Consider the following 57,671-nt stretch of genomic DNA (forward strand, 5'->3'; position numbering starts at 1 on the left):
GAATCAGCCACTGACTCCATAAAAATGCCGTCGAAACCCACTGTAGTCCCACCCAGATATTCGAAGGCGTTTCATCACGTGTTTTACTGAAATAAACCGAGATGCCTTTAATCACAAAACGATAAACAATAATCGCGACAACAAAAGCTACCGCATAACCCATCATGGACTTGGTTAACATCGAACCGAGACTACTCGGAGAGAAAATCGTCAACACTAAGAATGTGGTACTGACCGGGATTCCGTAGCGAGTCAAAATAATCAATAAGATCGGTGGCACAATATAGAGCCACGTGACCCCTTCTGCGGGAAATGGAATCGTTTCTAAACGACCATAAGATGCATCCCCCACGCCAGAACTGTACCAACCATAAACCAATACAATGGCTAAAATACTGCTGACATAGATCCACAACAGCCACCAAGGGCGATGCGCATTGGATGAAATAAAGGTTCCCAATGTCTGTGGCACATCATTACCGACAATAGAATAGGCCGCGAGACAGAAGCCTATGACCATCAGAATTTCGATTGTCATGAAAACAAAACACCTTTGCCATAAAGAAAAAGCCCTCCAATAAATGAAGGACTTGAGCGCATTATGACAGTTTATCTGGCGTTCATACAATTTCGCGCCTTGCTTTTCTCGTCACTAAAACAAAAACCTCAAATAAAACAAATGCTTTAAACTTTAATTATTTCAATTTAATCTGATAAACCGCCGTGCTACCGCTCACTTCATTTCCAACCACTAACAAAGGTTGAGCATTGGGCGAATCTTTGGCCGCAATAAAAATCAGACCTTCGGGCCCTAAATCACCCTGCTTAGTTATATCGGTTTGCGCAATATCCCGCGTATTAAAATACTGAACAAATTTCGCCTGTTGCGGCAGTGTGATGTCATACACCATGATCCCACTGGCCCGCTCTAGCCCGATAAAGGCATAGGTTTTTTGACCAATTTTACCCAGTGTGATGCCTTCAGGTTCAGGGCCTTTATTGTCACTGCGGTCATCAAATTTAAAGGCTTCATGATTACTATTAAATTGGGCTGGGAACAATTCAGCAATTTTGCGTTCAAACTCACTGCCCGAATCCCAAACAATTTTTCGACTGATTGGATCGAGGATGCTGAACGAGCGCCCACCATAGGTATACAGTTTGTCATAAACCAACTTACCATCGTCCAATACAGGTTTTCCGGCAGCATCACGTTTAAAACCTTGCGTCCAACTGATGGTTAAACGGCCAATCTGTGCATCTTTGATCAGGTTATCCGCACAAATTTCTGTCGGCGCTGTGGTGGTACAAGCTTTAAAGACCCTCGGGTCAAGTTTTGCACCAACGACACCAGGCACCAGATGTCGTAAATGAGCCGCATAATCCCCTTTTGCATCAAAGCCAGCTTTTTTAAACAGATGCTTAACTCGAATTTCTTCGGCATAGCCTTGGCTTAAATCATCGCCTGTAAAATACTGTGTTTCGTCTTTTAGCCATTCTCGGGCATCGCCTTCATTGGCAGTGACCAAATAACTTTTTCCATCCACTTGATAATGTGCAATGGCATCTGGCATATACATTCCATACAGCCCAGGCCATGCCTGAATATTGATCATCCCAGCATCTTTGGCACAGCTCTCGACCTGACGACCCACGCTGTCTGTCGCACCAATCACACAATCACGATCACTGCCATCAAGTGCATTTTCAGGCAAGCTGTGATCTTTATAACCCATCGGGAAGATATCGATAAATTCCGCTTTCACTAGATCGAGCACGGCAATCGCATTGTTCTCTTGTAAGCTCACCCACGCCGTTTGACCATCTTGGCTCACCGCGATGTACTCTGGCTCTAAGTCTTGAGCCACACTCGTGGTTTGTACACCTTGCGTATTCACATCGGCATACTGTGCGGTGTCGGGTCCAAAAATGCGAACGCCCGCATCAATTAGCTCTTGTTTTCGTGTATTCCACGCACGGAAATCCACCAATTTCGCCGTTGGCTTTTCAATCTGGCTAAGATCAATAATACTGACTGAACCTTCAGGGTCGACTGCATAACCTTCATTCGGTTCGCCTTCATTGGCAACCAATACTTTTTTGCCATCTGGGCTAAAGGTCAGCATGTCTGGCAAAGCCCCAACCTCGACCTGACTAATAAAACTTAAATCTTGTGCTTTAAAAAAGGCCACGATGCCCGGCTGCGTTTTATCGGCCGCTTGCACCGCGAGTGCCACGATGCCATTGTGTACAGCAATGCTATTCACCTCAGAGTCGGCCAAATATTTTTTAGCATCTAAAGATTGTAAATATGTAGGCTGTGCTGGCTGTTTCAAATCTAGTACATCAACCACACCAGCTTTGGCATTGACCACAAATACGCGCTGACTTTGGGCATCATAGACAGGAATTTCTGCTGCACTTGCGCCAAAAATACCCGATTCATAACGCCCAATCTGCTCCAACGCGATAGTGTTTGGCGTGACTTCTTCGATCACCGGAGGTGGTGTTTGCACTTGAGCATCATCATTGCTGTCATTACACGCCACTAGCCCCACAGACAACATGGCACACATCAGTGCCGAAATTTGTAGTTTCATGTTTTCATTCGTCTTTTATTAAAATATGACCAATTTATAAACATTAGGTTGCATAGAGATGAAACTTTCATTGCATTTTTCTTGCAATTTTTTGGCTCAATTATGCAAAGCTTTTACTACATCCGAATGGCAATATTCATTTAAACTGTTTAAAAATCTCAGCTTTATTGACTTATGAATAGCACGCCAACGCATCAGGCTTTACAACCCGAATTTAGACTTCTTGTGCTATTGGTCTCTATTGGCTTTTTTATGCAAGGGCTGGATACGACCATCGTCAATACAGCAATCCCAGCGATGGCGAGAAGTCTAGGTGAAGACCCACTTCAAATGCATAGTGTGGTCGTGGCCTACGTCTTGTCAGTTGCGGCGTGTATTCCTTTAAGTGGTTGGTTGGCCGATCGTTTTGGTGTACGAAATACGTATTTCACAGCCATCATTATTTTTACGTTAGCATCGCTCGGCTGCGGCATGGCCAATAGCCTGAATGAGCTACTGGTTTATCGGGTAATTCAAGGCATAGGTGGCGCATTACTGCTGCCTGTTGGGCGTTTGGCAATGCTCAAAGTGATTCCTCGGACACAGTTTTTATCGGCCATGAGTCTGATGAGCCTTGCCGGTTTGATTGGCCCCTTAATTGGCCCTACCCTTGGCGGTTGGATGGTGGAAGTCGCAACATGGCATTGGATCTTTTTAATAAACATTCCAATGGGGCTGTTAGGGGTACTCATTACCTTTAAAGCCATGCCCAATGTGACCGAACCGAGCGTACAACGCTTCGATTTTATGGGTTTTTTCTTATTGGTCGTCGCCATGGTGGGTTTATCGTTAGGCATTGAAAACTTTGCCAGCCCGCATCTGCCGCTATGGTGGAGCCTGCTTTTGGTCGCTGCAGGCATCATCACCAGTTTGATCTATGCCTTTCATGCACATACGCATGCCAATGCACTGTTTCGCAGTAAATTATTTCAAAATCGGATCTATGCCATCGGTATTATCGGCAACTTCTTTGCCCGCCTTGGTGGCAATGCCATGCCATTTTTGATTCCCTTAATGCTACAAGTGGCTTTTGGCTTTGAGCCGTTTATCACAGGTTTATTGATGATACCGACGGTACTCGGCTCATTGGCATCTAAACCGATTATTCGTCAAATTATTCAACGCTTTGGCTATCGTAAAGTGTTATTGGTAAATACCTTCTTGGTCGGTGCCTGTATTTGCAGTTTTGCACTCTCTACGGCTGAAACCCCCACTTGGTTACGTGCCGTACACTTTTTTATTTTTGGTATTTTAAACTCACTGCAATTCGTTTCGATGAATACCTTAACCCTCAAAGATTTACCCCAACAAGATGCCAGCAGTGGCAACAGTTTCTTGTCGATGATTATGATGGTGTCGATGAGTATCGGTGTAGCTTTGGCAGGGACTTTAGTCAACGTGTTTACGGCCTATTATGGTGCTGCACAACTCGAAACGGCATTCCATAGCACCTTGATTTTACTCGGCTGCATTAACCTGATTACCGCAGCGATTTTTTGGCAGATTCCTAAACATGTGGATGTCTAAACCTGTGTCATCGGGCAAATCTATGACAGATCGGGCATTAAAGGGTTATGATAAAAGGGATACTTGGATACATTTTCATGCCTAAAAAAGCCAAATCACGTACCACAAAAAGTTCACTCAAAAAATACAGCCCGATTATTGCACTTAGCGCTATCAGCGGCGTCATGGTAGTGGCAGGACTAGGTTATTTAGCCGTGATGCCGCATCGCCCTGCGTCTGCAGAAGAATATCCCGTCAAAGGTTTTGATGTTTCCCACCATCAAAAAGATATTCAATGGTCAAAAATTTCACCTAAAAAATACCAATTCGTTTATCTCAAAGCCACAGAAGGTGGCGATTTTAAAGATCGAAAATTTCAAGACAACTGGTTACAAGCACGGGAAAACGGCTTTTTAGTTGGGGCCTATCATTTTTACCGTCTGTGCCGTGATGGCAAGATTCAGGCAGAAAATTTTATTGCTTCCGTGCCGAAAAAAGCCGATGCCCTTCCTCCCGTGATTGATTTGGAATATGACACCAACTGCATTAACACCTACAGCAAAGAGCAGTTACTCAAAGAAATCACTTATATGCATGATCGCTTGCACCGCCATTATGGCAAACAACCGATTTTTTATACCTCAAAGTCTTTTTATAATATTGTCTTAGCTGGCGAGTTTAAACAGACGCCGCTGTGGGTCCGTGAATATAAAGGCCCACCCGATCTAAAAAACAATCCGAAATGGCTGATTTGGCAACATACCAATCAAGGACAAATTCAAGGTATCTCGACCACTGTCGATTTAAATGTATTTTCTGGTGATGCCAATGCATGGACTGAGTTTTTAGACAAAAATGACGTTTCCCCGCTCAAACCCCGTTGATTTATTCACCGACTCAGGACAACATCGAAGCAAATAATCCATGAAAACTGAGTCGCAGGATGCGTATTTTAAAAACTTTTCTTATTATATTTTCAGTCTTTATGATCCTCGCCATCGGGATATTGGCTTATTTGATCCAACCTTCAGGGACCTTGGCAGCGTTTAAAACGTGGCATTATCAACATCCCGCACAAAGCACTACAGATACTCACTCAGCGGCGCCCTATCACGTAAAGTTCTTTGGCGTTTCGACCTTACTGTTTGACGATGGTCAAGAGCAAATCCTCATCGATGGCTTCTTTAGTCGTCCATCGCTCAGTCAGACCATATTCACTCAGATTCAAAGTAATCAGCCTTTATTAGAAAGCTATATCGACCAATACGACTTAAAACGTACACGTGCTATTTTCGTGACTCATTCACATTATGATCATGCGCTCGATATTCCAATGTTGGCCCACCAGCTCCCCAAGGCCATGATTGTCGGCTCTAAAAGCACCTTAAATATCGCACGGGCAATGCCAATCACTGAATCACAATTACACGAAGTTCAAGCTTGGCAACCGATGCAAATCGGTAAATTCACCATTACTGCCATCCCCTCGCAGCATACTCCGCCAACGGCCGTTAATGATGATTTGGGAGAAGAAATTTCGCAGCCACTGCAACTCCCTGCACATTTTAGTGCGTTTAAAGAAGGTGGATCATATGACTATCTCATCCAACATGGGCCGCATTACAGTTTAGTCAAAGCCAGTACGGGTGCTGTGCCCAAACAGTTGCAAAAACTAAAAGTCGATACTTTATTTTTAGGCATCGCTCAGCTTTCCAAGCAAACGGCAGCGTTTCAACAGCAATATTTCAAAGAAACCTTAGCGACTCTTCAACCCAGCACCGTGATTCCAATTCATTGGGATAATTTTTTCAAACCACTGAATCCAGAGCTCGAATTTTTGCCCCGCTTTGCCGATGCCACCCCTCAAAGCCTAAATCTATTGATACAGTCAGCATCAGCTCAAAACACCGAGGTCGTTTTACTCAGTCAACCTGTGTCGTTTGAGTTAAAAAATTGAGGAAAGCGTTGGATTGACTGTGCGATACTGACATTCAAATTTTAGGCACTGATCTAACTAGGCATGAGGAAAATCATACATATCGACATGGATGCATTTTTTGCATCAGTAGAGCTGCGGGAACGTCCAGAACTCAAGCAGCTTCCTGTTGTTGTGTCTTCACATCACCCTCGTGCAGTCATCTGTGCCGCGTCCTATCCTGCACGTGAATTTGGTTTACGTTCTGCAATGTCGATGGCACAGGCCCGTAAACTCTGTCCACAAGTCGTGGTGATCGAACCTAATTTTGAAAAATATCGTGCTGTTTCGGCGCAAATTCATGCCATTTTTCAACGCTATACGTCGCTGATTGAGCCGCTATCTTTAGACGAAGCTTATTTGGACGTCACAGAAAATTTACAACACATTCCGAGCGCCACCGAAGTCGCTATGCGAATTCAGGCAGAGATTTTACAAAGCACTGGTTTAACTGCCTCCGCAGGTGTCGCGCCCAATAAATTTTTGGCTAAAGTCGCTTCTGATTGGAACAAACCCAATGGCATTTGTATTATCAAACCATCACAAGTTCTGCATTTCATCCATGACTTGGCACTGAAAAAAATTCCTGGTGTGGGAAAAGTGACTCAAGAAAAATTAAAAGCCATGCAACTCAATACATTAGGTGATTTACAACAAATAGATGAAGCCGTTCTGATTCATCATTTCGGTAAATATGGACGACAACTCTATCTGTATGCACAAGGGATTGATGAGCGACCGGTCCAATCTAGCCGCGAGCGTCAACAGATCTCCAAAGAAACCACTTTTGATGACGATCTCACCCTGAGCCAATGTCAGCCCTATTGGCCCAAACTGATTGACCAAGTTTGGTCTAGTTTAGAAAAAAAGCAGTTAAGCGCACGTGGTGTATCGGCCAAATTAAAACTGAAGAATTTCCAAGTGCTACAGCACAGTAAGAGTTTTAAAACATCGCTGAATCAGCGTGAAGACCTTGCGCAGGTGTTGCAGCAATTACTGCATGAAATGCATATTTCCGAGGACGATCAATTTCGTCTGATTGGCGTAGGGGTCTATCAATTAAGTGCGCAAAACCAAGAAACACAACTTTCGCTGCTCTAAAAACTTCAAGAAGATCGTATTTGCTTAAGATTTAGGCAGAAGAACAAAATTAAAGCAATTTGCTATTCACAAAGCCTAAAATTAGAGTACTCTATCAGCGCACTACATTATCCGTGTATGCGCTGAGATGCTGAAAATCACCTTTACTTTCAGCATGCTGTCCTGTGATTGGCGTGACGATCAAATCCGAATATTACAGGGCAACTCTGTTGTCAATCATGGAATACCCCGCTGTATGCCTTCTGCAAAAACTGCTGCAAATCCTCAAAAAATTTCACAAAATCAAGAACAACGCGCTCGTAAAGCCGCATTAAGTAGCTTCATTGGTGCCGTAGTCGATTGGTACGATTTTTTACTTTATGGCATTGTTGCCGCACTCATTTTCAAAGATCAGTTTTTCCCCAGTATTGGCAACAATATGGGCACACTTGCTGCCTTGGCGACCTTTGGCGTTGGCTTCTTGTTCCGCCCCTTAGGCGGCATTGTGTTTGGACATTTTGGTGACAAGCTGGGTCGTAAGAAAATGTTGGTGCTCACCGTCATCCTGATGGGTATTTCGACGGTCGGCATTGGTTTATTACCCAATTTTGCGGCCATCGGTTGGTGGGCCCCGATCCTGCTCGTGACACTTCGAGCAATACAGGGTTTTGCGGTTGGTGGAGAATGGGGCGGCGCTGCCCTGATGGCTGTAGAAAATGCCCCGAAAGGCAAAAAAGCCTTTTACAGCAGTGGTGTACAAATTGGCTATGGCGTCGGACTTGTTCTTGCAACAGGCGCTGTGTCTTTGATTATTGCCACTTTGGGCGAAGATGCTTTTGCTGATTGGGCATGGCGAATTCCCTTTATTGCCAGTATTATCTTGCTGGCTATCGCGATGTGGATTCGACGTGATCAAGACGAATCTCAAGAATTCGTCGACCATGTGGTCAAAGCTCAACAAACGCCGCAAAAATTACCGATTCTGCAAGCAATTAGCCAACACCCCAAAGCCTTTTTCTACATTATTGCGCTGCGCCTGACCGAGTTACTCACCATGTATTTGGTGACGAACTTTGCACTGAATTATTCCACCGCTCAATTGGGCATGGACAAACAGTTCTTCCTCAATATCACCTTAATGGTTGGTGCAATTAGCTGCTTCAGCATTCCCCTCTTTGCGTGGCTAGCAGATCGATTTGATCATCGTAAAATGTGCGTGCTGGGTGGATTGATTGGTGCGCTTTCAGCTTTTCCCTTCTTCATGGCCCTTGATGCACAAAATACTTGGCTAATTATTGTCGGTGCGATTTTCCTTGCCAATATTGCTCATGATATGGTAGTGAGTGTACACCAACCGATTTTCACCTCCCTGTTTGGTACCGCCTATCGCTATAGTGGTGCAGGTGTCGGCTATCAAGTGGCCAGCATTATCGGTGGTGGCTTTACCCCAATGATTGCAGCAGCTTTGGTGATTTGGGGTGATGGTTCATGGCATTATGTGGCAATCTACCTTGCTGTGGGCTGTTTATTGACGGCTTTGGTTGCAGCTACAATGCCTAAAACTCAAGATTAAGTGACCTTTTTGCTTTCAGGATATTTCGCATGACCATCCAACGCCTGCATGTTTCAAAACGCTTCTCCGAAATCGCTATTTCAGGTCAATTGATCCATTTGGCAGGTCAATTGGCAACAGACCTTGATTTAGACATCAAAGGACAAACACAGCAAACATTTGAGATCATTGATCAATTTCTTGCAGATGCCGGTACAGATAAAAGCCACATTATGTCAGTGACCATTTATCTTAAAGATATTGAACAGGATTATGCAGCATTTAATGAAGTATGGGATACGTGGGTGTCAGACATTGAAGCATTACCCAGAACTTGTATCGAAGCAAAATTATACGACCCTCGAGTCCTGGTAGAATTAACCGTCGTAGCCGTTAAGCCTGAATAATCATTAAAAAAAAGCATGTCTGAAGACATGCTTTTTTTTAGAAAGACTTGGCTCTTTGAATCCTTAAGATCCAATAATTTTGATCTTTTTACGTTCCAAATCTGAATATAAATGATATTTTTTCAAATCATTAACCGGTACAAATGGCGCTTGTACACGCTGCTCATTTAAGAAATCTTCGCGTAATTGAACGTACTCAGGCACATCATCATAACGAATGACCCGATAGCCTGCCAAAGCGAGCAATGCATCTTGATATTGCGACTGCTGCATCCGTTTTAGCACCATCGGATCATCTAAAGCGACGATCGCCAAGATCTGATGCTGTTCATCTAAGACGACAAAGTCCGCCACCATATTTCGATACTTGTTCCGCGTACGATAATATTTCGTGGTCAACAGTGCATCAAAAGATACATGCGCAAGGATCGTATGCTTAGGCAAAATTTCTTTTAAACGCGTGTAGGTTAATTGCTCATTAATGTTGAAAATAGCACGTTGTTTCAATGCGCTATCTTGTTGCTTAGAATCACCTTCTAAACTTTTCCAAGCCATTATGAGCACACAGAAGAGTAAAATACTCCCTATTACTATGTATATAGTCATCTCATAATCCTTTATATTTCTTATATTTTTGGTTTTTGACATACTTCTTATGAAGACGAAGTATACAACCAGTATTATTTTTTTAATTTCCTATTAAAAAAAATAACTCTAACTTTCACACAATACGTATTTAAACTGACAAAAAGTTGCAAACTTAAAGCGTCAAACATCACATGCCACTTCGTTCAGAGTAATAGCATCCATTGCTATATATGGATACTTTAGATCATTCGCTAAAACGACAGCAAGTGCATTTCCTCTCACTGTCTGACAATTCCGATAAGCTGTCAAATTTTGCTCGTATTTCATTGAGATAACCGACGCACATATGGCATTGAGCTTGTAACAACATATAAAAATGCAAACTGTCTGATGCTGCCGAGCATATCAGCCATAAAAAAAGACACCGAAGTGTCTTTTTTTATTTAACCATTTTAAGCACGTGATTTAGGCTTCGATTTTCCTTTGGGTTTCGGACCACCAAAAGGTTTTTTCGCATCACCCGTTTCACGCGGCGGCAGACCAGTATGCTGCGTCAAGATTTGACCGCGCTCAGGACGTTTCTTGGTATTTGAAGGACGCGATTGAGCAGCCTTAGTCCGATTACCTTGTTCGCCTGTACGTTTTTGTGAATCACCCGCAATGCTTGAGTTCTTTTTACGTGCAGATTGGTATTGACCCTCAGCACTGCCAGCAGGCTGATACGTCGGAATCAAATGCTGTTTTGAGTTCCCGATCAGATCCTGGCGCCCCATTTCTTTGAGCGCTTCACGTAGCAACGGCCAGTTGTTTGGATCATGGTAACGCAAGAAGGCTTTATGTAAACGGCGGCGTTTTTCACCTTTCACGATATCGACATTTTCGGTATAACGCGCCACTTTAGCCAGCGGGTTTTTACCGGTGTAGTACATGGTTGTTGCGGTCGCCATTGGTGATGGATAGAAGGTTTGCACCTGATCGGCACGGAACCCATTCTTCTTCAGCCAAATTGCCAAGTTCATCATGTCATAGTCAGTCGTACCCGGATGCGCTGCAATAAAGTAAGGAATGAGATACTGCTCTTTCCCTGCTTCCTTACTGAAACGATCAAACATTTGTTTGAAACGGTCATATGTCCCGATCCCCGGCTTCATCATCTTCGATAATGGACCTTTTTCGGTATGTTCAGGTGCAATTTTCAGGTAACCGCCGACATGATGTGTCACCAATTCTTTGACATATTCTGGGTTTAACACTGCAAGGTCATAGCGTAAACCAGAACCGATCAGAATCTTTTTAATCCCCGGCAATGAACGCGCTTTACGGTATAACTGGGTTAAAGGCGCATGATCTGTGTGCAAGTTTTGACATACACCCGGGAATACACACGAAGGCTTACGGCAGTTCTTTTCAATTTCAGGATCTTTACATGCCAAACGGTACATATTGGCCGTTGGGCCGCCTAAGTCAGAAATGATCCCAGTAAAGCCCGGTGCAGTATCTCGAATTTTTTCAACTTCACGCAAAATCGATTCTTCAGAACGGTTTTGGATGATACGCCCTTCATGCTCTGTAATTGAGCAGAAGGTACAGCCGCCAAAACAGCCGCGCATAATGTTCACAGAGAACTTAATCATGTCAAAGGCAGGAAAACGCGCTTCACCATACGCTGGATGCGGCAGACGCGCATACGGCAAGTCAAACACATAATCCATTTCTTCTGTAGTCAATGGAATCGGCGGTGCATTCAGCCAAACATCACGTTCACCATGCTTTTGCACCATCGCGCGCGCATTGCCCGGATTGGTTTCCAAATGCAAAATACGGTTGGCATGTGCATACAGCACAGGATCATTCGCCACATCTTCATAGGCAGGTAAACGAATCACCGCCAATTCACGCGGCGGCAATTTATGCTTAATGGCTTTTGATGCAGGCTGCAGCTGCACGATTTGCGTATCGGCGTCTAAGTTATCACCTTCACGAACAATCGGATTTGCTACCGCTTCTTTTTGGAAGCCTTGATATTGCGTAACGCTGTCTTTGCCTTTTTCGATTTCACAGCCTTCAAGGTCTTCGGTCATCACATAAGGGTTAATGATCGGATCGACACGGCCAATCGCATCGACATCATTCGATGCGATTTCAACAAACTTTGCTTTTGAAGCTCGGTTATTTTTATTCACAATAAATGCGGTACCGCGGACATCCGTGATCTCTTGGATTTTTTCACCGCGGGCCAAACGATGCATGATTTCCGTGATTGAACGTTCACCATTGCCATACATCAACAGGTCGGCTTTCGAGTCCATCAATACTGAACGGCGGACTTTGTCTGACCAATAATCATAATGCGCAATACGACGCAGCGAGGCTTCAATACCGCCCAATAATACAGGCACATCTGGATAAGCTTCACGCACACGCTGGCAATATACCGTTGCTGCGCGGTCTGGTCGTTTATTTGGCTGATTATCTGGAGAATACGCATCATCCGAACGGATTTTACGGTCAGCCGTATAACGGTTGATCATCGAATCCATATTCCCTGCAGTCACACCCCAAGCAATATTTGGTTTACCCAATACACGGAATGCTTCTACATTGGTCCAGTCTGGCTGAGCAATAATCCCGACACGGAAACCTTGTGCTTCAAGGGTACGGCCGATGATGCCTGAGCAGAATGATGGATGATCGATATACGCATCACCACAAACCAAAATAAAGTCGCAGCTATCCCAACCGAGTTGATCCATCTCTTCGCGTGACATCGGCAAAAATGGCGCAGGGTCAAAACAAGACGCCCAATATTTGTCGTAATCAAACAACGCTTTTGGCGCAGTCTGCATAGTATAAGCAGTAGACATGGCTAGCAATTCTCGGCTGGCAGATGGAATGATCTGAAAAAAGATCAAAGAAGATGAAAGCCGATCATTTTACCATGAATTCCATTCATCATGCTTGATTATAATTTATACAACAGCTACAGAATCATTGAATTGTTTTATATAGTCATCAGATTTAACAGGCTATTGCAGCATCTAAAAACCAGATTTAAATAGTTCATGAACAACATTGCTTCAGCCTAAAATCAATCTAGAATGTGCCATGAGTTATCGCATTTTTATTCAACATCACAGCCTGCGCCTGTTGAAATTGAATGTGCATTTCAGGTAAATATTTTTCAATATAAATCTTACGCTTATCGATACTATCTTGTGTCATTAATGGTTTTACATCAAGCATTTGACGGCGTGTCGTTTCCTGCTGATATTTTTGCCAAAAACTCAATGCTGCATTTGGATCAAAGCCCGCTTTCGACATCAGATCAAGTGCGAGAACATCAGCTTCTAGTTCAAATTTTGAAACTTTAGGCAGAAAAACCGCTTGCCCAGTCACACTACTTGCCGCAGTAGCAAGCGCGCCGATACCCGCAGTTGAAGAAATCATCGCCACCTGACTAGCAAACAGCAAGGAAATCTTCTCACGATGATGATCACGCAATGCATGTGCCATTTCATGCGCCATCACAAATGCCAATTCATCTTCAGTCAGCTTTAAACTCCAATACAAGCCCGTGTTAATGACAATTTTCCCACTCGGGAAACCATGTGCATTTAAATCTTTATTGAGATTCCCACTGACTTGCCAATCCCATTGACTCGAACCATGGCGGTAAAACTCCGCATTTTGCTTAAGTTTATTTAAAACTTGATCCAATTTCGGATCTATGATCAAAAGTTGCTTGTCTTTCGCTTGATGAATAAATTGTTGATACGTTCTATCTGCCTGTTTAGTTAATAACTTTTGAGGAACGATAAAAAACTGTTTACGCTCTGCTCCTGCTGTCCCTAAATTGGTGGTACTTGCACAAGCTGAAATTAAGATAAAAACTAAAGCCATCATTAAAATAGTTATATTTTTCATAATCACCTTCAGTTTAAAACCAATGATGATCTATATATAATTCTAACCACAGATAAAAAGCAAAAACATTCAGCAAATACATATAGATTATAAATATCAATGACTTAAAAATATATTAAATTTTAAAAATGATAACCAAAAATATTTTATTTATTATATTGTGATGCGTTTCATTATTATGAGGCACCTTTTAAAATAAATATTAGACCAAAGTTGTATAATCATAAAAATAGTAAATTCCGCCATTTTTATAGTGTTATTTATATTAAAAAATAGATGTAAAACGAATATTAAATAATAGCTTATTCACATATTTCTATTTTAATTTATTCAATTTTATTGCTAATAAGAAACCGATCATCAAGATAACAGCAATAAAGCTCGTCAACCCTATCCAACCAGACATTTCCCAAACCAAACCACTACTACTACCCAAGATACTAGAACCTAAGTAGTAGCAAAATAAATATAGAGATGAACCTACGGCACGGTACTGCAGGGATTGAACCGAAACCCAACTACTTGCCGTGGAATGCGCTGCAAAAAAAGCGAAAGTGAATACAATCAGCCCCAAAATGACTGACCAAAATGCCGGAATGAGCATGATCAACAGCCCCAACAACATCATGATCAGCATCGAAGGTAAAACTTTTGCCCGGCCAAAGCGTTTCCCCCAACTTGCAGCCCGAGGTGAACTATATATTCCTGCCAAATATGTTATGGAGATTAGTCCAATCCATGTTTGAGAAAGTTGATAAGGTTCTTCTAATAGGTGGTAGCTCATATAGTTAAATATAGAGACAAAACATCCCATGAGGATAAAGCCTTGAAGGAATAAAATTCTCAGCTTTGGATCTGCTAAATTTTTAACGAAAGATTCATAAAATCGGTTGAAACGAATGGGATAAGCTTGAAAATGTTGAGATGCCGGAAGTAATAAAAAGAACGCTGTGGCTATACAGAGATTAATGATACCGATAATCATCATGGCATTTTGCCAACTAATATAATCAATCAATACCCCAGCAATGAGACGCCCACCCATTCCGCCAATTGCAGTACCTGAAATATACAGGCCCATTGCAAAGCCTATATCTTTTTGCGCAATTTCCTCTCCAATATAAGTCATTGCAACAGCAGCAACACCGCTAACACTTAATCCGATCAGCACCCGATTCAGCAAAAATATTTCCCAAAGTGGAAATATGGAACTGATAATTGAAAGTGACGCCGCCAAAAATAAAGCGGTGACCATCACAGGCTTGCGTCCAAATCGATCTGAAATCAAACCGGTGAAAAGTAGCCCTATCGCTAAAGCACTAGTAGAAAAAGATAAAGGAAAACTGCTATGTGTCGGACTGACATGAAAGAAATCCGCAAAAATGGGCATCATCGGTTGTACACAATACAACGATGAAAAGATTGCGAAGCCTGCTAAAAATAAAGAAAATAAAATGGCAAGAAATGGTCGTGTGCCATATTCAATATAAGGAGAAATTGAGGCTAAATTAGACATGAGCTTTCCATCAATGACACGGATAGTATACGCCTTTCAGCCTTTAATTTAAAAATCACATAAAAATGAATGAAGAATTCTTTATTTTCTCCCCCATTCTCCTTGCCCTCGTTTCTTTCCCTTTTCTCCACATAAAAAAACACCCCCTGAGATATCAGGGGGTGTTTCGAATAATGAGCTGGCGATGACTTACTCTCACATGGGTAACCCCACACTACCATCAGCGCTAAGAGGTTTCACTTCTGAGTTCGGGAAGGGATCAGGTGGTTCACTCTTGCTATTGTCGCCAGCACAACTGTTATGGATACTTGCTTAGTCTTACGTATTGCTAAGTTTTCTACCAAATGAGTTATTAACAGAAGTACTTGAGTTAATTTAAGGTGTTCATTGTATCTAGCTTTTCAACTAAATCAAGTTTGATTGATTATATGTGAATCAATTGATGCTTTACATACAACTGTTTGGGTGTTGTATAGTCAAGCCTCACGAGCAATTAGTATTGGTCAGCTTCATGCGTCACCGCACTTCCACATCCAACCTATCAACGTCGTAGTCTTCAACGGCTCTTTAGTGGACATAAAGTCCAAGGGAAATCTTATCTTGAGGTAGGCTTCCCGCTTAGATGCTTTCAGCGGTTATCCCTTCCGAACATAGCTACCCGGCGATGCGACTGGCGTCACAACCGGTACACCAGAGGTTCGTCCACTCTGGTCCTCTCGTACTAGGAGCAGATCCTCTCAAATTTCCAGCGCCCACGGTAGATAGGGACCGAACTGTCTCACGACGTTCTAAACCCAGCTCGCGTACCTCTTTAAATGGCGAACAGCCATACCCTTGGGACCTGCTTCAGCCCCAGGATGAGATGAGCCGACATCGAGGTGCCAAACACCGCCGTCGATATGAACTCTTGGGCGGTATCAGCCTGTTATCCCCAGAGTACCTTTTATCCGTTGAGCGATGGCCCTTCCATACAGAACCACCGGATCACTAAGACCTACTTTCGTACCTGCTCGACTTGTGGGTCTCGCAGTTAAGCGCGCTTTTGCCTTTATACTCTACGCGTGATTTCCGACCACGCTGAGCGCACCTTCGTACTCCTCCGTTACTCTTTAGGAGGAGACCGCCCCAGTCAAACTACCCACCAGACATGGTCCTCGTCCCGGATAACGGGACAGAGTTAGAACCTCAATATTACCAGGGTGGTATTTCAAGATTGGCTCCACCGAAACTAGCGTCTCGGTTTCAAAGCCTCCCACCTATCCTACACAAGTAAGATCAAAGTTCAATGTCAAGCTGCAGTAAAGGTTCACGGGGTCTTTCCGTCTAGCCGCGGGTACACCGCATCTTCACGGCGATTTCGATTTCACTGAGCCTCTGCTGGAGACAGCGCCCCCATCATTATGCCATTCGTGCAGGTCGGAACTTACCCGACAAGGAATTTCGCTACCTTAGGACCGTTATAGTTACGGCCGCCGTTTACTGGGGCTTCGATCAAGAGCTTCGCTTACGCTAACCCCATCAATTAACCTTCCAGCACCGGGCAGGCATCACACCCTATACGTCCACTTTCGTGTTTGCAGAGTGCTATGTTTTTAATAAACAGTTGCAGGGGCCTGGTTTCTGTGGCTGCTCTCAGCTCAGGAAGTAAATTCCATCACCAAAAGCAGCGTACCTTCTCCCGAAGTTACGGTACCATTTTGCCTAGTTCCTTCAGCAGAGTTCTCTCAAGCGCTTTGGTCTACTCGACCTGACCACCTGTGTCGGTTTCGGGTACGATTCCAGTGTAACTGAAGCTTAGAGACTTTTCCTGGAAGTATGGTATCAGCCACTTCACTGTACAAGTACAGCTTGCTGTCAGATCTCAGCATAAAGTACCCCGGATTTGCCTAAGATACATGCCTACTTCCTTTCACCTGGACAACCAACGCCAGGCTGACTTAACCTTCTCCGTCCTCTCATCGCATTACACTGAAGTATTGGAATATTAACCAATTTCCCATCGACTACGCCTCTCGGCCTCGCCTTAGGGGTCGACTCACCCAGCCCCGATTAACGTTGGACTGGAACCCTTGGTCTTTCAGCGAACGGGTTTTTCACCCGTTTTGTCGTTACTCACGTCAGCATTCGCACTTCTGATACCTCCAGCAGACTTCTCAATCCACCTTCATCGGCTTACAGAACGCTCCCCTACCACTTGCAATAAATTGCAAATCCGCAGCTTCGGCATATAGTTTTAGCCCCGTTACATCTTCCGCGCAGGCCGACTCGACTAGTGAGCTATTACGCTTTCTTTAAAGGGTGGCTGCTTCTAAGCCAACCTCCTAGCTGTCTATGCCTTCCCACATCGTTTCCCACTTAACTATAATTTAGGGGCCTTAGCTGGCGGTCTGGATTGTTTTCCTCTTGACTACGGACGTTAGCACCCGCAGTCTGTCTCCCGGATAGTACTCATTGGTATTCGGAGTTTGCATCGGTTTGGTAAGTCGGGATGACCCCCTAGCCGAAACAGTGCTCTACCCCCAATGGTATTCGTCCGAGGCGCTACCTAAATAGCTTTCGGGGAGAACCAGCTATCACCGAGTTTGATTAGCCTTTCACCCCTATCCACAAGTCATCCCCTGGCTTTTCAACGACAGTGGGTTCGGTCCTCCAGTTAGTGTTACCCAACCTTCAACCTGCTCATGGATAGATCACCCGGTTTCGGGTCTACACCCAGCAACTAAACGCCCTATTAAGACTCGATTTCTCTACGGCTCCCCTAATCGGTTAACCTTGCTACTGAATGTAAGTCGCTGACCCATTATACAAAAGGTACGCAGTCACATCACGAAGATGCTCCCACTGCTTGTATGCATGCGGTTTCAGGATCTATTTCACTCCCCTCACAGGGGTTCTTTTCGCCTTTCCCTCACGGTACTGGTTCACTATCGGTCAGTCAGGAGTATTTAGCCTTGGAGGATGGTCCCCCCATATTCAGACAAGGTTTCACGTGCCTCGCCCTACTCGACATCATTATCTAAGCCCTTTCGCGTACAGGACTATCACCTACTATGGTCGCACTTCCCAGAGCGTTCCACTAAAGCTTAGATAACTTAATGGGCTTTTCCCCGTTCGCTCGCCGCTACTGAGGGAATCTCAATTGATTTCTTTTCCTAAGGGTACTGAGATGTTTCACTTCCCCTCGTTCGCCTCATAAACCTATGTATTCAGTTTATGATACCCGCCTTATAGCGGGTGGGTTCCCCCATTCAGAAATCTCCGGATCACAGGATATTTGCCGCCTCCCCGGAGCTTATCGCAGGCTATTACGTCTTTCATCGCCTCTGACTGCCAAGGCATCCACCACATGCACTTAATTACTTGACTATACAACCCCAAACAGTCGTTTGATCCTACAAGTAGATCAACCAACATTACAGTTTAGAGCTTCGTGAACTTAATCACTGTACAGCTTCAATTAGATTCATATACCAAAACGCTTGATTCAGTTAATTTCGCTAGTAACTCATTTCATTCAACTTTCACAATTGCTTGTTAGGTTAAATCAAACGAGTATGAACAAATTATTTCAACTCAAATATATTCTGTTAATGATTTTTCCAGCCTTCGTCAGGTCAGGAAACTGTGATAAATCACAGAGCTTAATAACAATGAAGCGAATCATACGCCACTTTGTTGCTAAGCTCTATAACCTAAGCACTTGATCGCTTAAAGACTAAACTAACAGCCAACTGACTGTTCATTTATTAACTTGTCTTTTATACATCGCTTTGCGATGTATGGTGGAGACTAGGAGAGTCGAACTCCTGACCTCCTGCGTGCAAAGCAGGCGCTCTACCAACTAAGCTAAGTCCCCAGCTTATCAATAAGTCAATGTTTCTGATTTTCCGTACTTCGTCAGTAGTGGTGGGTCTGACAAGACTTGAACTTGTGACCCCACGCTTATCAAGCGTGTGCTCTAACCAACTGAGCTACAGACCCTCAGATACATCGTCATGAAGAACAACTTGTTGTGGATTCTTACCAATCGTCAATCTTTCGTTAAGGAGGTGATCCAGCCGCAGGTTCCCCTACGGCTACCTTGTTACGACTTCACCCCAGTCATCGGCCACACCGTGGTAAGCGTCCTCCTTACGGTTAGACTACCTACTTCTGGTGCAACAAACTCCCATGGTGTGACGGGCGGTGTGTACAAGGCCCGGGAACGTATTCACCGCGGCATTCTGATCCGCGATTACTAGCGATTCCGACTTCATGGAGTCGAGTTGCAGACTCCAATCCGGACTACGATCGGCTTTTTGAGATTAGCATCTCCTCGCGGAGTAGCAACCCTTTGTACCGACCATTGTAGCACGTGTGTAGCCCTGGTCGTAAGGGCCATGATGACTTGACGTCGTCCCCGCCTTCCTCCAGTTTGTCACTGGCAGTATCCTTAAAGTTCCCGGCTTAACCCGCTGGCAAATAAGGAAAAGGGTTGCGCTCGTTGCGGGACTTAACCCAACATCTCACGACACGAGCTGACGACAGCCATGCAGCACCTGTATGTAAGTTCCCGAAGGCACCAATCCATCTCTGGAAAGTTCTTACTATGTCAAGACCAGGTAAGGTTCTTCGCGTTGCATCGAATTAAACCACATGCTCCACCGCTTGTGCGGGCCCCCGTCAATTCATTTGAGTTTTAGTCTTGCGACCGTACTCCCCAGGCGGTCTACTTATCGCGTTAGCTGCGCCACTAAAGCCTCAAAGGCCCCAACGGCTAGTAGACATCGTTTACGGCATGGACTACCAGGGTATCTAATCCTGTTTGCTCCCCATGCTTTCGTGCCTCAGCGTCAGTATTAGGCCAGATGGCTGCCTTCGCCATCGGTATTCCTCCAGATCTCTACGCATTTCACCGCTACACCTGGAATTCTACCATCCTCTCCCATACTCTAGCTTCCCAGTATCGAATGCAATTCCCAAGTTAAGCTCGGGGATTTCACATCCGACTTAAAAAGCCGCCTACGCACGCTTTACGCCCAGTAAATCCGATTAACGCTCGCACCCTCTGTATTACCGCGGCTGCTGGCACAGAGTTAGCCGGTGCTTATTCTGCGAGTAACGTCCACTATCCTTAGGTATTAACTAAAGTAGCCTCCTCCTCGCTTAAAGTGCTTTACAACCAAAAGGCCTTCTTCACACACGCGGCATGGCTGGATCAGGGTTCCCCCCATTGTCCAATATTCCCCACTGCTGCCTCCCGTAGGAGTCTGGGCCGTGTCTCAGTCCCAGTGTGGCGGATCATCCTCTCAGACCCGCTACAGATCGTCGCCTTGGTAGGCCTTTACCCCACCAACTAGCTAATCCGACTTAGGCTCATCTATTAGCGCAAGGTCCGAAGATCCCCTGCTTTCTCCCGTAGGACGTATGCGGTATTAGCATCCCTTTCGAAATGTTGTCCCCCACTAATAGGCAGATTCCTAAGCATTACTCACCCGTCCGCCGCTAGAAATCGGTAGCAAGCTACCTATTCCCGCTCGACTTGCATGTGTTAAGCCTGCCGCCAGCGTTCAATCTGAGCCATGATCAAACTCTTCAGTTTAAAATCAATAGTACATATAGTGTACCAATCTTGGCTCATCAATTACTGACAAAAATTTGCTCAAATAAACTTCGAGTAATTTCTACCATTAATCAATGAAAATAATTTCGATCAATCAATCAGTAAAAATCCACACAAGTTGTTCTTCATAATCTCTTAATGATCTTTCTAACATCTCGTCAATGCTAGAAGCTGGACTTCGATAAACTTAACAACTCAACGCTTCGCGTTTCATTCGTTTCCGTCTATCTCGTCGGTATGGTGCTCATTATAGGGCAATTTCTTACACGTGCAAGTGCTTTTCACTCACAAAGAACACGAGTGTTTTATTTTTATGCACCATTATGGTTCAAAAAACACACTTTATTCACATAAATACATGATATTTATTACAAATATCATGTAAAATATTTTTCCTATTTTGCGTGCTTAGTTTTTTACAGGTGCTGATTTAATCACCACACTCTGTATAACCACTGGGTTTACAGGAACATTTTGGTGCATTCCATAGTTCGCAGTTGGAACTTTTACGATTTTATCGACGATATCCATACCTTTAGTGACCTTACCAAAAACAGCATATCCCGCATTCATTGCACTTTTATTGAGAAAGTCATTGTCTGCAACATTAATAAAGAACTGACTACTTGCTGAATCAGGATGATTCATCCGTGCCATTGCCAATGTGCCGCGCTTATTGCTCAAGCCATTACTCGATTCATTCTTAATAGCCGCTTTTGTTGGCTTCTCCTGCATTTTGACATCCATGCCCCCACCCTGAACCATAAATCCAGGAATCACGCGATGAAAGATCGTGCCGTTATAAAATTTTTCTTTTGCATAGCTTTCAAAGTTTTTAGCTGAGATAGGTGCCTTGTTATTGAATAGTTCAATTTCAATATTGCCTTGTGAGGTTTTCATTTCGACAATAGTATTGGCAGCAAAACTGCTTAAGCTCACACAGCCAAGTGCTGCGGTAAATAAAATCTGTTTTAACATTTGCTAACTCTTCTGGTTGATCTCGTACTTGTTATTGACTGTATATTAGTCTTTGATGATTAAAAAGTAATTATTCTGCCATTATTAAAACGAGAACAATGATGACGCAAATAATACCGTCGGACACTGCATTGACACATTTACCACCTTGGCAACTGCGTGGCGATGCTTTTATTTTGAATTATTGGATCTCTCCGAGTTTTATCCAACAAGCGCAGATGTTCCGTTTAGCGACATCACCTCTGGGTCGTGTGGTTCAGGTGTTATTGGTCCGATACCATGATTCGCCTGTGGGTCCTTATGACGAATTGCTGATTTTAGATCACCCTATATGGAGTAAGAAAAGGTTAAGTTCGATTCCTAAGATTTATGTTTCGACAGATATCTCTGTCATTCATGGTCAAAAACTCTGGGGTATTCCTAAAGAGTTGGCAAAGTTTGAATGGCAACAACATGACAATGAAGTGGTCTGTACTATAGAAGTTGAACAACAAAAGATGCAGATCCGTTTAAAAAAATCACGTTCACAGCGTTCTTTCTATATTAATAGTCATCATATCCCAGCAGCGATGTTACAAATCAGACAAGCGTGGGAAGGTAAGCGTTATCAATTTTCACCGAAGTTTCGTGGACGGCTCTCTAAACTGAAACAGGTAGAATGGCACAACACGCAGGAGATTTTTCCTAATTTTGCCGAAGCACGATTATTGCAAAGCTTTTATGTCCCCGAATTTAGCCTCGTATTTCCTGCTGCAAAAATCCAAGATAAATAACTCAATAAATAAAAACCCAGTGTTTCACGTGAAACACTGGGTTTACTTTATATAAAGGAATGATTAGCTACGTTTATCCCAAAATTTACGGAACTTCGTACTGATCTCGATCACGTATTTTTTAGCTCGGTGCGAAACCGAGGTTAAATTGATAAAGCCATGGGTTTGATCGGTATATTCTTGATAAAACACTTTCACCCCTTGCTGACGGAGTTTATGCGAATAAATTTCACCTTCGTCATGTAAAACGTCATGCCCTGCCGTCACGATATACGCGGGTGCAATACCTGCCAATTTTCCATAGGTCGGTGAAATTAATGGATCATCCAAGGCCACTGCATGTTGTTCCGCATATAGAGCCGTTACGACATCAATATCTTTTTCAGTCAGAACCAGACCATCTTTATACGCATAGAAAGATGGGTGGCGACTCTTGAAATCCACTACTGGGTAAATTAATAGCTGAGCTTGTGGGGCAAAAACTTTCTGAGCACTGCGCTGCGCAACCGCAGTAGCAATATTGCCGCCTGCACTATCACCTGCCACCGCAATTCGATTTTTAAGAATTTTAAACTGACGACTATTTTGGTAAGTCCAAGCCAAGGCATCTTCACAGCTTTGCATTAATTGAGCTGGGCTGGCCTCTGGTGTTAAAGGATAATCAATACTTAAGACTTGTGCTTTGGCATGCACAGCCAATAAACGACAAACTTCATCATGTGTGTCTAAACCACCCACCACAAAACCACCACCATGATAGAACACGATCATCGGTAATTTTTTATTGGGAGCAGGATGATAATGACGCGCAAACAGCGTTGCACTTTGTAAAGGTAGACGTATATCTTGCACTTGTTTCACAAAGGTCGGTTTGGTCTTGATCGACTCCATCTGTAAATCAAATAATTTACGAGACTTCACATAGTCTTCGGTCACAAAGCCTGACTTACCTTGCTTGAGTTGAGCCGCCATCATGCATTTCACCAGCGGATCTAATTCTGGAAAAATAAACGGATAATCGAGACGTTTTGCGAGGCTTTCTTTGGCAAAGTTAGGAAGACGATCAAGTAACCGAGCAGCCGTACCTTGGCCTTTATCTTTCATATTTTTAAGTGATTCATTCAATGCAAACATGCTCTATCCTTCGAATTATGCTCTTCATACTTTCTACATGATCTAGGTCAAATGTGACCATATTCACATATAAGTCTCAACATCGACATACATAGTACAGACCTAGTTAAGCTAATCTTCTTTTATAGAGTTGTCATTGACAATTTACCCAAGTTTTATGGGTTGATTATGCTAACCCATTCTCGATAAAGGATACTCACCATGGCTAAAAAGATCATCCTTCTGTCTTTTGCGACTGCTTTTTTGGCTGTAGGCTGCGTAGCATTCCCTGAAGATGGTTACTACGATGGACGTTATGATCAACGTTATGACCACCGTTATGATAATAATGATCGACGCTATGACAATCGTTATGATCGCCGTTACGACAGTCGTTATGAACAAGACCGCCGTACATGGGAACGTCAGCAACAACAACGTAATCGTTTAGAGCTTGAACGTAGAAAGCAGCAACTTGACCAGCGTAACTGGGAACAGAATCGTAAAAATCAACAAGAGTGGGATCGTCGTAAAAACGAACTCGAACGTCAACGTCTAGAACAACAGCGTAAAAACTCTGAAGCGGAACGTCGTAAACGTGCTGAACAAGATCGTCAAAAAGTCAGCAAAGAGCGTCAGCGTTTAGAAGAACAGCGCCGTAAAGCCAGCCAAGATCGTAGAAAACAAACTGAGCAAGAGCGCAAAAAAAATATTCAAGATTTAAGAAAGGCATCAGATCAACAACGTAAAGCGGCTGAAGAACGTCGTCGCGCATGGGAAAATCGCCGTTAATTGATGTTTTTTGCAGATCGGTTAGAAGTAAAAAGCTCATCTACATGATGGGCTTTTTTTTCGCTCACTAAAAATCGAAAAGGTAAAAAAAGCAATAGAAAAGAAAATAGACAGAAGAGGCATCCTATCTTCTGTCTATTCTTGACTGCCTGTTGTTACAGGTCAGAGAGCATTAAACAATATTATTGCTGAACTGTAGGTTGTGGTGCAGGCGCAGATTGAACTTCAGCACCTTGAGCTGATGGATCTGCTTGAACCACAGCACCTGATTGTTCTGTCGTAACAGATGCTTCAGTTGCAGACGTTACTTGTGCGGTTTCCGGAGATTCTACAGTTTCTTGAGAAGTACAACCTACCGCAGCTAAACCAAAACCTAAAACTGCGACAGCGAATAAACCAATTTTTTTCATCTTCATTATTTCCTTCATTGAATCATTAAAAGCAAAGCTCAACTTTGCCCGAGTCATAATGGAAAATAATTCTGTGAAGTTCCCACCTTCTGAGTTGTACTTTGTACGAGGCACGGTACAGCTTATGAAACGTTTTATTAATCAGGCAGTTTTCATTCATTTTGAGGCTTTACATCATTTATTTAACTCAAGTGCTTTGTTTTTTATTAATAAAATAAATATAAATGATTCTAAATAAAGCGTGATCTCAGCTTTTGAATACAATAAAGTCCAACAAAACTTGCAACTCAGTTACTTAAGTTGCTGTTTTTATAAATTTCATGCAAAAAAAAGCCTGCTTATGAGAGAAGCAGGCCATGAAAAACACATTCAAAATAAATTCGGAAACTACAGCGATAGAATCTGAAATAAAGAATACTGTGCTGATCATTTTTTGTGAAATATTTAATAAAACTGATACTAAGAGTTTTTATGTATAAATATTAACCAATATTTTTGAGGCAAAAAAAAATGCTGATTCTTGGGAAATCAGCATGGAAAAGTGTTTCTAAAATCTAGAGGTAGTCACCATATCCCTCTCTCCAGTGGATATGGTCACTTCCGATAGATAAATTATGCAAATTTTCAGGCACAATGAGAAACCGTTAAAATTTATGATGAAAATCTATAAATCCGATCAAAATATGATTATACATTCAAATCAATAATTTATATTTTCATAGAATTTAATTTTGCAGTCGATATTTGGCTGAAAAACCATTTTTTTGAATAAAAAACTGCATTTAATCGCTGACTTCGCTTGAATTTTTATCCCCTGCCCCGATTTCTTCTATTAATCATGAATTCAAAACGCATGGCAGTTACGCATCGATGTCGTTTGAACGCACAGCTATAAGGACTGAACATGTTTAAGAACCCATTTAAACGGAGTAAATCAATGGCGACTGAGCAAAACCAAGACGCTCAAGATCTTCAACAAGAGCAAGCAGAACAGCAAACTCAAGCTGAAAACGAGCAAGCTGAAGTTTCAGTTGAAGATTTACAAGCACAAATCACCAATTTAGAAGAAAGCTTAAAACTTGAAAAAGCACGTACTGCAAATGCCGTATATGAAGCGCAAAAAAGTGTAGAGCGCATTCAACGCGAATCTGAAAAGCATAAAGACACTGTGCTGGAAAAATTCGCAAAACAATTGCTTGATTCAGTTGATAACCTTGAACGTGCCATCGCTGCGGCAGGTGATGAAAAATCAGGTTTATCTGAAGGTGTAGAACTTACACTGAAATCATTGCTCAGCACTTTAGAAAAATTTGGTGTGGTTGCTGTGGATACTGCAAATGGTTTCAATGCAGATCTTCACCAAGCTGTGGGCATCGATCCAAATGCCAAATCGAATGAAATCGGGACAGTATTGCAAAAAGGCTATAGCTTAAACGGTCGTCTATTACGTCCAGCTATGGTTATGGTTGGTGCATAAACCCAAATTTTCTGAGACGAATTAAAAATTTTAACCAATATTACTTGAAAATTTTTGATTGGCTCTCATATCGGATAACAAGTAAATCCCTTTTTATTTCCCTTTGAGAAAGGGAAGAGTTTGGGAATAAAAGAATTTTAGAGGAAACATCCAAATGGCGAAAATCATTGGTATTGACTTAGGTACTACAAACTCTTGCGTAGCAGTACTTGAAGGCGACAAAGTAAAAGTAATCGACAACGCTGAAGGCGCTCGTACAACTCCATCTATTATTGCGTATAAAGATGGCGAGATCCTTGTCGGTCAATCTGCTAAACGTCAAGCAGTGACTAACCCTAAAAACACATTATTTGCAATCAAACGTTTGATCGGTCGTAAGTACCAAGACCAAGCTGTGCAAAAAGATATCGGTCTTGTACCTTACAAAATCATCAAAGCTGACAATGGCGATGCTTGGGTTGACGTAAACGACAAGAAACTTGCACCACAACAAATCTCTGCTGAAATCTTGAAAAAGATGAAGAAAACAGCTGAAGACTACCTTGGTGAAACAGTAACTGAAGCGGTTATTACTGTTCCTGCTTACTTCAATGATGCTCAGCGTCAAGCGACTAAAGATGCTGGTAAAATTGCTGGTTTAGAAGTTAAACGTATCATCAACGAACCAACTGCTGCGGCTCTTGCGTTCGGTATGGACAAAAAAGAAGGCGACCGTAAAGTTGCGGTTTACGACTTGGGTGGTGGTACTTTCGACGTATCAATCATTGAAATCGCTGACCTTGATGGCGACCAACAAATCGAAGTGTTATCTACAAACGGTGATACTTTCCTTGGTGGTGAAGACTTCGATAACGCGTTAATTGAATTCCTTGTAGAAGAATTCAAGAAAGAACAAAGCGTAAACTTGAAACAAGATCCTCTTGCTCTTCAACGTTTAAAAGAAGCTGCTGAAAAAGCAAAAATCGAGCTTTCTTCTTCGAATGCAACTGAAATCAACCTTCCATACATCACTGCAGATGCGACTGGTCCTAAACACTTAGTGATCAACGTAACTCGTGCAAAACTTGAAGGTTTAGTTGCTGACTTAGTTGAACGTACTATTGAGCCTTGCCGTATTGCGCTTAAAGATGCGGGTCTTTCGACTTCTGACATCTCTGACGTGATCTTGGTGGGTGGTCAGTCTCGTATGCCACTTGTACAACAAAAAGTACAAGACTTCTTCGGTCGTGAGCCACGTAAAGACGTGAACCCTGACGAAGCTGTAGCGATGGGTGCTGCAATTCAAGGTGCGGTACTTTCAGGTGACAAAACTGACGTACTTCTTCTTGACGTAACTCCGCTTACACTTGGTATCGAAACAATGGGCGGCGTGTTAACAGCAATCATTGAGAAAAACACCACGATTCCTGCGAAGAAATCTCAAGTGTTCTCAACTGCTGCTGACAACCAACCTGCTGTAGACATTTCTGTGTTCCAAGGTGAACGTAAAATGGCGCAGCAAAACAAATTGTTGGGTAACTTCCAATTAGGCGATATCCCACCTGCTCCACGTGGTGTGCCACAAATTGAAGTATCTTTCGACATCAACGCTGATGGTATCTTGAAAGTATCTGCGAAAGACAAGAGCACTGGTAAAGAGCAATCAATTCAAATTAAAGCAAACTCAGGTTTGAGCGATGCTGAAATTGAAGCGATGATCAAAGATGCTGAAGCGAATGCTGAAGAAGACCGTAAATTTGAAGAATTAGCGAAAGCACGTAACGAAGCTGACGCGTTGATATCTTCTGCTCAAAAAGCAGTGAAAGATCTTGGCGAGCAAGTCACTGCTGACGAAAAAACTGCAATTGAAACTGCATCAACTGAGCTTGAAGCGGCTACGAAAGAAAATGACGTAGAAGAAATCAAAGCGAAAACTGAAGCACTTCAAAACATCATCATGCCGATCACTCAACGTGCTTATGAAGCTGCACAAGGTCAAGGCGGTGCTGAAGGTTTTGATCCTAACGCTTTCCAAGGCGCTGAAGGTCAAGCTCAAAAAGCAGATGACGGCGTTGTAGATGCTGAGTTCACTGAAGTTAAAGATGACAAAAAATAATTTGTCGTTTTGAGTTAACTCGAAAGAGTGAATAAAAAAAAGACCGCGCGAAAGCGCGGTTTTTTTTTGCAGATGATTTTTCTGCATCAGGCGATATTCAAATAAGACGCTAACTTTCAAACAGCCACATTCTTCGCGACTCACTATCAATCTAAACTTCGATTTCCATAGCGCTAAATTTCAGTTAAATTAATGCAAAATAATCAAGTTTTGCGACGCTATGCGTTTGATTTTAATTATTGTTGTCATCTTTTTGAGTACTTGGTGGATCTTTCAAACCAAGCAGCATCCTCAACTGAAATTTAATTCAATTTCAGATCGACTTTTACACCCTCTCGATACCCGTTTGCGTTATCGAGTTGCTGATGTCGACCCACGTTTTGGATTAAGCCAACAACAAGTCATACAACTTAGCCAAGAGGCCGCAGAGATATGGCATAAAGGGACGCTCAAACCGTTATTTATCTATGACCCGGATGCACAACTGGCGATCCATCTAATTTATGATGACCGCCAAGAACAATACAATGCCTATAAGCAAGTCCAAAAGACCTTAGCCGCAGATAAAGCCCGTAATGATTTATATGCCGAGAACTTAGCAAATTCGAGAAAAGGTCTGGAGATGAATGAGCAACAGCTGCGATCAAAACAAGCCATGATCCGTGCGGAAATAGTACAGCTGTCGCAAGAACGTATGAGTTGGAGCCGAATCGAGCATGCGCAAGGCCCCAATATGCAACGCGTTGAAAGAAAACTTGCACAAGTCAAAGCACAAGCGATGCAATTAGACCAAGAAATAGATCGATTTAATCAGCAAAATGATCAATTTAATCAACAAGTCTCAAGCTATAACCAGCAAATCGATCAATATAATGCAGGCGTGATACAAGCCAGTCAGCGCTTTCCTGCACGAGAGTTTCATAAAGGTGTCTTTATGGGGGATCAGATTCAGATTTATCAATTTGATGCCGAAGATGATTTACGCCTCACCCTTGCCCACGAACTCGGACATGCTCTCGGCTTATCTCACCACAATGACCCTGCTGCATTAATGTACCCAATCTTGGGCGCGCAACAATTAGAAAACTTTAAACTGATGCCAGCAGACCAAAGCTTACTGTATTATCGCTAGTGTGCCCTGAGCATAAAAAACCATACAATTTATAAGGATATTGCAGGATTCACCAACAAAAATCAGCATTTCATGTTATTGTTGATATGCAATAATTCCCTTATATCAATGACATCTTCCGTGGAGAGCAATGTGAGTTACTACCATATCTTAATTGAAGTGAATGACCACATCAGCACGATTGAACAAACCCGTGATATTGAACTTTTTGATATTACCGAAATTCAACCTTATCTCCATGCGGTACTTTTACCATTTTTTAATGAGCAACTCATCGAACTCGAAGACGAAAATCTTGAGTTTAAAGATGTCTTGCATTTACAAGTCAAACAAACCCTTTTACCGATCCGTGACCTCATCGAAGAAGAACAACGCCTGCTGCCGAGTGATACCGATGTCACCATTACAGCTTATGAAATTTTTAATAATTATCAATTGAGTCAAGACGTGACTACAGTGATTTTAGATCTGTTAGAAGCGCTTAAATTTGAAGCCTAATATCGATTTTAAACATTAAAAAAGCCCTCAAAATGAGGGCTTTTTTATGGCTCAATTCATCATCGTAATTAGATCGAGAATGAAGATCCACATCCACACGTGGTTGTCGCATTCGGGTTTTGTACCACAAAACGAGAACCTTCAAGACCTTCAATATAATCGACTGTTGAACCAACTAAATATTGATAACTAAGTGAATCCACCAACATTTTCACGTCTTCATTGATAAATTCAGCATCATCTTCGTTTTGGCTTTCTGCAAAATTAAATCCATATGAGAAACCTGAACAACCACCACCAGTCACATATACACGTAACATGAGGTCTTGATTACCTTCACTGTCACGCAATTGGCGTACTTTATTGGCAGCATTGTCAGTCAGCACAAGTGCTTGAGCATTCATGATGGATTCCTCTGAGTCATTGGGGTGTCTTTAAAAAGAAAAGACCATATTTCAAGTATAACATACTCAATATATGGTCAGTCTTCACAGTTTAAAGTTAAATCAGAGTATTTTTCTCAAGATTCATTTAAAACTTATTTATAGTTTTCTTCCTGTAATGCACATTCGAAGTTTTTCGGGTCTTGTTTACAACGGAATTGCCATAATAATTTCATCATTCGCTTGTCGTAGATACCACGTTTAGTCAAATCAATACGCGCTTCACGCATCATTTTTTGATAACCAGCTTTGTCTGCCGTTGGAACATCCATCCAATATTTGGCTGGAATTTCTGACTTCATTTTGCCTAAAATCGTGAATGCACGCGGTAATTGTGTTTTGACCCAATCACGTGATTTTTGCCCATACCCCGCTGGGAATTTATCTGGACGAATAATGATATTTCCCGTCACTTGTAAAATTGGATAATTGACGATTGCGCCTTTGCTGCCTAAACCTTTATGTAATTCTAATGGTTTGAACACCGCAGCAGGTGCACCAATAATATCCACCTGACCATTGTTAAATTTAGCGCCGAAATTGGTTACATCGGCACTGACCGCTTGGGCCCCGACCTGCTGCACCATAATTTTCTGCGCTTCATCATAATCAAGCACCGCAATTTTTTTACCTGCCGCTTTAGCGACAGTATTGATACTACGATCATTCACCAAAAGGTAAGCATCACCAACAGGTATCACACCTGCTACTTCATATTTACTATTGACCATGCTCTTAGCAAACGTTGGACTCGCAAGGCCTTGCATAATTTTCACGGCCAATTTTAAATCTGGAATTGCACCAATCGCATCTAAAGAACCGGTAAAATTGTTGAATTGGCGGCCACGCATACCGGTGACACTGATCCCATCACATTTCCCCGCTTTAAAGTCTTCCGCAATCACTGCTTCATTTTGACCGACGCGGAGCTCAATGTCTGCGCCCCAGTTTTTTGCTGCCAATTGATAATCTTTCATCAGGGTAAAAACATCACCATTTTTACCAACCAAATCAAATACACACACCACTTGCTTCGCTTGAGCTACGCCATTCACCGCCATTAATGCAGCAGCAACGCTCAATGCCTTTGTCCATTGTTTCATACTGACTTTCCTTGTTTTTTACTGTTTTTGTTTTTAACCATTTTTTGAATTTTGGGTCATGCCGAGTTCGATTCAATTGACTCACAGCCCTCGATTTGAATTTAGATTACCTGAATATTTTGCTGACTCAATGGCGAGAATGACCTGTAAATTTGCAAAAAAAAGCCTGGATAAATCCAGACTTTTTTCTTTAAATATCAGCTTATTCGCCGCCAAGTGAACATTCAAAATTGGCTTTATCGACAGAACAACGTGCCTTTTTCAATACAGACATCATGCCTGCATCATAAATGCCACGTTTCGTCATATCCATACGACCTTCACGCAGTAATTTTTGATATTTGGTTTTATCTTCTGCACTTAGGTTAAGTTTATATTTCGCAGGAATACCCGCTTCTAGACGGTTAATCATCGCGATACTCTTCGGTAAGTGTTTCACAAACCAATCACGAGATTTTTGACCAAAGCCTTCAGGGAACTGATCAGGACGAATAATAAAGTCCGCAGTCACTTGTAGAACTGGGAAGTTAAACATCGCACCATTGGTACCTAAACCTTTATAGATCTCTAATGGTTTGTAGGCATATGCAGGCGCACCCACCATATCCACCTGACCATTATTAAACTTCGCCACAAAGTTAGATACATCTGAAATCACAGCTTGAGCGCCAACACGTTGCACCATGATTTTTTGTGCTTCGTCATAGCCTAATACCGCAAACTTTTTACCTGCCGCTTTTTCAATTGAATCAATTTTCTTGTCTTTGACAAAGATGAATGCTGAACCCAATGGGGCAATACCCGCCACTTCGTATTTCTTACCACCTAGATTGCTGACCATTTTTGCAGCATTACGTTGGTCTAATGCAAAGGTAATCGCACGTTGTGCAATCGCATTACTCGGTGCGCCACCCAGCGCATCAATAGAGCCTGCAAATTTGTTGTATTGACGAGCACGCATCGCCGTCATAAATACGCCGTCACATTTACCTGCTTTAAAGTCATTGTCGGCTACAGCTTCATCTTGACGCGGAATTAAGTTAATTTCAGCACCCCAGCCTTTTGCTGCAAGCGCCCATTCCTGAGCCATTTGATATGACTCGCCTGACTTACCCAGTAAGTCAAATACACAGATATCTACTTTTGCTGCCTGAGCTGAACCAGCAAAGCCAATTGCAGCAAATGTAGCCAATGATAGGAGCGTTTTTTTCATTCTATTTTCCTTTCAAATCTTTTTATGGTTCAGAGGTGTCCTTACACAACGCCGATATTAAGCAAGTTAAATTAAAAAAAATAGAGCATTTACTCCATTTATTTATGTCATTTTGGCATATTCTGTTTTTCTGTGATGCATATCACTTTTTATTCAAAGTTAAATTATAAATATAATCATCATCTTATATTTGCAAAAATGGCTTTTTACATTTACAGCGATTGCATCAAAATTTACAAAGAAACACAGAAAAAAGCTTATTCACCCGCCACTGAACACTCAAAATTGGTTCGCTCAATCGTACAACGGGCTTTTTTTAGTACCGTCATCATGGTGGAGTCATAGATCCCTTGTTTGGTTAAATCCATCCGTCCTTCACGCAATATTTTCTGATATTTCAACTGATCATCTTTGCTGAGTTTCATCTTATATTTGGCAGGAATTTCAGCTTCCATACGTTTCACCATGGCAAAACTTTTTGGTAATTGCTTGACGAACCATTGCCTAGAGGGTTCAGCAAAACCTTCTGGGAATTTATTGTTACGAATAATCAGGTCTGCCGTGACATTCACCACAGGAAAATTCACCATCGCCCCAGTAGTGCCTAAGCCTTTTGAAATTTCGAGTGGCTTAAAGGCATAAGCCGGCGCAGCCACAATTTCAACTTCAGCCTGATTAAACTTGCGAATAAAATTGGAAATTTCCGACATGACTGGCACCGCGCCGACACGGTCGACCATCACTTTTTGCGCATAGTCATAATGCAAAATGGCAAATTTTTTACCTTCAGCTTTTTCTAAATTATTGATATTGCGATCACGGACAAAAATATAGGCTGAACCAATTTGCCCGATCCCGGCCACTTCATAGCTGTCTTTGCCTAGATTAGTAATCAGTCGTTTACTGTTCCGTTTATCTAAGACATAGGTAATGGCTTTTTGCGCGATGGTATTGTTCGGTACACCGCCAATGGCATCAATCGAACCGGCAAATTTGTTATACGCACGTGCCCGCATCGAGGTCATATAAAATGCGTCACATTTCCCTTCTTTAAAATCTTTATCGACTTTGGATTCATCTTGATATGAAATCAGTTGAACTTGTGCTCCCCATGCCTTACTGGCCAGAGACCACTCTTCCATCAGCTTATAAGATTCCCCCGCTTTTCCAAGTAAATCGAACACACAAACCTTCTGATTGGCATAGCTTTGTGCAGACATCACACCTGAAAGAAGCGATAAAATTAAAATTCCTTTTCTCATTTCTTATATTCCCAATATGTTTTATTAATCCATTTAAAACAACAACTTGAAATATTTTTTTAATACTAAAGCCCGTTCAATATACCTAAATACGTGGAATCTGTCACATTTTTTCAGATGGTTGCGATGCTTTGTTTTTTCTTTTGCAAAGCCATCCATTAGAATAGCCCCACATTCTTCTTGTTTAGTTAGTTCCATGATTCAGTTAGACCAACTTTCCATTCGTCGCGGTGGGCGTGTTTTATTTCAAAAAGCATCTATGCAATTGCATCCAGGCTGGAAAATCGGCTTAACCGGTGTAAATGGTGCGGGTAAATCCACTCTTTTTTCTGCGCTTTTAGGTGGAATGGAATCTGATGGTGGTTCATTAACTCGTCCTGCGGTATGGACTGTCGCGCATATGGCGCAAGAAATCAAAGCTCTAGATATGAAAGCGATTGATTTCGTTCTATCAGGCGATGAAGAATATTGGGATATACAACATAAACTTGAACATCCAGAACAATTAGACAATGAAGCATTGGCACACTTATATGGCCGATTTGATGAAATCCATGGCTATACAGCTCCATCCAAAGCCTCACAGCTGATGGCTGGTCTGGGTTTCTTTGAACATCAGTCGCAGCTCAATGTTTCAAGCTTTTCTGGTGGTTGGCGTATGCGTTTAAATCTTGCGCGTACCCTAATGAGCCGTTCAGACCTATTATTACTCGATGAACCAACCAACCACTTAGACTTAGATGCGATTTTGTGGTTAGAAGATTGGTTAAAAGCTTATGAAGGCACACTGATCTTAATTTCACATGACCGTGATTTCTTAGATGCGGTGACTGATCATATTTTACATATTGAAAATCAAGAGCTGACGCTTTACACCGGTAACTATTCAACCTTTGAACGCACCCGTTCTGAGCGCTTGGCACAACAACAACAAGCCTATGAAAAACAACTCGAAACCCGTGCGCATCTCCAAAAATTTATTGACCGTTTTAAAGCCAAAGCGACTAAAGCTAAGCAGGCTCAAAGCCGTATTAAACAATTAGAACGTATGCAGGAACTTTCTGCCGCGCATGTCGATACGCCATTTACCTTTAGTTTCCGTGAGCCAACCAAAATGAGCTCGCCGCTGTTACAAATGGAACATGTCGATATTGGCTATGGTGACAAACTGATTGCCACCAATGTGAATTTACAGATTACCCCAAACAGTCGCATTGGTTTACTGGGAATGAATGGTGCGGGTAAATCAACCTTAATTAAATCCTTGGTTGGTGACCTTCCCTTATTACAAGGGACGCGCAAAGCCTCAGAACTGTTGAATATTGGCTATTTTGCACAGCATCAAATGGATGCTCTAGATGGCAATGCCAGCCCTATGTTGCAATTATCTCGAATCGCTGACAAAAAAATCAGTGAAGCGGCATTACGTTCATTCTTAGGCAGCTTTGGTTTTAGTGGCGAACGCATGGATACACCAAGTGAAGGCTTTTCAGGCGGTGAACGAGCAAGATTGGCTTTGGCTTTGATTGTTTGGCAACGTCCCAATGTTTTAATTCTAGATGAACCGACCAACCATTTAGACCTTGATATGCGTCATGCCCTAACTATGGCATTACAAGATTTTGAAGGCGCTGTGGTTTTGGTTTCGCATGAACGTCAATTGATTGCCAGCGTTTGCGACGAATTATTGTTAGTACATCATGGGAAATGTCGCGAATTTGATGGCGACCTCGTGGCTTATGCCGATTGGCTGCGTCAAGCACGGATTGACATGATGAAAAATAGCCAACAAGCCCCGACTCCCATCAAATCTCAAGTTGAAACTAAACCAACGATTTCCAAAGTCGATAAAGAAGCGCAACGTAAAGAAGCTGCACGTCAACGTGAATTGACCCGCCCGATTCGTAAAAACATTGAAAAAAATGAAGCGCAAATCAGCAAAATTCAACCACGCTTAAACGAAATCGAGGAATTATTAGCAGACAGTGCTTTATATGGAGCCGGTCGTAAAGATGACTTACTCAAACTGATGAATGAGCAAACAGAATTAAAAGCCAAACTTGAATCTATCGAAGAGCAAATGCTTGAATTAATGATGGAATTAGAAGAAATGGAAAGTAGTTTTGAGGCTTAATTTAAAAAGCAAAGCCCTAGATTTGCATTATTAAGAAAACCTAACTTAAGCTCAAAAAATCAATCGCCGTGAAATTTAAATGTTCCACGGCGATTTTTTATTTATACTTCACAATAGTAATCACACTATAAATCTAAAAAATATTCAAAAAATCGAATGTTCCTAGCCAACTGGTTATTGCATCGTTAAGGCATTTCTATTCGGAAAGAAACTAAAAATTCAGCGATAGCTTTTATCCTACTTTTGCAAATGAATTCAAAAATATGCTTCACATCAAAATCATTGCTATAGTTATCCACAAAAGTCATTTTTAAATTCAAATCTTGGCTTTAAATTCATTTTTATTTTTTAAATTCAAAATATCGAACCACTTTTTTTGTGGATAAATATTTTTAAATGATATTATCCACAATTATAAATGACTTTGATGTTGAACACTATTAAATGTGAAAATTCACAAAACTTATCCACATTTGTAACATGGATGCATTTTATCTCCACTGACTACATCAATTTAAACTTTTTAATGTTTAAGATAAGGCAGAAGGATGGGCTTTTTTTGCCTTTAAAAAGCGTAATTCTTGTATTTTCCAAGTCTGATCAAAATGCCAGATTTCCTGTATTTGCTGCTGTGTTTCGGCTAAACCAATTAAAATTTTGCACTCAGTTTGGTCACGATTAAACTCATATTCTTCAAATTCTACGTCTGGTTTTTGTGGTTTCCAAACCCCATTCTTCACTGCATGTGCAATACGTTCATAGCGGACATAATTACTTTCGACACGCCCGTCTTGCTCATAAACCACCTTAAAGTGCTCATCTTCGTATTCGGCTAAAACAGTATAATTTCCGGTAAAAAATGCATTTACCCAGATGTCACGAATGTGTTCAAGTTGATTGTCCATCATATATAGACCTCTTATTTTTAGCTGCTAAGTTCAATTTGATTTGAGCTTAGCATCAGAATAAGTCAATTTTACAAAACACAAATTGGCGATTTAATATTCAATTTCATTTAAGATAGCACAAAAAAAAGCACTCCGAAGAGTGCTTTTTTGATGATTCTGTAATCAGAATTTAGGCATCGATATCCGCATTTAACGCATTTTCTTCAATGAAAGCACGACGTGGTTCCACATCATCACCCATCAAGCAAGAGAACATACGATCAGCTTCAATCGCATCCTGTACCGTTACTTGCAGCATGTTACGGTTCTCAGGATCCATCGTGGTTTCCCAAAGCTGCTCAGCATTCATCTCACCCAAACCTTTATAGCGCTGAATCATCATGCCACGGCGTGAGTCTTGTAGGATGTTTTGCCAAACCTGATGGAAGCTACTCACTGGAATTTTGCGCTCGCCTTTTTGTAGGTAAGCACCTTCTTCCAATAATGTGAACCAACTCTTCGAATTTTTGAGTAAACGCGCATATTCACCTGAACCCAATAGACCTGAATCTAACAAGTATTGGTGCGGTAAATTATGAACATAGATGGTAATACGCGGGAAATAGGTCGCTGACTTATTGCCTTCAGTATCTTCATGCTCAAAAGTTTCTAAGCTTAATTCAGGACGTAGGCTTGGTTGAGTTTTCTCAATATTGGCACGTAGTTGCTCACCCCAAGTCTGCACATAGTCTTGGTTATTTGCTTGATCTAACTTAAAGCCTTCTACTGCCAATAAACCATCCAACACACTTGCAGGATAACGTACAGTCAGACGATGCAAGCTCTTTTGAGAGGTTTGATAATCCGCAATCACACCCGCTAAAGCCTCACCACGAATGGCAGGTGCTTCTGCACTGATGTGTAATTCAAGCTCATCAATTGCATTTGAAATCAGGTACGTCTCAAGCGCATCATTATCTTTGATGTACTGTTCTTGCTTGCCTTTTTTCAGCTTATACAACGGTGGCTGTGCAATATAAATATATCCACGTTCCACAAGTTCTGGCATTTGACGGAAGAAGAAGGTCAACAGTAGCGTACGAATGTGCGAACCATCAACGTCGGCATCGGTCATGATGATGATTTTGTGATAACGCAGTTTATCTGGGTTATATTCCTCACGGCCAATACCACAACCCAAAGCAGTAATCAGTGTTCCCACTTCTTGTGAAGAAATCATCTTGTCAAAACGTGCACGTTCCACGTTGAGGATTTTACCTTTCAGCGGCAAAATCGCTTGCATCTTACGGTTACGGCCCTGTTTTGCTGAACCGCCCGCAGAGTCACCTTCGACTAAGTAAAGTTCAGACAATGCAGGATCTTTTTCCTGACAATCGGCCAATTTACCTGGCAGGCCTGCAATATCAAGCGCACTCTTACGACGAGTCATTTCACGTGCTTTACGCGCTGCATCACGCGCACGTGCTGCATCAATAATTTTGCCTGCAATCGATTTAGCAGCTTGTGGATTCTCTAAAAGATATTCAGCAAATGATTTATTCATCGCTTGCTCAACCGCAGTTTTCACTTCGCTCGACACCAATTTTTCTTTGGTTTGCGAAGAGAATTTTGGATCAGGCACTTTCACCGAAACAATCGCAGTTAAACCTTCACGTGCATCATCACCAGAAACCGCCACTTTCTCTTTTTTGAGTAAGTTTTCGCTTTCCATGTAGCTGTTTAAGCCACGGGTTAATGCAGCACGGAAACCCGCTAAATGCGTACCGCCATCTTTTTGTGGAATGTTGTTGGTAAAGCAACGTACATTTTCCTGATAAGAATCGTTCCACTGCAATGCAACTTCTACACCAATGCCATTATCGGCTTGAGTAGTAAAGTGGAAGATCTCGTTCAGATGGGTTTTGCCTTGGTTGATATATTTTACAAACTCAGACAAACCACCTTCGTAGTCGTATACATGCTCTAAATTGATACGTTCATCACGTAGCACAATCCGCACACCTGCATTCAGGAACGATAATTCACGTAAACGACGTGCCAAAATATCGACATTAAAAATCGTTTGACTGAAGGTTTCAGCACTTGGCCAGAAACGTACACGTGTACCTGTACGATCTGTCTCACCCACCACTTTTAATGGATACACGGAATCACCGTGTTTATATTCTTGCTGGTGGATTTGACCCGCACGATGAATGGTTAATTCGAGCTTGCTTGAAAGCGCATTCACCACGGATACACCTACACCGTGTAGACCGCCTGAAACTTTATAGCTGTTATCGTCAAATTTACCGCCCGCATGCAGAATCGTCAAAATCACTTCTGCTGCAGAAACACCTTCTTCTGGGTGAATGTCGGTAGGAATACCACGGCCGTTATCCGATACGCTTACAGATTCATCTTCATGAATGGTGACTTGAATTTCGTCACAATGACCTGCCAACGCTTCATCAATTGAGTTATCGACAACTTCAAACACCATGTGGTGTAGGCCAGTACCATCGTCAGTATCACCAATATACATGCCCGGACGCTTACGTACAGCGTCTAGACCACGTAATACTTTGATGCTAGAGGAATCATAAGCTTTTTCTATGGTTTGTTCTGTTTGAGAAGCAGCTTGATCTTCTGAACTCATGGTTTCTCCCTAGTGAAAAATAGGTCTATCCAAAGGTGGTATTTCATTGCACAACAGCCTGCACCGTACCATTTTCAACTTTGAATAATTGATAAGAAATAGATAAATCATGTAAGTGTTTTTGCACTGAATCATGGTCTAAAGTGGTAATAAAAACTTGACTACCAAGATGGCTTAAACGCTCAATTAAACGCTGTTGTGCGGTTAAATCTAATTCTGCTGTCAGATCATCTAATAATACCACAGTTTCCTTATTACAAGCATGTAGCATTGCAATCTGTGACAGTTTTAACGCCATGATCAATAACTTTTTTTGCCCACGAGAGAGCACAACATCTGCATCCCCCATAGCGGTTTTTAACCTTAAATCTGCACGGTGCGGACCATACTCGGTATAGCCACGTTCGCAGTCTTTAAAGTGCTGATTGGTCAGATCATTCAGCAGTCCTGTTTCAGCATGAAAGCCTGCACTATATTCTAATGTTACTGTTAAATGAGGCAATAAGGCTTCGAGATCTTGTTGGAAATATCGAGTCCACTGCTCCACCACATTACTGCGCAGACTATGTAATATCTCACCATAATCACTGAGCATTTTGTTCCACGGTTCTAAGTCAGACAGACTCAAATGACGTCGTGATTTCAGCAAACTATTCCGCTGTTTTAATGCGCGTGCATAATATTGCCATGCATGGTAAAACTCCGGTTCCACGTGGAACATCAACCAATCTAAAAGTTGACGTCGTGGCTTCGCACCATGATCAATAATATCGGTACTTTGTGGATCGATGAGTTGTAGCGGTAAAATCTTGGCCAACTGCCCTTGTGTCCCCACAAGGTCGCCATTGACTTTAATCACTTGCTCACCCGACTGCATTTTTTGCATGCCAATACGGTCTGTTGCAGACTGCGCAAAGACGACAGCGTCAGGGCTATTATTTTGAATATAGTTTTTCGGAATATGGGTTCGAAAAGAACGTCCAGTTGCCAGCAAATGTACTGCTTCTAATACAGAAGTTTTACCTGAACCATTTTGCCCATAAAAGACATTAAACGGCTGCAACCCAGAGAGTGCAACCGTCTTTAAATTTCGAACACGTTCTACATGTAAACGCGTGATATGCATAATAATTGAGACATCAGTCCGAATTAAACACGCATTGGCATCACAACATAGGTTTGATCTTGTTGCTGTGGATCTTGTACCAATACCGACTGGTTCGCTTCTGTCATGGTCATTGCAACATCATCACCATCCAACACATTCAGAACTTCCAATAAGTACTGTGCATTGAATGACATTTCCATCGGTGCATCAGCATATTGAATCGCGAGATCTTCGATCGCTTCATCTTGTTCAGGGTTATTGGCACGAAGTTGTAAAGTGTCCGCATCAAACTTCAAGAATACGCCGCGCAATTTTTCATTACTTAAAATCGCCACACGTTGTAGTGATTGTTTAAATACATCATGTGCAATGCGCACATTTTTATCACCACCACGTGGAATCACACGGCGGTAGTCAGGGAATTTACCATCGATCAATTTGGTGGTGAAACGTACGGTAATATCACCCTGCTCTTTATCACGGCTGGCAATGGTAATTGTTACATTTAATAATTCACGACCAATTAACAACGACAATTGCTCGTCTTCAACACTCAATAGACGCTGCAATTCACCTACAGCTTTACGTGGAACAATCGCTTGCATTGCTTGTGTTGCATTCGAGCTTGCCGCTGTTTCACACATTGCTAAACGGTGACCATCGGTCGTTACTGCACGCAATTGATTTTCATCAATTTCAAGCAAAGTACCCGTCAAATAAAAACGCACATCTTGAACCGCCATGGCAAAAGACGTTTTTTCAAATAAACGCTTTAACTCACGCTGAGTCACACCAACTTGAGTACCTTGAGTATTTTCAGTGGTTAATAATGGATAGTCTTCTGCAGGCAAAGTACCCAATACAAAACGACTGTTTCCAGATTTTAAAATACAACGTTGATCTTCAGTAATTTGCAAATCAATCAATGCCGCTGACGGCAATGATTTACAGATATCCATCAATTTACGCGCAGGAACAGTCGTCACCCCGGCTTGTAAACATGCACCTTCAGTAAGTGGTGTACTTGCAACCAGTTCAACTTCAAGATCTGAACCGGTAATGGTCAAAGCTTGCTCTGTTACCTGTACTTTTACATTGGATAAAATATTTAAGGTATGGCGACGTTCAACCGCTCCTACGACATGTGATAGAACATTCAGTAAGCTTTCTTTCGCGATTTTTAAACGCACGATACATTCCTCTAAAAACTGAAGACAGACAAAATAAATTAATTTTTTAGCAGTGTACTATGCGGCAGAATATACCGCATTGCAAGAACAGAATTTGAACGAAAAGACTTAACTTTGCAGCAGACGTTGCAAGTTTTTATAGTCCTCATTGAAGATTGGATCTTCTTCACGCAGGCTTTGTACTTTTTCACAGGCATGCATCACAGTACTGTGGTCACGATTACCAAAAGCCATACCAATTTCAGGGAAACTATCCCCTGTCAGCTCACGTGCTAGCCCCATAGCCAACTGACGTGGACGTGCATAAATGCGTGTACGTTTTGGACCAACCAATTCTTTCAGTGGAATACGGAAATATTCACTCACCACACGCTGAATATTTTCCGTGCTGATGGTGCGCGCACGAATCGCCAACACATCTTTTAATGATTCACGGACCACATCAAGGTCGATTGGGGTGCCTTTAAAACGAGAAATGGCTACGACTTTATTCAGCGCACCTTCTAGTTCACGGACATTGGCAACCACTTGTTGGGCAATAAACAGCGCACAATTCCGTGGAAGTTCCACCCCATTGCTTTCCGCTTTTTTCAGTAAAATTTCAATACGGGTTTCAATATCAGGCGGTTCAACACCTACTGATAAGCCCCACGAAAAACGTGAAACCAATCGTGGATCTAGCTCAGTCAGTTCTTTTGGATAACGATCTGAGGTTAAAATGATTTGCTTAGATTCATCCAATAACGCGTTGAAGGTATAGAAGAACTCAACCAAGCTAGCCTCTTTACCCGCCAACAAATGAATATCATCCACCAATAACAAATCTAATGAACGACAGTTTTTCTTAAATTCTTCGACCTTACCTTGCTGTAGCGAGCTCACAAAGTCTTGTACAAAACTTTCAGCCGTCATGTACATCACACGTGCATTCGGCTTCGCTTGCAATAATGCATTACCTACGGCTTGCATTAAATGGGTTTTACCTAAACCAGTCGGTCCATATAAAAATAACGGGTTATGCTGCGAAGCACCTGGCTGCGTCAAGACTTTACGACAGGTTTCTGCCGCCATCTGATTGGAACGGCCTTCAACAAACAAGGAAAAGGTAAACAATGGGTTAAGCTGACGCTTACGGTTATTTTTTAAAGACGTCTCTTCTTTTTCTTTTTTAGGACGTGTTGGTACCGACACTTGTGGCGTTGACTCTAATGCTGCGGTGGTTGTTGCTGGTTGCTCAGCTGCAGATAAAATTGCACCAGGTCGTGAATCGACCAAAATCTCAACTTTACGTACCCGACCTTCAGACAACTGTTCCGCTAAAATTGAAATCAGTTCTAAATGGTGCTCTTGAATATAGCGTGTCCAATATGGATTCGGTGCATAGAGTTTTAGACTATCACCTGCATCTTCTGCCACCAGTGGGCGTATCCACATTGTATAGACATTTCCTGAAAGCTCTTGTCGCAAGCGAGTTAAGCAGTCTGTCCAAAGCATGTGAAACCCCTATTTCAGTCCATTGTACGTAAAAAATAATTCAACCCCGCCTAAGCGGGCAGCCATTCTAACCATCTTATCCACATCTGTCATGAACAAATCAGTCGAAATCGATCAAAAAAACACAAATTGAGTTTAAATTTAAATTTAAATCACGTGTGGATAAGTTTATCCGCAAGCTGTGGATAAATTGTAGCACAAAGTTATCCACAAACTATCAAAATTATAAAAACATCGTTATCCACAATATAAATATTTGTTTTTTAAATCTAAAAATACGTTTTCCACAGAAAATATCAACACTAATAGTAATAAATTTAAATTTTAAAATTTGAATTTATTTATAAGATCGACCCATTCTGGGGATAACTTGATGGTTGGTTTAAATTCAAATTTAAATTCATAAAAACCAATTCGCAAATTTGAGATTGTGGATAAAACTGTGAGTAAACTTGAAGATAACTTAAATAATTAACATATACAATGATTTAGTTTGTGAGTATTTTAATTTAAAACTTTCTGACTGATTTCTAATCCTTATATTATCTTGATATATCACAGCCTAGATTTTGAAAGAAAGCGTGTTTTTCATTGACAGCTCAAGCAATGAGCACTAAAATCGCGAACCTTTACTGAAAGATCATTTTTGGAGTTTCGATATGAAACGTACTTTCCAACCTTCTGAGTTGAAACGTAAACGCGTTCATGGTTTCCGTGCTCGCATGGCTACTAAAGCTGGCCGTCAAGTATTAGCGCGTCGTCGTGCAAAAGGTCGTCACAGCTTAACTGTTTAATTTCAGTTAAGACTGTCAAGACTTGGGTGTTATGACAACACTTTACGGCTTTAGCACAGATGTGCGAATACACTGTGCTGCCGATTATAAAAGTGTGTTCGATGGTGCGCTTTTTAAAGTGCATCAACCCCATTTCTTATTTCTAGCAAAAATCTCCGAACAGCCGAATAGCCGTTTGGGTATTGTTGTTGCTAAGAAAAAAGTGCGCCGCGCACATGAAAGAAATCGAGTAAAACGACTTGCACGCGAAAGTTTTCGCCTGCATCAACAGCAGTCTAATGTATTAGATATTGTCGTTATGCCAAAAATGGGCATAGAGGCGGTACCGAATGCAGAGTTGCATCAGCAATTACAATTTGCTTGGCAAAAATTGCAGCGCCTTGCAAATAAGCATAAAAAAATAGCTACCTCCCCACAAGCGTAGAGATGACCAATGGTTCGTTTACTGCATTGGCTCATTCGTTTCTATCAGATTGCGATTAGTCCTTTATTGGGACCACGCTGTCGTTATATTCCAACATGTTCTCAATATTCTTTGGAAGCAGTCCATCAACATGGTGCTGTACGTGGAGTGTGTCTAGCTGTTCAGCGTATTTGCCGTTGTCATCCTTGGGGCGGTTCAGGCTATGATCCTGTTCCATCAAAAGCAATTCGTTTTATTTCATTTCAGCAAATAGATTCTCAAACGCTTCACGTTGCTGTACCCTTTCGTGAACGTTTATTGAACCAAAATCACTCTAACCACTTGGGGTAATACCTATGCAACAATGGGCCAGGATTGCAATTCTAGGGGCCATGTTTGTTGTCGCATATTTGCTCATTTTGGCTTGGCAGAAAGATTATGGAAATGCGGAACAAAAACCTCAGCAAAATGCTGCGGTGGTAACGCATGAAGTATCTGCCGATTTGCCAAATGGCCAGACAGCTACGGCTGCTACTGATGTGCCGCAAGCAAATAATGCTGCTACACAACAAACAACAGATGCCACTGCACCTGTTAGTCAACAGTTAATTTCAGTACAAACTGACCTTTACCATCTTTGGATTAATCCAAAGGGTGGCGATATTGTTCGTATTGAATTACTCAATCATGACAAAAATAAAGACAGCGACGAACCGTTTGTAATGCTTGAAAGCGATGCAAAACGGACTTATGTTGCTCAGTCTGGCTTAATTGGTCTTAATGGCCCTGACAGCAATCCGAAAGGACGTCCAACCTATGAGATTGAAAAATCTTCATATACGTTGAATGACGCAAAAGCTGTGAAGGGTAAAGATGGCCAAACAGCAAAAGTTTTGTCAGTACCAATGGTTTATAAAACAGCAGATGGTGTAGAGGTGATTAAAACCTTTAACTTCACTGAAGGTGAATACCCTGTTGTTGTAAATCATAAAATCGTGAACCGCAGTGCTCAGAACTGGCAAGGTCAGATGTTTGGTCAGCTTAAACGCGACAACTCTGAAGATCCAGGTAAATCTGATCAAGGTATTTTCACTTTAGGTACATTCCTTGGTGGTGCATGGGGTACGCCTGAAGAACATTACAACAAACTTAAATTTGCTAACTTCAATGAAGAAAAATTGAATGTTGAAGCAACTGGTGGTTGGGTTGCAATGGTTCAGCATTACTTCGTGAGTGCGTGGATTCCTGGACAGATCAAATTAACGCAAGCCAATGGTCAGCCTTATGCTGCGAAACTTGAGTCACGTAAATCTACCGATGATATGAACATTATTCAGTTCACATCGCCTGCAATCAATGTTCCTGCAGGAACTGTGGCAGAAGTAGATGCAACGTTCTATTCAGGTCCAAAAATTCAATCTGAATTGAAAGATTTAGCTGTTGGTTTAAACCAAACTGTAGATTACGGTTGGTTGTGGCCAATCGCGAAATTACTGTTCTTAGGCCTACAATTCTTCCATGGTTTAGTGGGTAACTGGGGGTGGTCAATTATTCTATTGACGATTCTGGTGAAACTGATCTTGTGGCCATTGTCAGCTAAAGGTTATCGTGGCATGGCGAAAATGCGCGTGATTGCACCTGAAATGCAACGCATGAAAGAAGAGTTCGGTGAAGACCGTATGCGCTTTTCGCAAGAAATGATGGCATTGTATAAACGTGAACAAGTGAATCCATTGTCGGGCTGTTTTCCGTTATTGCTCCAAATGCCGATCTTCCTTGCTTTGTACTGGGTATTGATGGAGTCTGTTGAACTACGTCATGCGCCATGGTTAGGTTGGATTCAAGATTTATCTGCGATGGATCCATGGTTTATTTTGCCGCTATTAATGGGCTTGACCATGTTCATTCAGCAAAGTTTGAACCCACAACCGGCTGATCCAATGCAGGCGAAAGTCTTCAAAATCATGCCAGTGATCTTTACGGTATTTATGTTGTTCTTCCCTGCGGGCCTTGTGCTTTACTGGATCTGTAACAACAGTATTACTATTCTTCAACAAGGTTTGATTAACAAATCAGTTGAAAAAGACCGTTTAAAACGTGAAGCGGCTGACTCAGCAAACTAAGCATTGCTGATGGGCTGAATAAATCCGCTTAAGATGGTAATCTTAGGCGGATTTTTCTTTATCTGTCGTTTGAAAATTTTTTAGGTGAATTTTATGTTAAACCGAACCACCATCGCAGCAATTGCCACACCGCCGGGTCGTGGTGGTGTCGGCGTGATTCGCCTGTCTGGTCCCAAATCTTATGCCATTGCAGAAGCATTAACGCAGCAATCCTTACCACAAGCACGTTTTGCTGGTTTCCGTAAGTTTTATGATGCATCGAATGAAATCATGGATGAAGGTTTGGTGATTTGCTTTCCAAATCCGCACTCTTTTACGGGTGAAGATGTGGTGGAGCTTCAAGGTCATGGCGGCCCTGTTATTCAAAATGCATTATTGGCACGGTTACTTGAATTGGGTGCTATTGCTGCGAAAGCGGGCGAATTTTCAATGCGCGCCTTTGAAAATGGCAAAATGGACTTGGTGCAAGCCGAGGCGATTGCCGACCTGATTGATGCCACCTCACAAGCTGCGGCACGTTCTGCGGTACGTTCATTACAAGGTGCCTTTTCGAGCAAGGTCAATACGGTGCTAGAAAAACTTATCCATTTGCGTTTGCATGTGGAAGCAGCGATTGATTTTCCTGAAGAAGAAATCGACTTTTTGGCGGATGGTAAGATTTTGGGCTTATTGGATGAAGTGGCAAGCTCGGTCCATGCTGTACAGCAGTCTGCTCGTCAAGGTCAGCTACTACGTGAAGGTTTACAAGTGGTGATTGCCGGTAAACCCAATGCAGGTAAGTCATCTCTACTCAATGCTTTGGCGGGTGTGGAACGTGCGATTGTGACGGATATTGCAGGTACGACACGTGATGTTTTACATGAAAAAATCAGCCTCAATGGTTTGCCGATTACTTTGACCGATACCGCTGGTTTACGTGAAACCGGTGATATTGTTGAAAAAGAAGGGATTCGCCGCGCAATTAAAGAAATTGAGCAAGCTGACTTGTTACTTTTGGTCTATGACTTAAGTCAAGGCGAAGATCCACTGCAATTGGCTCAAGCGTACTTTGCCGATCATATCGAACCGAAGCGGTTGATGTTGATTGGTAACAAATGCGATTTGACGGGATCTACCGCGGAAATGACCGATTTAAACGGTTTTCGACATATTCGCGTTTCGGCTAAACAAGAAACTGGCGTCCAAGCGCTTATTGATGCGATTACAGCGCATGCAGGCTTTCAACCAGAAGAAGATACCTTTATTGCTCGAACACGTCATTTAGACGCAATGAAGCGCACTCAGCGCTATCTTGCAGAAGCACGTGAGCAGTTGGTGGTTTATCATGCAGGTGAGTTGGTAGCCGAGTCTCTACGTTTGGCGCAAAATGCCTTAGGTGAAATTACGGGCGATTTCAGTGCAGATGATCTACTCGGGAAGATTTTTGGATCTTTCTGTATCGGAAAGTAATAAAACGATTGAGCTCCTCATTTCACCTATGGATAGATCCATCCAAAGCACGATGTTCGAAAACATCGTGCTTTTTTTTTGCATCGCTTTAGCGTGGGTTTGAGCCAAAAATGATTTTAATGATCGTTCTCAGCACATCTTTTATTTTCATCCCATAAAAAGGATTGATTGCTGCTCTTTTTGAAGCTGCTTCAACTTTGACTTTGAGGGTTGCATAGTCTGGAAATTGTTGCTGTTGCGAAGATTTTTCGACTGCTGACAAAATATCAATTAAAAAAGCACGATTGATTTTTGAACTTAATGGAATGGATTGATCCCACTTTTTTTCAAAACGCTGATCTAAAAAGATATCGGGAATTTCGGGGCTGGTGGCATAAAACATGGCTTTGGTGCGCATACATTTGCTGCATTGACCACAATTTTTAGGTCGAGCCCTATAGTCCACACAGATCGACAGGGTTTGTAAATCTAAGTTCGATTGGCTTAGAAATGCGGTTTTTTGTGATCGGGTGACATCATCGTCGAGGGTGATTAAGACCCCAGATCGGTTCTTCATCAATCGGTTTGATGCCGTATTTGAGCCATAGGGATGAACGAATAATTGTTGATCTAAACGGTAATCGGCTGAAATTCTATATTGCTGGTAATGTTCAAAAATCGAAGCGCAGGAAAACAGCGAAAAGATATGTGTGACATGCGAACCTTTAGGGTTACAGCCATATTTACTGTACAGCGCGTAAGCATCAGTTTTTACCACGCGACTTTGCTTAAAAACTTGGCTTCTAAAACTATGGGTCTGATCCATTAAGGCCTGAAATTTTTCATGGTCATCAAATTTATAATCCATTCCATGCACAGTGAGACAATCAGAGTCTTGCCCATTTTCAAGAAAAGCTTTGTATGTACTATATGTGGAGTCAATCCCACCGCTAAAAAAGCTTAAATTTTGAGTGGGTTGGTTTGCCGGTGGTGTTTGGATAATCGATGCAGCACTGAGCATGACTGGTTGATATAAATCAGGTAACCAAGCGGCCCACACCGTTGAAACCTCACGTGCGGAGTGGAGGGTTTGTATTGAAATAGGTCCATCTACATGCAGCGGGATGCCAAGGCGCATGGCAATGGGTAAAAAGCCCCAAACGATAAAATCATAGGTTTCTAATTGCGGTAAGGATTCAAACGGTAAAATATAGTGAATATTCCCGTATTCGCTGCTGGCGATGATTTGATTTTCCGCAGTGTTAATTTGACATTGAATTTTTAGCATTTTTTTAAATTTTTGAATCACATCACACAAGATCTTAATTTAATTTGATTGATTTTTATAGGGTTTCTTAATTGTTTTTGGGTTTAAGAAGCACCCAATACAAGATGCTTCTTGAATATGATCCGTGGTTAATTGGTGTTCAGACTGCGGTGCCAAAACAATAAGCCGATACACAATAAGCCTACGCCAATACAAAAACCTAAAACACCGACCATCAAGCCGAAATGATCAGATAAATAGCCGGCTGCAATAATTGGAATAATGGTGCCTAGATATCCAATAAATAAATAGGTCGAGATCACCGCAGCACGGTTTTGATTGTTGGTCATTTGATGAACTAAGCCAAATGCACCTAAAAGCCCCAGACCATGCCCGACACCGACTAAAACATCGCTAATAAAAAATAATGCGCTCCAATGTTGGGTCATACATAGCGCAAGGAGCGCATAGCTCAGTATTAACACCATTAAGCCGGCATTGACACATTTTGCAGAAGGAATTGATTTCGCCATAAATTGCACAATTGCAGAAACCAGTAAGATACTCGCAATGGCACTACCACTGACCAAAGGCCCATGCCATGGGATCGCATCTTTGACGAAAGAGGGTGCGAGTGATGCAAATAAGCTAAAAGAGCCAAAGGCACAAAAGGCAGTCAGTCCGGCGATATAAAATCGTGAATGATCACGCTTTTCAGGCAATTCCAAATGTGGTGCCACTGAAAAAGGCTGTGGCTCAAAGTTCGGTGTGCGAATAAAAAATAACCCTATTAGACATGCCAAACCCCCAAAGATCACAGGGATATAAGGGGTGACTAAAGGCTGTTCCGAAAATTGGGCAATCACCCCACCAATAAATGGGCCAAGACCAAAACCAATCACGGTAATGATTGAACTCAGCTGCGGTGCATTATTTTTATGCTGTTCAGGAATGGTATAGACCAAGCCAAGCATGGCTGAAGTACTAATTAAACCCGAGGCAATACCGATAATAAAGCGCCCGATAGATAACCACAGCGCATTACTAGCAAACACCGATAAGCTTAAACCTAAGATAATGCACGCCATACCGATTTGCAGGGTTCTTAAAAAACCAAAACTGTTACTGGTACGACCTAAAAACAGCAAGGTCGCTAAGCAACCAAACATGTAGGCAACAAAGATATAGGTGATATGACTCGGCAACAGTCCCCAAAGTTGTTGATAAATAGGATACAGAGGACTAGCTAGCGCTGTACCAATAGTGCCCATACAGAGTGCAAGGCTCACCATGATAAACGGTCGCCAAGAGGGAGATGTGGTCATTTTAAAGTCGCAGAGGTACAGTCAATAGGGTCAATATTGTGCTGTATGAGAAAGAGGAATATATGGACTCAGTTTAATGCCGATTGTTTTCCATGGTCAAATCGCAGTTGTAACTTTATCCATAGCGTTTAAGCAGTTTTACAAATTCTTCCAGTTCTGCTTCATTAATTTCAGCATCTTTAGGCAATACATGATGGCGTAAATGTGCTTCGATTAATTCATTCATTAATCCATTTACAGCACCTTTGATGGCCGCAACCTGTTGTAAAACCTCGATACACCCTGCTTCGGGTTGCTGTAAAGCCAGTTCAACCGCATTGACCTGACCTTGTAGGCGTTTAACCCGATTTAAAATCTTTTTGTCCTGATGTAAATGACTCAACACTTTCTCCCGAAAATAAATATACTATGGGGGAGTATATTTAAGCATAGAACCTAATGAAAACTTCCCCATCCATCCGAATTCATCATCATCAATTTGATGAAGGTAATCCACTCGCACAAAAACGGATCTTAATTGCCACCATTTTAACGGCAGTCATGATGTTGTTAGAAGTCATTGGCGGATGGATTTTTAATTCGATGGCATTATTGGCAGATGGCTGGCATATGAGTTCACATATGTTGGCATTAGGCTTGGCCTATTTTGCCTATCGTGCGGCACGCCACTATGCCCAAGACGCTCGTTTTAGCTTTGGGACTTGGAAAATTGAAATTTTAGCGGGCTATAGCAGCGCGATATTATTGATGGTCGTTGCTGCATTTATGGCTTTTCATTCGGTAGAACGCTTATTCAACCCGGTCCAAATTCATTATAACGAAGCAATCCCTATTGCGATTTTAGGTCTATTGGTGAACTTGATCTGTGCTTGGTTATTGCATGATGACCATCACCATCACCATCACCATCACCATCACCATCATGAGCATAGCCATGAGGAGCAGCATGATCATCATCACGATCTCAATCAGAAAGCAGCCTTCATGCATGTGGTTGCTGATGCGGTGACTTCTGTGTTGGCGATTGTGGCTTTATTTGCCGGAAAATGGATGGGCTGGGGATTTTTAGATGCGCTATTGGGGATTGTCGGTGCAGTGCTTGTCGGTAAGTGGGCCATTGGCTTGATGAAAGAAACAGGACAAACATTACTGGATGCGGAAATGGATCACCCTGTCGTTGATGAGATCCGAGAGGTTTTAATGCAATTGCCTGTCGACGTCGATGTGACCGACTTACATGTGTGGAAAGTGGGTAAAGGTCAGTTTTCGTGTATTGTGGCCTTAGAAACCAGTCAGGCATTGAGCGCAGATGAAGTGCGTCAAGCGCTGTCGATTCATGAAGAAATTGTGCATGTGTCTGTTGAAATTAATTCACCTGATGCAGCTTAATATGTTCCACGTGAAACGGCATGTAGCTATTGCGTAATGAACTGAAAAAAGCCCAAGACTTTCACGTGTTAAGGCTTAGAATGCTGAATCAATTAAATGTTGAAGTTGTTCGGTCTATGTTGAAAAAAATATGTGCGTTGGCGTTGAGTACCACCCTTTCGACTTTTGCTTTGGCAGATGCAGCACACGTTCAAAAGCTCTTGGCAGAAAAGCACCCCAGTTTAAAAATTGAAAATATTCAAAGTACCGAAATGCCGGGCATATATAGCGGCTTTGTTGAAGATCAAGTTTTGTATTTGAGTGAAAATGCGGATTATGTGATCGCAGGTTCTATGATCCGTTTAAAAGATCAAAAGAATCTGACCAAACAATTGATCCTCAGTCAGCAAAAAACTGAGTGGAATAAACTCCCATTACAAGACGCAATTAAAACAGTTAGGGGGAATGGGAAGCGCCAAATCGCGATCTTTTCTGACCCAAATTGCCCATATTGTAAGAAGCTTGAAGTAGAACTGGCAAAACTTAATGATGTGACCATGTATACTTTTGTCACCGCCATAAAACCGCAGTCGTTGACGCCATCGAAGCAGATTTTTTGTGAGTCAAACCCTGCTATGGCCTGGGATAATTTAATCAATAAGGGAATTCAACCGAAGTCAGCGAAAAGCTGTGCAAACCCCATTGATCGAAATTTAAAATTAGCAAAAAGCTTAAAACTAAGTGGTACACCGGGAATCGTCTTTGCCAACGGTTCGATCTTAACCGGTGCTTACCCTGCTGCTGAATTAGAATCGATGTTAAAAGAGATCAAATAATTTCAGCTGTACGGTATGAATAAAATATAAATAAAAAAATACCCGTCTACAGGCGGGTATTTTAATGGTGCTATAAAAATTAGACGCGGGTTTTTTTCGTTACAAGGTTATAGATAAACAACACGATGATCGCACCAATGACGGAAGCGATAAATCCTGCAGCAGAATTTTCTCCATACAGACCTAATAAACGTCCGCCATAGGTTGCAAGTAAGGAACCTGCTATCCCGAGAATGGTGGTCATGATGAAACCGGCTTTGTCATCTCCAGGATGGATCGCACGTGCAATTAAACCAGCAATAAAACCAACAACAATCGCAACAATGAGTGACCACATAGTAACTCTCCTTTTGTTATCATGTATTTGTTTTTTACGACATGTTCAATCTTTATCTTTAATCAAAACTGCGCAGAGCTATAGCCTAAACATGCAAAAAACTGTTGTTTTTTTGTTCAAAACAAACCAACAAATAAAAAAAAGTGGCCTTCGGCCACTCTTAAGTATCTGATCTTGCTTAGAGACCAATTTCGCCAATAAAAGGAATATGACGATATTTTTGATCATAGTCCAGACCATAACCCACGATAAATTTATCTTCGACTTCAAAACCTAAAAATTTTACATCGAGGTCAATTTCACGACGTGAAGGCTTGCTGACCAAAGTACAAAGCTCGATTGAGTTTGGATTACGCGTCTGTAAAATTTCTAAGACTTTGCTTAAGGTATTGCCTGAGTCAATAATATCTTCAACCACCAAGACATCTTTATCTTTAATGTCGCCATCTAAATCTTTTAAGATTTTTACATCACGAGTAGATACGGTCCCACCGCCATAACTTGAAACGGTCATGAAATCGAGTTCATGCGGTTTTGAAATCGCGCGGCAAAGGTCAGCCATAAAAATAACGGAACCACGTAATAGACCGATTAACACCAACTCTTTGTCGCTGTTAGCATAGTGTGCATCAATTTTTGCGCCAAGCTCTTTCACTTTAGCTTGAATTTCTTCAGTGGAAATCAGTACGCTCATTTGAACAGACATGGGTAGATACCTAAAAAAGCAAATCAAAAAAATAAAAAAGGTGTTGACTTGCAACACCTCTAAAGATGAACCAATTTTAATACATCTGGCTCGCAGATGCATCTTTTTTGCCGTTGAAAATGTAATCAGTTTTTCTTGGAAGTGCTGTCACGCTTGAGTAAGCACAGACAAGCGACGGCAATCAGTCCAATTTTCAACGCTGTTTTTCGTCTCGTTCGAGCCGTTTTATGCTTTGACATAAGCACATTGTCCAAACACATAGGTGGCGTGGATATTACGATCATCACCCATCAGCATGAGGGCAAATAAAGCATCTTCTAGATTTTTGGCACGTTGTTGACGTAGGGCTTGTAGCGCAGTGGCTTTTAAATCAAGCACCACAAAATCTGCTTCTTTGCCCAAATCAAAGTTTCCAAGTTTGTCCTCTAGGTCTAAGGCTTTTGCTCCCCCTAACGTGGCATGGTACAGCGCTTCAAATGCGGACAGTTTATCGCCTTGAAGTTGTTGAACTTTGTAGGCCTCATTGATGGTTTGCAGTTGGTTAAATGAAGTGCCTGCACCAATGTCTGTGCCTAAGCCGACTTTCACCTGTTTTTCCCATGTTGTCTTTAATGGAAATAAACCACTGCCTAAGAACAAGTTCGAGGTTGGACAAAACGCAATGGCAGAGTTGGTCTGATGCATACAGTCCCATTCGGCATCTTCCAAATGCACGCAGTGCGCAAACACGGAACGTGATCCAGTCAGACCATAATGATGATATACGTCCAAATAGCCGTTTTGCTCAGGGAATAAAGATTTGACCCACGCGATTTCATTTTTATTTTCACTCAAATGCGTATGTACATAAACATCAGGATACTCGGCTTTTAGCTCCCCTGCCCGTGCCAATTGTTCAGGCGTTGAGGTTGGGGCAAAGCGAGGCGTGATGGCATAAAGGTTACGGCCCTTGCCATGCCACTTTTCGATGAGTGCTTTGGAGTCGTTATAGCCACTCTCTGCAGTGTCACATAATGCTTCAGGTGCATGTCGATCCATCATCACTTTACCGGCAATTAAGCGCATCTGATGCTGTTCTGCAGCCTTAAATAAAGCATCGACCGATTGTGGATGAACGGTACAAAAAACAAGGGCTGTTGTGGTTCCGTTTTTGAGTAACTCGTTTACGAAGAACTGTGCAATTTGCTCTGCATAAGCCGGATCTTCAAATTGGATTTCAGTTGGGAAGGTATAAGTATCAAGCCATTCCAATAGCTGTTCACCATAAGCCCCCATCATTTCCGTTTGTGGATAATGAATGTGGGTATCGATGAAACCCGGAACAATCAATTGATCTGGATAATGCTGTACGTCAACCTGATCTGGGAGATGGTGTTGTCCCTCAGACCATGGACCGAACCATTGAATTTTTCCGGCTTGCGTAATCAGCAAACCATCTTCGAAATAGCGCACTTGGTCGTGAATTTCACGTGCTTGGGCAACTGTATTCTGAATATCTAGAAAGCGACCACGGATCGCTGTAGATGCGATAACAGAAGACATGACATACCTGCAGTTTAGAATTTTTTCGGTTGATTGTAGCCCAATTTGGTTCAAAATACCGTTAGAGTAATTGTGAAAATGTGTTCTAAAAAATAGAACAGCTGTTTATAAGTGATTCTGTTTTTTTGTTCATTGTATTTGATTTGAATAATACAAAAGCATTGACCTGTATACATTGCATCGATGAATGAATAAAGACCATGAGTCGCAACGCTTGCTATATTGACCTCAAGAGCGCCCTTTAAAAAACGATAATGAACCCTTTAATGCACATGCGTTATTCAGACCAATTAAAACATGACCTATTTCAGCATCAAGGCATCATGCAGATTTTACATGCCCTGTATGCCATAGATACACAGGCTTATTTGGCTGCAGGCGTGGTTCGTAATTTGATTTGGTCACAGCGACATCAACAACACTATGCACTGGAAGGCACAGAAGTGGATGTGATTTATTATGCGGAACATGATGATGGAACACAGGGTCAAAGGATTCAACAGCAGATGCAGTCTGAATTTCCCTACATTCATTGGGATGTTACTAACCAAGCGACGGTACACCAGTGGTATCGCTTGGAAAATGGCGAGCCAATACAGGCGCTCAAGTCGATTGAGCATGCCCTATCATTGTGGCCAGAAACTGCTACTGCCATCGCTGTTAAATTGGATGATCAACAGCAAATACAGCTGATTGCTCCTTTGGGCTTAGATGATTTATTTGAGTTAAATGTCCGCTGGAACCCACGTTTAGTCAGTCAGGCGACTTTTTTGCAGCGTGTGCAGCAAAAACAATTTTTACACCGCTGGCCGAAACTCAAACTCTTGATGACGCCTGAAGCTTAGTCCAAATTTTCGTTGCAGAAAAAAAAGCCTTCTAGAAAGAAGGCTTTTAATCATCTAAGTGTTTTAAAGCGTGGTTTCATGGTACTTCTTGCTGTGTCGGATCGATAACCAGGCAGTGATGGTTAAGGTCACCACAATAAAGCCGAGTGAAATCCAAATTGGCATGTGGAACACATCAAGCAACAGCATCTTAGCGCCAATAAATACCAGGATAATGCCCAGACCATATGGTAAGTAATGCATTTTCGATGCAGCACCAGACAAGAGGAAGAACATGGCACGTAGACCCAAAATCGCCATCAAGTTTGCAGTCAGTACAATGAATGGGTCAGAGGTAACCGCAAAGATTGCTGGGATTGAGTCCACTGCAAAAATCACGTCCGATGCTTCAACCAAGATCAACACTAAAAAGAGCGGCGTTGCCCACAAGACACCATTTTGACGAACGAAGAATTTATCTTCATGCATTTGAGGGGTAATACGCATGTGTTTACGTAGCCACTTCAAAATTGCCATATCTTCGATATCTTTGTCGTCTTCGTCTGAACCCTTAAGGAATTTAAAGCCGGTATACACCAAGAACGCACCGAAGAAGTACAGCACCCAAGAGAATTCTTGAACGAACCATGCCCCAATAAAAATAAAGATGGTACGCAGCACAATTGCACCGAGGACACCGTAGAGTAACAGTTTGCGCTGCAAAGCAGGTGGAATGGCAAAGGCAGCAAAGATCATGAGCCAGACAAAAACGTTATCAATTGCGAGTGATTTTTCGAGCAGATAACCAGCGAAATATTCCATGACTTTGGTGTTTGCAACAGCGACACCAGCGGTTTGCTGTAAGTAGAGCCACAGTGCACCACCGAATAAGGTAGCCACAGAGACCCATGCAATACTCCAATAGGCAGCGGTTTTGACTTTGATTTCTTGGCCTTTGTTATTTTTAAAGCCTAAAAAGTCGATGAGTAGCATGATGGTGACTAAACCGAAAAATGCCAGATATAGCCATAATGAGCCAATCGTTTCCATGTGTATTCTCCACATCTAACAACCAGCCATAAAAAAACCTCGACCAGTTGCCAGACGAAATAAAACGCCTGAGACAACATGATCAAGGTCTTGCCTACATCGTACTGTAATGATTTGC

Annotated in this window: 46 protein-coding genes, 2 tRNA genes and 3 rRNA genes (1 of these 51 cut by a window edge); 21 read left to right on the plus strand and 30 right to left on the minus strand. The window is 42.1% G+C overall.

Annotated elements, in window-relative coordinates; translation table 11 throughout:
* Together B1202_RS05005 and B1202_RS05010 are read right to left on the minus strand one after the other, a co-directional pair.
* Positions 1 to 538, minus strand: the 5' portion of a protein-coding gene (locus B1202_RS05005) for a hypothetical protein (RefSeq protein WP_078189479.1). Its footprint begins 428 nt before the window's first position; 538 of the gene's 966 nt are visible here — the first part of the coding sequence; the start codon lies at positions 536 to 538; the stop codon falls past the left edge of the window.
* Positions 539 to 695: 157 nt separating this feature from the next.
* On the minus strand, positions 696 to 2,600 hold the full coding sequence (locus B1202_RS05010; RefSeq protein ID WP_078189480.1) for a choice-of-anchor I family protein: 1,905 nt from the start codon (positions 2,598 to 2,600) through the stop codon (positions 696 to 698).
* Between the two features lie 174 nt (positions 2,601 to 2,774).
* Between B1202_RS05010 and mdtD the strand changes: the two genes are divergently transcribed.
* The 6 genes from mdtD (at position 2,775) to B1202_RS05040 (ending at position 9,159) form a co-directional block, all read left to right on the plus strand.
* Positions 2,775 to 4,166 (plus strand): multidrug transporter subunit MdtD, encoded by a 1,392-nt coding sequence (gene mdtD, locus B1202_RS05015; RefSeq protein WP_078189481.1) that lies wholly within the window; start codon positions 2,775 to 2,777, stop codon positions 4,164 to 4,166.
* A gap of 77 nt (positions 4,167 to 4,243) precedes the next feature.
* On the plus strand, positions 4,244 to 5,029 hold the full coding sequence (locus B1202_RS05020) for a GH25 family lysozyme (RefSeq protein ID WP_078189482.1): 786 nt from the start codon (positions 4,244 to 4,246) through the stop codon (positions 5,027 to 5,029).
* A 59-nt stretch (positions 5,030 to 5,088) separates the two neighbouring features.
* On the plus strand, positions 5,089 to 6,102 hold the full coding sequence (locus B1202_RS05025; protein WP_078189483.1) for an MBL fold metallo-hydrolase: 1,014 nt from the start codon (positions 5,089 to 5,091) through the stop codon (positions 6,100 to 6,102).
* Positions 6,103 to 6,165: 63 nt separating this feature from the next.
* Positions 6,166 to 7,221, plus strand: coding sequence for a DNA polymerase IV (gene dinB / locus B1202_RS05030; protein WP_078189484.1), 1,056 nt, complete (start codon positions 6,166 to 6,168; stop codon positions 7,219 to 7,221).
* 235 nt (positions 7,222 to 7,456) lie between these two features.
* Entirely contained in the window at positions 7,457 to 8,773 is a 1,317-nt protein-coding gene (gene shiA, locus B1202_RS05035; RefSeq protein ID WP_078189485.1) for a shikimate transporter, read from the plus strand.
* Between the two features lie 29 nt (positions 8,774 to 8,802).
* Positions 8,803 to 9,159, plus strand: a complete 357-nt coding sequence (locus tag B1202_RS05040; protein ID WP_078189486.1) for a RidA family protein — start codon at positions 8,803 to 8,805, stop codon at positions 9,157 to 9,159.
* 63 nt (positions 9,160 to 9,222) lie between these two features.
* On the opposite strand, the gene B1202_RS05045 is transcribed toward B1202_RS05040, so the two are convergent.
* From B1202_RS05045 to B1202_RS05090, 10 genes are all read right to left on the minus strand, one after another.
* Positions 9,223 to 9,765 carry a DUF2726 domain-containing protein gene (locus B1202_RS05045; protein ID WP_078189487.1) on the minus strand — a complete coding sequence of 181 codons (543 nt, stop codon included), beginning with the start codon at positions 9,763 to 9,765 and terminating at the stop codon, positions 9,223 to 9,225.
* Between the two features lie 434 nt (positions 9,766 to 10,199).
* Positions 10,200 to 12,611, minus strand: coding sequence for a YgiQ family radical SAM protein (locus B1202_RS05050; protein ID WP_078189552.1), 2,412 nt, complete (start codon positions 12,609 to 12,611; stop codon positions 10,200 to 10,202).
* A 229-nt stretch (positions 12,612 to 12,840) separates the two neighbouring features.
* Complete coding sequence (locus B1202_RS05055) at positions 12,841 to 13,671, minus strand: M48 family metallopeptidase (RefSeq protein ID WP_078189488.1); 831 nt, start codon at positions 13,669 to 13,671, stop codon at positions 12,841 to 12,843.
* A 316-nt stretch (positions 13,672 to 13,987) separates the two neighbouring features.
* The gene (locus B1202_RS05060) at positions 13,988 to 15,187 is read right to left on the minus strand and encodes an MFS transporter (RefSeq protein WP_078189489.1); all 1,200 of its coding nucleotides are present in this window, start codon (positions 15,185 to 15,187) and stop codon (positions 13,988 to 13,990) included.
* A gap of 176 nt (positions 15,188 to 15,363) precedes the next feature.
* Positions 15,364 to 15,478, minus strand: a 5S ribosomal RNA gene (gene rrf / locus B1202_RS05065).
* Between the two features lie 181 nt (positions 15,479 to 15,659).
* A 23S ribosomal RNA gene (locus tag B1202_RS05070) occupies positions 15,660 to 18,553 on the minus strand.
* Positions 18,554 to 18,967: 414 nt separating this feature from the next.
* Positions 18,968 to 19,043 (minus strand) — tRNA-Ala (locus tag B1202_RS05075).
* A 48-nt stretch (positions 19,044 to 19,091) separates the two neighbouring features.
* Positions 19,092 to 19,168: transfer RNA gene (locus B1202_RS05080), tRNA-Ile, on the minus strand.
* A 61-nt stretch (positions 19,169 to 19,229) separates the two neighbouring features.
* Positions 19,230 to 20,768, minus strand: a 16S ribosomal RNA gene (locus tag B1202_RS05085).
* The 16S, 23S and 5S rRNA genes sit together here with 2 tRNA genes alongside, the layout of an rRNA operon.
* Positions 20,769 to 21,197: 429 nt before the next feature.
* Positions 21,198 to 21,767 carry a peptidylprolyl isomerase gene (locus tag B1202_RS05090; protein ID WP_078189490.1) on the minus strand — a complete coding sequence of 190 codons (570 nt, stop codon included), beginning with the start codon at positions 21,765 to 21,767 and terminating at the stop codon, positions 21,198 to 21,200.
* A 101-nt stretch (positions 21,768 to 21,868) separates the two neighbouring features.
* Between B1202_RS05090 and B1202_RS05095 the strand changes: the two genes are divergently transcribed.
* Entirely contained in the window at positions 21,869 to 22,540 is a 672-nt protein-coding gene (locus B1202_RS05095) for an acetoacetate decarboxylase family protein (protein WP_078189491.1), read from the plus strand.
* A 63-nt stretch (positions 22,541 to 22,603) separates the two neighbouring features.
* Here the strand turns inward: B1202_RS05095 and B1202_RS05100 are convergent, their stop codons facing one another.
* The gene (locus B1202_RS05100) at positions 22,604 to 23,674 is read right to left on the minus strand and encodes an alpha/beta hydrolase (RefSeq protein ID WP_078189492.1); all 1,071 of its coding nucleotides are present in this window, start codon (positions 23,672 to 23,674) and stop codon (positions 22,604 to 22,606) included.
* Positions 23,675 to 23,875: 201 nt separating this feature from the next.
* On the opposite strand from B1202_RS05100, the gene B1202_RS05105 reads away from it, so the two are divergent.
* Entirely contained in the window at positions 23,876 to 24,445 is a 570-nt protein-coding gene (locus B1202_RS05105) for a hypothetical protein (RefSeq protein WP_078189493.1), read from the plus strand.
* Positions 24,446 to 24,627: 182 nt separating this feature from the next.
* On the opposite strand, the gene B1202_RS05110 is transcribed toward B1202_RS05105, so the two are convergent.
* Positions 24,628 to 24,855, minus strand: a complete 228-nt coding sequence (locus tag B1202_RS05110) for a hypothetical protein (RefSeq protein ID WP_228144800.1) — start codon at positions 24,853 to 24,855, stop codon at positions 24,628 to 24,630.
* A gap of 937 nt (positions 24,856 to 25,792) precedes the next feature.
* Between B1202_RS05110 and grpE the strand changes: the two genes are divergently transcribed.
* From grpE to B1202_RS05130, 4 genes are all read left to right on the plus strand, one after another.
* On the plus strand, positions 25,793 to 26,332 hold the full coding sequence (gene grpE / locus B1202_RS05115) for a nucleotide exchange factor GrpE (RefSeq protein WP_078189495.1): 540 nt from the start codon (positions 25,793 to 25,795) through the stop codon (positions 26,330 to 26,332).
* A gap of 154 nt (positions 26,333 to 26,486) precedes the next feature.
* The gene (dnaK, locus tag B1202_RS05120) at positions 26,487 to 28,427 is read left to right on the plus strand and encodes a molecular chaperone DnaK (protein ID WP_078189496.1); all 1,941 of its coding nucleotides are present in this window, start codon (positions 26,487 to 26,489) and stop codon (positions 28,425 to 28,427) included.
* A 220-nt stretch (positions 28,428 to 28,647) separates the two neighbouring features.
* Positions 28,648 to 29,559: a matrixin family metalloprotease gene (locus B1202_RS05125; RefSeq protein ID WP_078189497.1), complete on the plus strand. Its 912-nt coding sequence runs from the start codon at positions 28,648 to 28,650 to the stop codon at positions 29,557 to 29,559.
* A gap of 120 nt (positions 29,560 to 29,679) precedes the next feature.
* Complete coding sequence (locus B1202_RS05130; protein ID WP_168379524.1) at positions 29,680 to 30,057, plus strand: hypothetical protein; 378 nt, start codon at positions 29,680 to 29,682, stop codon at positions 30,055 to 30,057.
* A gap of 68 nt (positions 30,058 to 30,125) precedes the next feature.
* Here B1202_RS05130 and erpA read toward each other — a convergent pair whose 3' ends face one another.
* From erpA to B1202_RS05150, 4 genes are all read right to left on the minus strand, one after another.
* A complete protein-coding gene (erpA, locus tag B1202_RS05135; protein WP_078189499.1) occupies positions 30,126 to 30,461 on the minus strand; it encodes an iron-sulfur cluster insertion protein ErpA in 336 nt (111 codons plus the stop codon).
* A gap of 134 nt (positions 30,462 to 30,595) precedes the next feature.
* Positions 30,596 to 31,603: a putative solute-binding protein gene (locus B1202_RS05140; RefSeq protein WP_078189500.1), complete on the minus strand. Its 1,008-nt coding sequence runs from the start codon at positions 31,601 to 31,603 to the stop codon at positions 30,596 to 30,598.
* A 202-nt stretch (positions 31,604 to 31,805) separates the two neighbouring features.
* Positions 31,806 to 32,816, minus strand: coding sequence for a putative solute-binding protein (locus B1202_RS05145; RefSeq protein WP_078189501.1), 1,011 nt, complete (start codon positions 32,814 to 32,816; stop codon positions 31,806 to 31,808).
* A gap of 257 nt (positions 32,817 to 33,073) precedes the next feature.
* Positions 33,074 to 34,078, minus strand: coding sequence for a putative solute-binding protein (locus B1202_RS05150; RefSeq protein WP_078189502.1), 1,005 nt, complete (start codon positions 34,076 to 34,078; stop codon positions 33,074 to 33,076).
* 196 nt (positions 34,079 to 34,274) lie between these two features.
* On the opposite strand from B1202_RS05150, the gene B1202_RS05155 reads away from it, so the two are divergent.
* Positions 34,275 to 36,212 carry an ATP-binding cassette domain-containing protein gene (locus B1202_RS05155; protein WP_078189503.1) on the plus strand — a complete coding sequence of 646 codons (1,938 nt, stop codon included), beginning with the start codon at positions 34,275 to 34,277 and terminating at the stop codon, positions 36,210 to 36,212.
* A 530-nt stretch (positions 36,213 to 36,742) separates the two neighbouring features.
* Here the strand turns inward: B1202_RS05155 and B1202_RS05160 are convergent.
* From B1202_RS05160 to dnaA, 5 genes are all read right to left on the minus strand, one after another.
* Positions 36,743 to 37,120, minus strand: coding sequence for a hypothetical protein (locus tag B1202_RS05160; protein WP_078189504.1), 378 nt, complete (start codon positions 37,118 to 37,120; stop codon positions 36,743 to 36,745).
* 169 nt (positions 37,121 to 37,289) lie between these two features.
* Positions 37,290 to 39,758, minus strand: a complete 2,469-nt coding sequence (gyrB, locus tag B1202_RS05165) for a DNA topoisomerase (ATP-hydrolyzing) subunit B (protein ID WP_078189505.1) — start codon at positions 39,756 to 39,758, stop codon at positions 37,290 to 37,292.
* 43 nt (positions 39,759 to 39,801) lie between these two features.
* Positions 39,802 to 40,884, minus strand: coding sequence for a DNA replication/repair protein RecF (gene recF / locus B1202_RS05170; protein WP_078189506.1), 1,083 nt, complete (start codon positions 40,882 to 40,884; stop codon positions 39,802 to 39,804).
* 23 nt (positions 40,885 to 40,907) lie between these two features.
* Positions 40,908 to 42,056, minus strand: a complete 1,149-nt coding sequence (gene dnaN, locus B1202_RS05175; protein ID WP_078189507.1) for a DNA polymerase III subunit beta — start codon at positions 42,054 to 42,056, stop codon at positions 40,908 to 40,910.
* 108 nt (positions 42,057 to 42,164) lie between these two features.
* Positions 42,165 to 43,550 (minus strand): chromosomal replication initiator protein DnaA, encoded by a 1,386-nt coding sequence (dnaA, locus tag B1202_RS05180; RefSeq protein ID WP_078189508.1) that lies wholly within the window; start codon positions 43,548 to 43,550, stop codon positions 42,165 to 42,167.
* Positions 43,551 to 44,209: 659 nt separating this feature from the next.
* Between dnaA and rpmH the strand changes: the two genes are divergently transcribed.
* The 5 genes from rpmH to mnmE all read left to right on the plus strand — a co-directional run bounded on the left by rpmH (position 44,210) and on the right by mnmE (position 48,319).
* Positions 44,210 to 44,344 (plus strand): 50S ribosomal protein L34, encoded by a 135-nt coding sequence (rpmH, locus tag B1202_RS05185; RefSeq protein WP_000831329.1) that lies wholly within the window; start codon positions 44,210 to 44,212, stop codon positions 44,342 to 44,344.
* Between the two features lie 31 nt (positions 44,345 to 44,375).
* The gene (rnpA, locus tag B1202_RS05190; RefSeq protein WP_078189509.1) at positions 44,376 to 44,768 is read left to right on the plus strand and encodes a ribonuclease P protein component; all 393 of its coding nucleotides are present in this window, start codon (positions 44,376 to 44,378) and stop codon (positions 44,766 to 44,768) included.
* A 9-nt stretch (positions 44,769 to 44,777) separates the two neighbouring features.
* On the plus strand, positions 44,778 to 45,098 hold the full coding sequence (gene yidD / locus B1202_RS05195; RefSeq protein ID WP_078189510.1) for a membrane protein insertion efficiency factor YidD: 321 nt from the start codon (positions 44,778 to 44,780) through the stop codon (positions 45,096 to 45,098).
* Between the two features lie 5 nt (positions 45,099 to 45,103).
* Positions 45,104 to 46,870 carry a membrane protein insertase YidC gene (gene yidC, locus B1202_RS05200; protein WP_078189511.1) on the plus strand — a complete coding sequence of 589 codons (1,767 nt, stop codon included), beginning with the start codon at positions 45,104 to 45,106 and terminating at the stop codon, positions 46,868 to 46,870.
* Positions 46,871 to 46,963: 93 nt separating this feature from the next.
* Entirely contained in the window at positions 46,964 to 48,319 is a 1,356-nt protein-coding gene (gene mnmE, locus B1202_RS05205; protein WP_078189512.1) for a tRNA uridine-5-carboxymethylaminomethyl(34) synthesis GTPase MnmE, read from the plus strand.
* Between the two features lie 88 nt (positions 48,320 to 48,407).
* Here the strand turns inward: mnmE and B1202_RS05210 are convergent, their stop codons facing one another.
* The 3 genes from B1202_RS05210 to B1202_RS05220 form a co-directional block, all read right to left on the minus strand.
* Positions 48,408 to 49,586 carry a hypothetical protein gene (locus B1202_RS05210; RefSeq protein ID WP_143221568.1) on the minus strand — a complete coding sequence of 393 codons (1,179 nt, stop codon included), beginning with the start codon at positions 49,584 to 49,586 and terminating at the stop codon, positions 48,408 to 48,410.
* Positions 49,587 to 49,714: 128 nt separating this feature from the next.
* Complete coding sequence (locus B1202_RS05215) at positions 49,715 to 50,890, minus strand: MFS transporter (RefSeq protein ID WP_228145131.1); 1,176 nt, start codon at positions 50,888 to 50,890, stop codon at positions 49,715 to 49,717.
* Positions 50,891 to 51,005: 115 nt separating this feature from the next.
* Positions 51,006 to 51,272 (minus strand): metal/formaldehyde-sensitive transcriptional repressor, encoded by a 267-nt coding sequence (locus B1202_RS05220; RefSeq protein WP_078189553.1) that lies wholly within the window; start codon positions 51,270 to 51,272, stop codon positions 51,006 to 51,008.
* Positions 51,273 to 51,328: 56 nt separating this feature from the next.
* Here B1202_RS05220 and dmeF point away from each other — a divergent pair, with 56 nt between their 5' ends.
* Positions 51,329 to 52,279 carry a CDF family Co(II)/Ni(II) efflux transporter DmeF gene (dmeF, locus tag B1202_RS05225; protein WP_078189515.1) on the plus strand — a complete coding sequence of 317 codons (951 nt, stop codon included), beginning with the start codon at positions 51,329 to 51,331 and terminating at the stop codon, positions 52,277 to 52,279.
* A gap of 116 nt (positions 52,280 to 52,395) precedes the next feature.
* Positions 52,396 to 53,094 (plus strand): DsbC family protein, encoded by a 699-nt coding sequence (locus B1202_RS05230; protein WP_078189554.1) that lies wholly within the window; start codon positions 52,396 to 52,398, stop codon positions 53,092 to 53,094.
* A gap of 79 nt (positions 53,095 to 53,173) precedes the next feature.
* Here the strand turns inward: B1202_RS05230 and B1202_RS05235 are convergent, their stop codons facing one another.
* The 3 genes from B1202_RS05235 to guaD all read right to left on the minus strand — a co-directional run bounded on the left by B1202_RS05235 (position 53,174) and on the right by guaD (position 55,679).
* Positions 53,174 to 53,431, minus strand: coding sequence for a GlsB/YeaQ/YmgE family stress response membrane protein (locus B1202_RS05235; RefSeq protein ID WP_078189516.1), 258 nt, complete (start codon positions 53,429 to 53,431; stop codon positions 53,174 to 53,176).
* 178 nt (positions 53,432 to 53,609) lie between these two features.
* Entirely contained in the window at positions 53,610 to 54,137 is a 528-nt protein-coding gene (gene hpt, locus B1202_RS05240; protein WP_078189517.1) for a hypoxanthine phosphoribosyltransferase, read from the minus strand.
* 225 nt (positions 54,138 to 54,362) lie between these two features.
* Entirely contained in the window at positions 54,363 to 55,679 is a 1,317-nt protein-coding gene (gene guaD / locus B1202_RS05245) for a guanine deaminase (RefSeq protein ID WP_078189518.1), read from the minus strand.
* Positions 55,680 to 55,945: 266 nt separating this feature from the next.
* On the opposite strand from guaD, the gene B1202_RS05250 reads away from it, so the two are divergent.
* Positions 55,946 to 56,524 carry a nucleotidyltransferase family protein gene (locus tag B1202_RS05250; RefSeq protein ID WP_143221569.1) on the plus strand — a complete coding sequence of 193 codons (579 nt, stop codon included), beginning with the start codon at positions 55,946 to 55,948 and terminating at the stop codon, positions 56,522 to 56,524.
* 63 nt (positions 56,525 to 56,587) lie between these two features.
* On the opposite strand, the gene B1202_RS05255 is transcribed toward B1202_RS05250, so the two are convergent.
* Positions 56,588 to 57,553, minus strand: coding sequence for a TerC family protein (locus B1202_RS05255; protein WP_078189519.1), 966 nt, complete (start codon positions 57,551 to 57,553; stop codon positions 56,588 to 56,590).
* Between the last annotated feature and the right edge of the window lie 118 nt (positions 57,554 to 57,671).

This window comes from Acinetobacter amyesii (assembly GCF_002018365.1).
GTDB lineage: Bacteria > Pseudomonadota > Gammaproteobacteria > Pseudomonadales > Moraxellaceae > Acinetobacter > Acinetobacter amyesii.

Excerpts from the sequence above, each read along its gene's own strand:
- B1202_RS05010 (WP_078189480.1), bottom strand. The coding sequence starts at position 2,600 with ATGAAACTACAAATTTCGGCACTGATGTGTGCCATGTTGTCTGTGGGG.
- mdtD (WP_078189481.1), top strand. The coding sequence starts at position 2,775 with ATGAATAGCACGCCAACGCATCAGGCTTTACAACCCGAATTTAGACTT.
- B1202_RS05020 (WP_078189482.1), top strand. The coding sequence starts at position 4,244 with ATGCCTAAAAAAGCCAAATCACGTACCACAAAAAGTTCACTCAAAAAA.
- B1202_RS05025 (WP_078189483.1), top strand. The coding sequence starts at position 5,089 with ATGCGTATTTTAAAAACTTTTCTTATTATATTTTCAGTCTTTATGATC.
- dinB (WP_078189484.1), top strand. The coding sequence starts at position 6,166 with ATGAGGAAAATCATACATATCGACATGGATGCATTTTTTGCATCAGTA.
- shiA (WP_078189485.1), top strand. The coding sequence starts at position 7,457 with ATGCCTTCTGCAAAAACTGCTGCAAATCCTCAAAAAATTTCACAAAAT.
- B1202_RS05040 (WP_078189486.1), top strand. The coding sequence starts at position 8,803 with ATGACCATCCAACGCCTGCATGTTTCAAAACGCTTCTCCGAAATCGCT.
- B1202_RS05045 (WP_078189487.1), bottom strand. The coding sequence starts at position 9,765 with ATGACTATATACATAGTAATAGGGAGTATTTTACTCTTCTGTGTGCTC.
- B1202_RS05050 (WP_078189552.1), bottom strand. The coding sequence starts at position 12,611 with ATGTCTACTGCTTATACTATGCAGACTGCGCCAAAAGCGTTGTTTGAT.
- B1202_RS05055 (WP_078189488.1), bottom strand. The coding sequence starts at position 13,671 with ATGAAAAATATAACTATTTTAATGATGGCTTTAGTTTTTATCTTAATT.
- B1202_RS05060 (WP_078189489.1), bottom strand. The coding sequence starts at position 15,187 with ATGTCTAATTTAGCCTCAATTTCTCCTTATATTGAATATGGCACACGA.
- B1202_RS05090 (WP_078189490.1), bottom strand. The coding sequence starts at position 21,767 with ATGTTAAAACAGATTTTATTTACCGCAGCACTTGGCTGTGTGAGCTTA.
- B1202_RS05095 (WP_078189491.1), top strand. The coding sequence starts at position 21,869 with ATGACGCAAATAATACCGTCGGACACTGCATTGACACATTTACCACCT.
- B1202_RS05100 (WP_078189492.1), bottom strand. The coding sequence starts at position 23,674 with ATGTTTGCATTGAATGAATCACTTAAAAATATGAAAGATAAAGGCCAA.
- B1202_RS05105 (WP_078189493.1), top strand. The coding sequence starts at position 23,876 with ATGGCTAAAAAGATCATCCTTCTGTCTTTTGCGACTGCTTTTTTGGCT.
- B1202_RS05110 (WP_228144800.1), bottom strand. The coding sequence starts at position 24,855 with ATGAAAAAAATTGGTTTATTCGCTGTCGCAGTTTTAGGTTTTGGTTTA.
- grpE (WP_078189495.1), top strand. The coding sequence starts at position 25,793 with ATGGCGACTGAGCAAAACCAAGACGCTCAAGATCTTCAACAAGAGCAA.
- dnaK (WP_078189496.1), top strand. The coding sequence starts at position 26,487 with ATGGCGAAAATCATTGGTATTGACTTAGGTACTACAAACTCTTGCGTA.
- B1202_RS05125 (WP_078189497.1), top strand. The coding sequence starts at position 28,648 with ATGCGTTTGATTTTAATTATTGTTGTCATCTTTTTGAGTACTTGGTGG.
- erpA (WP_078189499.1), bottom strand. The coding sequence starts at position 30,461 with ATGAATGCTCAAGCACTTGTGCTGACTGACAATGCTGCCAATAAAGTA.
- B1202_RS05140 (WP_078189500.1), bottom strand. The coding sequence starts at position 31,603 with ATGAAACAATGGACAAAGGCATTGAGCGTTGCTGCTGCATTAATGGCG.
- B1202_RS05145 (WP_078189501.1), bottom strand. The coding sequence starts at position 32,816 with ATGAAAAAAACGCTCCTATCATTGGCTACATTTGCTGCAATTGGCTTT.
- B1202_RS05150 (WP_078189502.1), bottom strand. The coding sequence starts at position 34,078 with ATGAGAAAAGGAATTTTAATTTTATCGCTTCTTTCAGGTGTGATGTCT.
- B1202_RS05155 (WP_078189503.1), top strand. The coding sequence starts at position 34,275 with ATGATTCAGTTAGACCAACTTTCCATTCGTCGCGGTGGGCGTGTTTTA.
- B1202_RS05160 (WP_078189504.1), bottom strand. The coding sequence starts at position 37,120 with ATGATGGACAATCAACTTGAACACATTCGTGACATCTGGGTAAATGCA.
- gyrB (WP_078189505.1), bottom strand. The coding sequence starts at position 39,758 with ATGAGTTCAGAAGATCAAGCTGCTTCTCAAACAGAACAAACCATAGAA.
- recF (WP_078189506.1), bottom strand. The coding sequence starts at position 40,884 with ATGCATATCACGCGTTTACATGTAGAACGTGTTCGAAATTTAAAGACG.
- dnaA (WP_078189508.1), bottom strand. The coding sequence starts at position 43,550 with ATGCTTTGGACAGACTGCTTAACTCGCTTGCGACAAGAGCTTTCAGGA.
- rpmH (WP_000831329.1), top strand. The coding sequence starts at position 44,210 with ATGAAACGTACTTTCCAACCTTCTGAGTTGAAACGTAAACGCGTTCAT.
- rnpA (WP_078189509.1), top strand. The coding sequence starts at position 44,376 with ATGACAACACTTTACGGCTTTAGCACAGATGTGCGAATACACTGTGCT.
- yidD (WP_078189510.1), top strand. The coding sequence starts at position 44,778 with ATGGTTCGTTTACTGCATTGGCTCATTCGTTTCTATCAGATTGCGATT.
- yidC (WP_078189511.1), top strand. The coding sequence starts at position 45,104 with ATGCAACAATGGGCCAGGATTGCAATTCTAGGGGCCATGTTTGTTGTC.
- mnmE (WP_078189512.1), top strand. The coding sequence starts at position 46,964 with ATGTTAAACCGAACCACCATCGCAGCAATTGCCACACCGCCGGGTCGT.
- B1202_RS05210 (WP_143221568.1), bottom strand. The coding sequence starts at position 49,586 with ATGCTAAAAATTCAATGTCAAATTAACACTGCGGAAAATCAAATCATC.
- B1202_RS05215 (WP_228145131.1), bottom strand. The coding sequence starts at position 50,890 with ATGACCACATCTCCCTCTTGGCGACCGTTTATCATGGTGAGCCTTGCA.
- dmeF (WP_078189515.1), top strand. The coding sequence starts at position 51,329 with ATGAAAACTTCCCCATCCATCCGAATTCATCATCATCAATTTGATGAA.
- B1202_RS05230 (WP_078189554.1), top strand. The coding sequence starts at position 52,396 with ATGTTGAAAAAAATATGTGCGTTGGCGTTGAGTACCACCCTTTCGACT.
- B1202_RS05235 (WP_078189516.1), bottom strand. The coding sequence starts at position 53,431 with ATGTGGTCACTCATTGTTGCGATTGTTGTTGGTTTTATTGCTGGTTTA.
- hpt (WP_078189517.1), bottom strand. The coding sequence starts at position 54,137 with ATGTCTGTTCAAATGAGCGTACTGATTTCCACTGAAGAAATTCAAGCT.
- guaD (WP_078189518.1), bottom strand. The coding sequence starts at position 55,679 with ATGTCTTCTGTTATCGCATCTACAGCGATCCGTGGTCGCTTTCTAGAT.
- B1202_RS05250 (WP_143221569.1), top strand. The coding sequence starts at position 55,946 with ATGCACATGCGTTATTCAGACCAATTAAAACATGACCTATTTCAGCAT.
- B1202_RS05255 (WP_078189519.1), bottom strand. The coding sequence starts at position 57,553 with ATGGAAACGATTGGCTCATTATGGCTATATCTGGCATTTTTCGGTTTA.